This window comes from Egicoccus sp. AB-alg2 (genome assembly GCF_041821065.1).
GTDB lineage: Bacteria > Actinomycetota > Nitriliruptoria > Nitriliruptorales > Nitriliruptoraceae > Egicoccus.
The window spans coordinates 400,316-456,568 of the sequence record NZ_JBGUAX010000004.1; the positions used below are offsets into that span (position 1 = coordinate 400,316).

General features: G+C 73.1%; 52 protein-coding genes (1 of these 52 running past the window's edge). 34 read left to right on the top strand and 18 right to left on the bottom strand.

The window, feature by feature from the left end; genetic code table 11:
* The first annotated feature begins 95 nt into the window (after window positions 1–95).
* Window positions 96–572, top strand: a complete 477-nt coding sequence (locus tag ACERM0_RS09435) for a YdeI/OmpD-associated family protein (protein ID WP_373678325.1) — start codon at window positions 96–98, stop codon at window positions 570–572.
* A gap of 291 nt (window positions 573–863) precedes the next feature.
* On the opposite strand, the gene ACERM0_RS09440 is transcribed toward ACERM0_RS09435, so the two are convergent.
* Both ACERM0_RS09440 and ACERM0_RS09445 read right to left on the bottom strand, forming a co-directional pair.
* Window positions 864–1,331 carry a YbaK/EbsC family protein gene (locus ACERM0_RS09440; protein WP_373678326.1) on the bottom strand — a complete coding sequence of 156 codons (468 nt, stop codon included), beginning with the start codon at window positions 1,329–1,331 and terminating at the stop codon, window positions 864–866.
* Between the two features lie 33 nt (window positions 1,332–1,364).
* Window positions 1,365–1,754, bottom strand: coding sequence for a hypothetical protein (locus ACERM0_RS09445; RefSeq protein ID WP_373678327.1), 390 nt, complete (start codon window positions 1,752–1,754; stop codon window positions 1,365–1,367).
* A gap of 68 nt (window positions 1,755–1,822) precedes the next feature.
* Here ACERM0_RS09445 and ACERM0_RS09450 point away from each other — a divergent pair, with 68 nt between their 5' ends.
* Together ACERM0_RS09450 and mnmA are read left to right on the top strand one after the other, a co-directional pair.
* Complete coding sequence (locus ACERM0_RS09450) at window positions 1,823–2,971, top strand: cysteine desulfurase family protein (RefSeq protein ID WP_373678432.1); 1,149 nt, start codon at window positions 1,823–1,825, stop codon at window positions 2,969–2,971.
* Between the two features lie 4 nt (window positions 2,972–2,975).
* A complete protein-coding gene (gene mnmA / locus ACERM0_RS09455) occupies window positions 2,976–4,091 on the top strand; it encodes a tRNA 2-thiouridine(34) synthase MnmA (protein WP_373678328.1) in 1,116 nt (371 codons plus the stop codon).
* Between the two features lie 4 nt (window positions 4,092–4,095).
* On the opposite strand, the gene ACERM0_RS09460 is transcribed toward mnmA, so the two are convergent.
* Complete coding sequence (locus tag ACERM0_RS09460; protein WP_373678329.1) at window positions 4,096–4,752, bottom strand: hemolysin III family protein; 657 nt, start codon at window positions 4,750–4,752, stop codon at window positions 4,096–4,098.
* Between the two features lie 129 nt (window positions 4,753–4,881).
* On the opposite strand from ACERM0_RS09460, the gene ACERM0_RS09465 reads away from it, so the two are divergent.
* Window positions 4,882–5,274: a RidA family protein gene (locus tag ACERM0_RS09465; protein ID WP_373678330.1), complete on the top strand. Its 393-nt coding sequence runs from the start codon at window positions 4,882–4,884 to the stop codon at window positions 5,272–5,274.
* Window positions 5,275–5,288: 14 nt separating this feature from the next.
* Here the strand turns inward: ACERM0_RS09465 and ACERM0_RS09470 are convergent, their stop codons facing one another.
* A complete protein-coding gene (locus tag ACERM0_RS09470) occupies window positions 5,289–5,777 on the bottom strand; it encodes a hypothetical protein (protein ID WP_373678331.1) in 489 nt (162 codons plus the stop codon).
* A 162-nt stretch (window positions 5,778–5,939) separates the two neighbouring features.
* Between ACERM0_RS09470 and ACERM0_RS09475 the strand changes: the two genes are divergently transcribed.
* The 5 genes from ACERM0_RS09475 (at window position 5,940) to ACERM0_RS09495 (ending at window position 13,812) form a co-directional block, all read left to right on the top strand.
* Entirely contained in the window at window positions 5,940–6,854 is a 915-nt protein-coding gene (locus ACERM0_RS09475; RefSeq protein WP_373678332.1) for a DUF480 domain-containing protein, read from the top strand.
* Between the two features lie 169 nt (window positions 6,855–7,023).
* Window positions 7,024–7,878, top strand: coding sequence for a hypothetical protein (locus ACERM0_RS09480; RefSeq protein WP_373678333.1), 855 nt, complete (start codon window positions 7,024–7,026; stop codon window positions 7,876–7,878).
* A 59-nt stretch (window positions 7,879–7,937) separates the two neighbouring features.
* Window positions 7,938–9,995: an NAD-dependent DNA ligase LigA gene (gene ligA, locus ACERM0_RS09485; RefSeq protein WP_373678334.1), complete on the top strand. Its 2,058-nt coding sequence runs from the start codon at window positions 7,938–7,940 to the stop codon at window positions 9,993–9,995.
* A gap of 118 nt (window positions 9,996–10,113) precedes the next feature.
* Window positions 10,114–11,937 carry a family 43 glycosylhydrolase gene (locus ACERM0_RS09490; protein ID WP_373678335.1) on the top strand — a complete coding sequence of 608 codons (1,824 nt, stop codon included), beginning with the start codon at window positions 10,114–10,116 and terminating at the stop codon, window positions 11,935–11,937.
* A 123-nt stretch (window positions 11,938–12,060) separates the two neighbouring features.
* Window positions 12,061–13,812 (top strand): FAD-dependent oxidoreductase, encoded by a 1,752-nt coding sequence (locus tag ACERM0_RS09495; protein WP_373678336.1) that lies wholly within the window; start codon window positions 12,061–12,063, stop codon window positions 13,810–13,812.
* 12 nt (window positions 13,813–13,824) lie between these two features.
* On the opposite strand, the gene ACERM0_RS09500 is transcribed toward ACERM0_RS09495, so the two are convergent.
* Genes ACERM0_RS09500 through ACERM0_RS09515 form a run of 4 tightly spaced genes read right to left on the bottom strand, consistent with a single transcriptional unit; the run spans window position 13,825 to window position 17,140 of the window.
* On the bottom strand, window positions 13,825–14,502 hold the full coding sequence (locus ACERM0_RS09500; protein ID WP_373678337.1) for an NUDIX domain-containing protein: 678 nt from the start codon (window positions 14,500–14,502) through the stop codon (window positions 13,825–13,827).
* A gap of 41 nt (window positions 14,503–14,543) precedes the next feature.
* Complete coding sequence (locus tag ACERM0_RS09505) at window positions 14,544–15,143, bottom strand: isochorismatase family protein (protein ID WP_373678338.1); 600 nt, start codon at window positions 15,141–15,143, stop codon at window positions 14,544–14,546.
* Window positions 15,140–16,465: a nicotinate phosphoribosyltransferase gene (locus ACERM0_RS09510; RefSeq protein WP_373678339.1), complete on the bottom strand. Its 1,326-nt coding sequence runs from the start codon at window positions 16,463–16,465 to the stop codon at window positions 15,140–15,142. Before ACERM0_RS09510 ends, ACERM0_RS09505 begins: the two co-directional genes overlap by 4 nt.
* A gap of 33 nt (window positions 16,466–16,498) precedes the next feature.
* Window positions 16,499–17,140: a hypothetical protein gene (locus ACERM0_RS09515; RefSeq protein WP_373678340.1), complete on the bottom strand. Its 642-nt coding sequence runs from the start codon at window positions 17,138–17,140 to the stop codon at window positions 16,499–16,501.
* 67 nt (window positions 17,141–17,207) lie between these two features.
* Here ACERM0_RS09515 and ACERM0_RS09520 point away from each other — a divergent pair, with 67 nt between their 5' ends.
* The 8 genes from ACERM0_RS09520 to ACERM0_RS09555 all read left to right on the top strand — a co-directional run bounded on the left by ACERM0_RS09520 (window position 17,208) and on the right by ACERM0_RS09555 (window position 25,658).
* Entirely contained in the window at window positions 17,208–17,822 is a 615-nt protein-coding gene (locus ACERM0_RS09520; RefSeq protein WP_373678341.1) for a hypothetical protein, read from the top strand.
* 96 nt (window positions 17,823–17,918) lie between these two features.
* Window positions 17,919–20,009 (top strand): putative bifunctional diguanylate cyclase/phosphodiesterase, encoded by a 2,091-nt coding sequence (locus ACERM0_RS09525; RefSeq protein WP_373678342.1) that lies wholly within the window; start codon window positions 17,919–17,921, stop codon window positions 20,007–20,009.
* Between the two features lie 61 nt (window positions 20,010–20,070).
* Window positions 20,071–20,367, top strand: a complete 297-nt coding sequence (gatC, locus tag ACERM0_RS09530; RefSeq protein ID WP_373678343.1) for an Asp-tRNA(Asn)/Glu-tRNA(Gln) amidotransferase subunit GatC — start codon at window positions 20,071–20,073, stop codon at window positions 20,365–20,367.
* A gap of 52 nt (window positions 20,368–20,419) precedes the next feature.
* The gene (gene gatA, locus ACERM0_RS09535) at window positions 20,420–21,919 is read left to right on the top strand and encodes an Asp-tRNA(Asn)/Glu-tRNA(Gln) amidotransferase subunit GatA (RefSeq protein ID WP_373678433.1); all 1,500 of its coding nucleotides are present in this window, start codon (window positions 20,420–20,422) and stop codon (window positions 21,917–21,919) included.
* Window position 21,920: 1 nt separating this feature from the next.
* Window positions 21,921–23,465: an Asp-tRNA(Asn)/Glu-tRNA(Gln) amidotransferase subunit GatB gene (gene gatB / locus ACERM0_RS09540; protein ID WP_373678344.1), complete on the top strand. Its 1,545-nt coding sequence runs from the start codon at window positions 21,921–21,923 to the stop codon at window positions 23,463–23,465.
* A gap of 26 nt (window positions 23,466–23,491) precedes the next feature.
* The gene (locus ACERM0_RS09545) at window positions 23,492–24,025 is read left to right on the top strand and encodes a GNAT family N-acetyltransferase (protein ID WP_373678345.1); all 534 of its coding nucleotides are present in this window, start codon (window positions 23,492–23,494) and stop codon (window positions 24,023–24,025) included.
* Between the two features lie 279 nt (window positions 24,026–24,304).
* Window positions 24,305–24,715 (top strand): HNH endonuclease, encoded by a 411-nt coding sequence (locus tag ACERM0_RS09550; protein ID WP_373678346.1) that lies wholly within the window; start codon window positions 24,305–24,307, stop codon window positions 24,713–24,715.
* Window positions 24,716–24,875: 160 nt separating this feature from the next.
* Entirely contained in the window at window positions 24,876–25,658 is a 783-nt protein-coding gene (locus ACERM0_RS09555) for an SDR family NAD(P)-dependent oxidoreductase (protein WP_373678347.1), read from the top strand.
* Between the two features lie 367 nt (window positions 25,659–26,025).
* On the opposite strand, the gene ACERM0_RS09560 is transcribed toward ACERM0_RS09555, so the two are convergent.
* Complete coding sequence (locus ACERM0_RS09560; RefSeq protein WP_373678348.1) at window positions 26,026–27,699, bottom strand: hypothetical protein; 1,674 nt, start codon at window positions 27,697–27,699, stop codon at window positions 26,026–26,028.
* Window positions 27,700–27,961: 262 nt separating this feature from the next.
* On the opposite strand from ACERM0_RS09560, the gene ACERM0_RS09565 reads away from it, so the two are divergent.
* The 3 genes from ACERM0_RS09565 (at window position 27,962) to ACERM0_RS09575 (ending at window position 31,313) form a co-directional block, all read left to right on the top strand.
* Complete coding sequence (locus tag ACERM0_RS09565; protein ID WP_373678349.1) at window positions 27,962–28,171, top strand: DUF2892 domain-containing protein; 210 nt, start codon at window positions 27,962–27,964, stop codon at window positions 28,169–28,171.
* A gap of 181 nt (window positions 28,172–28,352) precedes the next feature.
* On the top strand, window positions 28,353–30,242 hold the full coding sequence (gene dxs / locus ACERM0_RS09570; protein WP_373678350.1) for a 1-deoxy-D-xylulose-5-phosphate synthase: 1,890 nt from the start codon (window positions 28,353–28,355) through the stop codon (window positions 30,240–30,242).
* A gap of 300 nt (window positions 30,243–30,542) precedes the next feature.
* Window positions 30,543–31,313 (top strand): IclR family transcriptional regulator, encoded by a 771-nt coding sequence (locus ACERM0_RS09575; RefSeq protein ID WP_373678351.1) that lies wholly within the window; start codon window positions 30,543–30,545, stop codon window positions 31,311–31,313.
* Window positions 31,314–31,362: 49 nt separating this feature from the next.
* Here ACERM0_RS09575 and ACERM0_RS09580 read toward each other — a convergent pair whose 3' ends face one another.
* Window positions 31,363–32,523: an alanine--glyoxylate aminotransferase family protein gene (locus tag ACERM0_RS09580; RefSeq protein ID WP_373678352.1), complete on the bottom strand. Its 1,161-nt coding sequence runs from the start codon at window positions 32,521–32,523 to the stop codon at window positions 31,363–31,365.
* Window positions 32,524–32,795: 272 nt separating this feature from the next.
* On the opposite strand from ACERM0_RS09580, the gene ACERM0_RS09585 reads away from it, so the two are divergent.
* Entirely contained in the window at window positions 32,796–35,651 is a 2,856-nt protein-coding gene (locus tag ACERM0_RS09585; protein ID WP_373678434.1) for an FAD-binding and (Fe-S)-binding domain-containing protein, read from the top strand.
* A gap of 34 nt (window positions 35,652–35,685) precedes the next feature.
* Window positions 35,686–36,429: a sulfite exporter TauE/SafE family protein gene (locus tag ACERM0_RS09590; protein ID WP_373678353.1), complete on the top strand. Its 744-nt coding sequence runs from the start codon at window positions 35,686–35,688 to the stop codon at window positions 36,427–36,429.
* Here the strand turns inward: ACERM0_RS09590 and ACERM0_RS09595 are convergent.
* Genes ACERM0_RS09595 through ACERM0_RS09610 form a run of 4 tightly spaced genes read right to left on the bottom strand, consistent with a single transcriptional unit; the run spans window position 36,419 to window position 39,973 of the window.
* Window positions 36,419–37,417 carry an NAD(P)H-dependent flavin oxidoreductase gene (locus tag ACERM0_RS09595; protein WP_373678354.1) on the bottom strand — a complete coding sequence of 333 codons (999 nt, stop codon included), beginning with the start codon at window positions 37,415–37,417 and terminating at the stop codon, window positions 36,419–36,421. The two genes, ACERM0_RS09590 and ACERM0_RS09595, sit on opposite strands and share 11 nt — an antisense overlap.
* Complete coding sequence (locus ACERM0_RS09600; RefSeq protein ID WP_373678355.1) at window positions 37,414–38,586, bottom strand: MFS transporter; 1,173 nt, start codon at window positions 38,584–38,586, stop codon at window positions 37,414–37,416. The genes ACERM0_RS09595 and ACERM0_RS09600 overlap by 4 nt, the downstream gene beginning before the upstream one ends.
* Entirely contained in the window at window positions 38,583–39,269 is a 687-nt protein-coding gene (locus tag ACERM0_RS09605) for an HAD-IA family hydrolase (protein WP_373678356.1), read from the bottom strand. Before ACERM0_RS09605 ends, ACERM0_RS09600 begins: the two co-directional genes overlap by 4 nt.
* Window positions 39,266–39,973 (bottom strand): FadR/GntR family transcriptional regulator, encoded by a 708-nt coding sequence (locus ACERM0_RS09610; protein ID WP_373678357.1) that lies wholly within the window; start codon window positions 39,971–39,973, stop codon window positions 39,266–39,268. Before ACERM0_RS09610 ends, ACERM0_RS09605 begins: the two co-directional genes overlap by 4 nt.
* A gap of 211 nt (window positions 39,974–40,184) precedes the next feature.
* On the opposite strand from ACERM0_RS09610, the gene ACERM0_RS09615 reads away from it, so the two are divergent.
* From ACERM0_RS09615 to ilvN, 5 genes are all read left to right on the top strand, one after another.
* On the top strand, window positions 40,185–41,372 hold the full coding sequence (locus ACERM0_RS09615) for a tripartite tricarboxylate transporter substrate binding protein (protein ID WP_373678358.1): 1,188 nt from the start codon (window positions 40,185–40,187) through the stop codon (window positions 41,370–41,372).
* An 87-nt stretch (window positions 41,373–41,459) separates the two neighbouring features.
* Window positions 41,460–42,128, top strand: coding sequence for a tripartite tricarboxylate transporter TctB family protein (locus ACERM0_RS09620; protein ID WP_373678359.1), 669 nt, complete (start codon window positions 41,460–41,462; stop codon window positions 42,126–42,128).
* A gap of 32 nt (window positions 42,129–42,160) precedes the next feature.
* On the top strand, window positions 42,161–43,681 hold the full coding sequence (locus tag ACERM0_RS09625) for a tripartite tricarboxylate transporter permease (protein ID WP_373678360.1): 1,521 nt from the start codon (window positions 42,161–42,163) through the stop codon (window positions 43,679–43,681).
* A 310-nt stretch (window positions 43,682–43,991) separates the two neighbouring features.
* Window positions 43,992–45,770 (top strand): acetolactate synthase large subunit, encoded by a 1,779-nt coding sequence (locus ACERM0_RS09630; protein ID WP_373678361.1) that lies wholly within the window; start codon window positions 43,992–43,994, stop codon window positions 45,768–45,770.
* Window positions 45,771–45,784: 14 nt separating this feature from the next.
* Window positions 45,785–46,309, top strand: a complete 525-nt coding sequence (gene ilvN / locus ACERM0_RS09635; RefSeq protein ID WP_373678362.1) for an acetolactate synthase small subunit — start codon at window positions 45,785–45,787, stop codon at window positions 46,307–46,309.
* Between the two features lie 9 nt (window positions 46,310–46,318).
* Here the strand turns inward: ilvN and ACERM0_RS09640 are convergent, their stop codons facing one another.
* Together ACERM0_RS09640 and ACERM0_RS09645 are read right to left on the bottom strand one after the other, a co-directional pair.
* Window positions 46,319–47,407, bottom strand: a complete 1,089-nt coding sequence (locus tag ACERM0_RS09640; protein ID WP_373678363.1) for a response regulator — start codon at window positions 47,405–47,407, stop codon at window positions 46,319–46,321.
* On the bottom strand, window positions 47,404–47,964 hold the full coding sequence (locus ACERM0_RS09645; RefSeq protein WP_373678364.1) for a hypothetical protein: 561 nt from the start codon (window positions 47,962–47,964) through the stop codon (window positions 47,404–47,406). Before ACERM0_RS09645 ends, ACERM0_RS09640 begins: the two co-directional genes overlap by 4 nt.
* Before the next feature lie 99 nt (window positions 47,965–48,063).
* Between ACERM0_RS09645 and ACERM0_RS09650 the strand changes: the two genes are divergently transcribed.
* On the top strand, window positions 48,064–49,182 hold the full coding sequence (locus ACERM0_RS09650) for an alanine--glyoxylate aminotransferase family protein (RefSeq protein WP_373678365.1): 1,119 nt from the start codon (window positions 48,064–48,066) through the stop codon (window positions 49,180–49,182).
* A complete protein-coding gene (locus ACERM0_RS09655; protein WP_373678366.1) occupies window positions 49,179–49,976 on the top strand; it encodes a lysophospholipid acyltransferase family protein in 798 nt (265 codons plus the stop codon). The genes ACERM0_RS09650 and ACERM0_RS09655 overlap by 4 nt, the downstream gene beginning before the upstream one ends.
* A gap of 9 nt (window positions 49,977–49,985) precedes the next feature.
* Here ACERM0_RS09655 and ACERM0_RS09660 read toward each other — a convergent pair whose 3' ends face one another.
* Together ACERM0_RS09660 and ACERM0_RS09665 are read right to left on the bottom strand one after the other, a co-directional pair.
* Complete coding sequence (locus tag ACERM0_RS09660; protein WP_373678367.1) at window positions 49,986–50,861, bottom strand: CoA ester lyase; 876 nt, start codon at window positions 50,859–50,861, stop codon at window positions 49,986–49,988.
* The gene (locus tag ACERM0_RS09665; protein WP_373678368.1) at window positions 50,858–51,907 is read right to left on the bottom strand and encodes a CoA ester lyase; all 1,050 of its coding nucleotides are present in this window, start codon (window positions 51,905–51,907) and stop codon (window positions 50,858–50,860) included. The genes ACERM0_RS09660 and ACERM0_RS09665 overlap by 4 nt, the downstream gene beginning before the upstream one ends.
* A gap of 206 nt (window positions 51,908–52,113) precedes the next feature.
* Here ACERM0_RS09665 and ACERM0_RS09670 point away from each other — a divergent pair, with 206 nt between their 5' ends.
* The 5 genes from ACERM0_RS09670 to ACERM0_RS09690 form a co-directional block, all read left to right on the top strand.
* Window positions 52,114–52,620, top strand: a complete 507-nt coding sequence (locus tag ACERM0_RS09670) for a MaoC family dehydratase (RefSeq protein ID WP_373678369.1) — start codon at window positions 52,114–52,116, stop codon at window positions 52,618–52,620.
* 40 nt (window positions 52,621–52,660) lie between these two features.
* The gene (lhgO, locus tag ACERM0_RS09675) at window positions 52,661–53,887 is read left to right on the top strand and encodes an L-2-hydroxyglutarate oxidase (protein WP_373678370.1); all 1,227 of its coding nucleotides are present in this window, start codon (window positions 52,661–52,663) and stop codon (window positions 53,885–53,887) included.
* Window positions 53,888–54,024: 137 nt separating this feature from the next.
* Window positions 54,025–54,990, top strand: coding sequence for an ABC transporter ATP-binding protein (locus tag ACERM0_RS09680; RefSeq protein WP_373678371.1), 966 nt, complete (start codon window positions 54,025–54,027; stop codon window positions 54,988–54,990).
* Complete coding sequence (locus ACERM0_RS09685) at window positions 54,990–55,766, top strand: ABC transporter permease (RefSeq protein WP_373678372.1); 777 nt, start codon at window positions 54,990–54,992, stop codon at window positions 55,764–55,766. The genes ACERM0_RS09680 and ACERM0_RS09685 overlap by 1 nt, the downstream gene beginning before the upstream one ends.
* Window positions 55,763–56,253, top strand: partial view of an ABC transporter permease gene (locus tag ACERM0_RS09690; protein WP_373678373.1) — the 5' portion only. 364 nt of this gene lie beyond the right edge of the window; the window shows 491 of its 855 coding nt (coding positions 1–491); it begins with the start codon at window positions 55,763–55,765; its stop codon lies beyond the right edge, outside the window. The genes ACERM0_RS09685 and ACERM0_RS09690 overlap by 4 nt, the downstream gene beginning before the upstream one ends.

Consider the following 56,253-nt stretch of genomic DNA (forward strand, 5'->3'; position numbering starts at 1 on the left):
CGCCGAGGCCCTGATCGCGTGGCGTGGCCCCCATGCCGATCCCGGGGCGCTCTGACCGGGCGGCTGCTGCGGTCACGGCCAGGTAGGTTCGGAGGATGAACGAGCCGCGCTGGTGGGATGCCGAGGTCGTCGTCGAACTGGACCCGACCGTCCCCGATGGCCACATGAGGCATCACGTCGTGCTCCCGGCCGGCTCCTACCGCGAGGTCGCCGCCGGGGACCGGGTGGAGGGAGCGCTCGACGGCGTCCCCTTCAGCCGTGTCGTCGCCGCAGGTGGGGACGGGCAGCGCCTGCTCCGCTTCGGTCGGGACTGGCTGCGTCAGGCCGGCATCGAGGTCGGTGACCTGGTGCCGCTGCGGCTCCGACTGGACCCCGACCCCGACCGCGTCGACGTCCCCGGGGAACTCGCGAACGCCTTCGTCGAGCACCCCGAGCTGGAGCACCGCTGGGAGTCGCTCACCGCAGGTCGCCGGCGGACGCTGGTCTACCCGATCGAGCGTGCAAGGCGTCCGGAGACGCGCGCGAAACGGGTCCAGGCGATCCTCGACGAGCTCGACCGGCCCAGAGGCTGACACGGCCCGGGCGGGGCCGAGCTGGGCGGCGCGACCCGGCGACGTCAACGCGTCGGTGTGACGCCAGATCGGCACCGAAGGCGTGCTTGGCGTAACGGAGCGGTGCGCCGTGACACAGAAACCTGGTCATCGTCAGGGAGTGGGCGGACGCGCCGTCCGCTCCGGCAGTCAGCAGGCCCGAAACCTGGCCATGCTCAGGGAGTGGGTGGGCGGGCGCGTGGACGCACGGGTGACCAACAGGGCGGCAACCGCCGTCGTGGCCCGAGCCCTACCCTCGTGTCCCCGACGTCTTCAGCTGACGTCGACGACCTCGGCCTTGGTGATCTCCAGCAGGGTGCCCGGCGTCAGCGGGAACACCGTCGACGGCGTGCCGGCCGCCGCCCACACCTCGTCGTAGGTGGTCAGGTCGCGGTCGCACACGACACGCAGCGGCGCCGGGTGCCCGAAGGGCGGCGTGCCACCGATGGCGTAGCCGGTGGCCGAGCGGACCTCGTCGGCGTTGGCCTTGCGCAGGGTGGCGACGCCGAGGGCGGCGCACACCTGGTGCTCGTCGACGCGGTTGGCGCCGGAGGTGAGGATCAGCACGGGTTCGTCATCAGCCACGAACACCAGCGACTTCACGATCTGTGCGACGTCACAGCCGATCGCGGCTGCGGCGTCGGCGGCGGTCCGGGTGCCCTGGGGGAACTCGCGGATCTCCGGCGCGAGCCCGTGGGCGGCAGCGGCCTGGGTGAAGCGTTCGACGGCGGCGGTGGCCATTGGCAGGACTCCGGGGGGTGTCGTGTCGTTGGATCAGACGGTGAAGGTCGCGGACAGCGGCGGGGTACCCGGGACGACCTCGACGCGGACGTCGAGGGTCGCGCCCTCGGTTGGCACCGGCCGCAGTCGCACCTCGCCGTTGCTGAAGTGGCGGTCCCCCCGCCCCACCGCGTCGAGCACCTCCAGCGGCCGGCCGTCGGAGATGACCTGCCAGGCGTCGACGGGGGGCACCCGCCGCGGCAGCGGCCGGGCGGCGCCGACGTCGATGCGCGCGAAGCGCAGGTCGGCCCACTGCGGCCACACCTCGAGACTCAGCAGGACGACGCGCTGGCCGGCCGCCGCGCCGAGGTCCAGGGTCAGCGGCACGACGCGCACCGGCGCGTCGGGCACGGCCAGGCCGTCGGGCAGGTGGGGCGCGGTCACGGCAACTCCGAGGAGGGGAACGGGCGTCGTCCGGCGGCGGGGACGCTACCGTCGCGGCCGTGCACGTCATGTTCGACCACGCCGCCAGTACGCCGCCGCGCCCCGAGGCGCGAGCGGCGTTGTCGCAGTGGCTGGCGGCCGCCAACGCGTCGGCGACGCACGCCGCCGGCCAGGCGGCTCGTGTCGCGGTCGAGGAGGCACGTGAGCGGGCGGCCACCGCGCTCGGCTGTTCCCCCCACGAGGTCGTCTTCACCTCCGGCGGCACGGAGGCCGACAACCTCGCCGTCAAGGGCATCGTGTGGGCGGCTCGCGAGCGGACCGCCGGACGACCGCACCTGGTCGTCACGGCCGTCGAGCACGCCGCCGTCCGCGGCCCGGCGCAGTGGCTCGCCCAGCGTGGCGACGTCGAGCTCACCGAGGTGGCTCCCGACCCCGACGGGCGCGTCCCGGTGGACCGGGTGCTCGACGCGGTGCGCGACGACACCTGCCTCGTCAGCGTCATGGCCGCCAACAACGAGCTCGGCGCCGTCAACGACGTCGCCGGACTGGGCGCCGCGCTGCGTGAGCGTGGCGTCGCGCTGCACACCGACGCGGTGCAAGCCGTCGCGACGTTGGACGTGGACGCCGCCGCCTGGCAGGTCGACGCGCTGGCGACGTCCGGGCACAAGTTCGGTGCGCCGCAGGGCGTCGGCGCGGCGGTGCTGCGCCGCGGCCTGCCGGTCGTCCCGCTCAGCCACGGCGGGGGACAGGACCGTGGGGTCCGCTCCGGCACGTTCGCGGCCGCGCTGGACGCGGCCTACGGCGCTGCCCTCGAGGCAGCCGTCGCGGACCGGCCCGCGCTGCGCGAGCGGCTGCGACGGCTCACCGACCGGCTCGCGGACGGACTTCTCGCCCTCGACGGCGTGACCCGCAACGGCCCCGCCGACCCGGCCCACCGGCTGGCGTCGCACCTGCACGTGTCGCTCGACGGGGTGGACGGCACGGCGTTGCTCCTGGAGCTGGACCGGGCCGGCATCGCGGTCTCGTCGGGCTCGGCGTGCGGGGCAGGCGCTGCCACGGCCAGCCACGTCCTGCAGGCGTGTGGGGTCGCTGGCACGCCCGTGCGGATGACGCTGGGCTGGACAACGACCGAGGCGGAGGTCGACTTCGCCCTCGACGTCCTCACCGAGGTCGTCCCGCGCCTGCGGACGGCGGCGCCCTTCGGCCTGGAGTTCTGACCCGATGGCGCAGGTGCTGGTCGCCATGTCGGGCGGCGTGGACAGTGCGGTCGCGGCCGCCATGCTCGTCGAGCACGGCCACGACGTCACCGGCGTGCACCTCAAGCTCGCCGACGTCGCGCTGCAGGACCAGGTGCCCGGCCACGGCTGCTGCACCCTCGACGACGCCCAGGACGCCCGCCGCGCGGCCCAGGTGCTGGGCATCCCGTTCTACGTGTGGGACCTGTCCGAACTGTTCCGCACCGAGGTGCAGGATCCCTTCGCGCAGGCCTACGCGGCCGGCGTCACACCCAACCCGTGCGTGACCTGCAACGAGCGGGTCAAGTACGCCGGGCTGCTGGACAAAGCGCTGGCGATGGGGTTCGACGCGCTGGCGACCGGCCACCACGCCCGCCTGCGCCGGCACGGCGAGGTGGTTCGCGAGCCCGGCCCCGACACGCGCCTGCACCGGGCCGTCGACCGCGCCAAGGACCAGTCCTACGTGCTCTACGTCGCCACGCCTGACCAACTCGACCGGACCCTGCTGCCCGTCGGCGAGGTCGCCAAGGACGAGGTCCGCGCGCTGGCGCACTCCTACGGCCTGCGGGTGGCCGACAAGCGTGACAGCTACGACGTGTGCTTCATCCCCGACGGCGACACGGCCGGTTATCTGGCCCAGCACCTGCCGCCGGCACCGGGCCCGATCGTCGACCTCGACGGCCGGCGGCTGGGCGAGCACGAGGGCGTGTGGCGGTACACGGTCGGCCAGCGGCGTGGGCTCGACCTGGGCACCCACGAACGGCGCTTCGTCGTGGACGTCCGCGCCGACACCGCGACCGTGCAGGTCGGACCGCGCGAGGCGCTCGCCTGCACGTGGGCCGAGGTGGCGGCGCCGTCCTGGACGACCGGGACGCTGCCGGTCGGCCCCGTCCACGTCCAGATCCGGGCCCACGGCGCGACGGTGCCGGGAACGGTCGAGCCGACCGGCGACGGGGACGCGGTCCGCCTCCACCTCGACGTCGCCGTGCACGGGTTGGCCATCGGCCAGGCCGCGGTCGTCTACGACACCGACGACCGCGTCTGTCTCGGCGGCGGCCGCGTCACCCGCGCCGAGCGGCCGGCCGGCCTGCCGGTGCTCTGACGCGTCAGCGGCTGACGGCCTGCTGCACGGCGAACCAGTGCAGGGCGATCGCGGCCAGCGTGAGGGCGTGGAACACCTCGTGGTAGCCGAACCAGCGCGGCCACGGGTCCGGCCGCCGGCGTGCGTAGACCACCGCGCCGAGGGTGTAGAGCAGTCCGCCGGCGGCGACGAGCCCCGCGACCGTCGTGGAGTGACGCCACAGCCACGGCAGTGTGACCAGTCCGACCCAACCCAGCGCGACGTACGGCACGATCCGGGCCCACGGGCGCGCGTCGAGGAAGATGTTCCGGACGACGATCCCGGCGGTCGCACCGACCCACACCAGGGCGAGCAGCACGGTGCCGAACGTCGCCGGCATCGTCGCCAGCACGATCGGCGTGAACGTGCCGGCGACGCCGAGGAAGATCGCCGAGTGGTCGGCGCGGCGAAGCGCCAGCATCACCCGCGGCGGCCAGGTCGGCACGTGGTAGGTGGCGCTGGTCGCCAGCATCGCCGTGACGCCGAACGCGTAGACCAGCACGCCGGCACGCAGCACCGGCTCCGCGGTGGTTCGCCAGAGCAGCACGGCGGTGCCCGCCATGACCGTGGCGCCGACGAGGTGCAGCCAGCCGCGCAACCGCGGCCGGTGTGCGACGGGATCGTCCGCGACCGCGTGGCCCACCTGCGTCTCCTCCTGGATGTCGGCAAGTTACGGTGGCGTAGGTTAACGGCGGGGCGTGCCGTGTCGAGGAGCGAACGGCCGGCGCGTTAGCGTTCGCGTGCGACGGGGGCGACGACCCCGGAGATGCACATGAGTGAGCTGGCCAGGCAACGGGTCTCCAGCGGTTCCCCCTGGGAGCCGGCGATCGGCTTCAGCCGGGCGCTGCGCCTGGGTGACGCGATCCACGTGTCCGGCACCGGACCGGTGTGGCCCGACGGTTCCTGCGATCCCGACCCCGAGGCACAGGCGCGTCGGTGCCTCACGATCGTCGAAACGGCGCTGCAGGAGGCCGGCGGCAGCCTCGACGACGTGGTCCGCACCCGGATGTACGTGACGCATCCCGGGGTCGCGGACGCCGTCGGCCGCGCGCACGCGGCGCTGCTCGGTCACGTCCGCCCGGCGGCCACGATGGTGGTCGTGGCCGGCCTGCTGGACCCACGCTGGTACGTGGAGATCGAGGCGGACGCGCTCGTCACCGGTTGACGGCCGCCCGAACCTCACTGGACCGCGACGACGTCGCGCGCGGCGTCGGTCGGCGCCGCTGCCACCTGCCGTTCGGCCCGCAACAGCAACGCCAGGGCGACCAGCATCGGGATCGACCAGGCAGAGAAGAACCAGCCGAAGGGCAGCAGCAGCACGTGGAACACCATGGCGGCAACCAGCCCGACCTGGACGGCCCGCCCCGGCAGGAGCACCAGCACACCGACCGTCGCCTCGAAGAGGACGAGCAGGCCGATCCACAGCTCCTGGGTGGGGGCCACCACGGCACGCCAGGTCTCGGTGACGAAGGGCAGGTAGGACGCATCGGCGAAGTCGGCGTAGTCGGTGCCGCCGAGCAGGTAGAGGCCGTTGACGAGGGCGCCGCCGGCCAGGAACAGCGTGGCGAGCGCCAGACGCCCCACCTGTCGGGCGCGGGGGTGCCGTTGGGCGAGGAGGGCGGCGACGAACGTGGTGACGCCCGTGACGAGCCAGATGACCGGTTCCATGGCGGCCTCCTTCCACACCGCGATCGTGCGCCGGACGGCCACCGGATGCCCGAGGACGACGACCCGGCCCGCTGGGCCGTTGGCCCGGGCCGCCACACGGTCGCGGGCAGGCCGACGGCGAGCCGGATTAGCCTGCAGGCGGAGACCGGGAGGAGGCGCGCGGTGCGACTGTCGACGCAGGGTCAGCGGGTGTTGGGCTGCCTCGTGGAGAAGGCGCTCGCAACGCCGGACCACTACCCGCTGTCGCTGAACGCGCTGCGCACCGCCTGCAACCAGACGACGGGGCGCGACCCCGTCGTCGACTTCGACGACGACGACGTCCGCGCCGGGCTCGACGACCTGAAGGCACACCAGCTCGTGAAGAGCGAGTACGCCCGCGGCTCGCGGGTGCCGAAGGCCGCGCACCGCCTCGAGGAGCAGCTCGACCTCGACGTCGCCGAGCAGACCGTGCTCGGGCTGCTCCTCCTGCGCGGTCCGCAGACCCCGGGCGAGCTGCGCTCCCGCGCCGGGCGGATGCACACCTTCGCCTCCATCGAGGCGGTCGAGCAGATCCTGGAACGCCTCGCCACCCACCGCTTCGGCGCGATGGTGGAGCAGCGGCCTCGCGAGCCGGGCCGCCGCGAGACGCGCTGGGCCCATCGGCTCGGTGACGCGCCGGACGCCGTCGTCAGCGGCGACGGGCCGCCCGCCGCGGCCGCGCCCGATGGCGGCCGCTACCGCGCCTTCCACGACGCCGTCCTCACCGGTGACCTCGACGCGGCCGTCGCACAACTGGCCGACGACGTCGTCTTCCGCTCACCGGCCGTCCACCGCCCCTACCAGGGGCGCGACGTGACGGCACGGCTGCTGCGCACCGTCGCCACCGTCTTCGAGGACTTCCGCTACCTCGACGTCCTCGACGCCGGCGACCGGGCCGGCCTGGTCTTCGAGGCCCGGATCGGCGACCGGCAGCTCCAGGGCTGGGACTACCTGCGCTTCGACGACCGGGGCCGCATCGTGGAGCTGACCGTCATGGTGCGGCCGCTGTCGGGGCTGCAAGCCCTGGCCGCGGCCATGGAGGCGGCACTGCGTCGCTGAGCGTCAGCGCCCGGGCCGGCACGTCGACGAGGGGGCGGCGTCGTCGCGCACCGCCACCCTCCAGCACCTCCGGGGACGTGGGCTGGCGTGCCGACGATAGGCCGGGCCGCGCGCGGGCCACGAGCCCTTAGCGTTCCCGGCACGGAGCCATCCGCCGGGAGCACGACGCATGCCGTCCACCGCAGCCGTCCGCCGCGGCGTCCAGCCCACTGTGGCCGGGCGGGTGCTGGTCGGCATCGGCGTCGTCGGAGTGGTCGCCGGCCTGGTCGGCATGGTGGTCGGGCTGCGGTTCCTGACCCTGCTCGACCAAGCGCTGGAGGACAGCCTCGGGGTGACCGCGCAGGCCGTCGACGCGCTGGGTGCGTCGGTGGAGGTGGCGGGCGACACGCTGGGCGTGCTGGAGCGCACGCTGGCCAACACGGCCGCGACCACACGCGACCTCGGCACCAGCCTGGCCGACGCCGAGGCCGTGCTGACCGCGACCGCCGAGCTCAGCGAGGAGGACCTCGCCGGCTCCCTCGCGGCGGTCCAGGACACCCTGCCGGCACTGATCCAGGTCGCGGCCGTCATGGACACGACCCTCTCGGCGCTCAGCGCCATCCCGTTCGGTCCCGACTACGACCCGACCCAGCCGTTCCCGGACTCGCTGCGGGCGGTGCAGGCGGAACTGGACGGCATGCCGGACGCACTGCGCGACCAGGCCGCGTTGATCCGCGACGGTGCGCAGAGTCTCGGCACCGTTCGCGAGGGGACCGGCGACATCGCCGACGACCTCGACGACCTCCGGGCCACGCTGGCGTCGGCGGACGAGCTGGTCGACCGCTACGCCACCACCGCCACCGAGGCACGCGAGGTGGTGACCGGCAACCAGGCGGCGCTCGAGCGGCAGCTGGCCTGGGCGCGCGTGCTGGTGGTGCTGCTGGCGCTCAGCTTCGTCGCCGGGCAGGTGGTGCCCCTGGGGCTCGGCTGGCTGTTGTTGCGGCCAGGCGGCGTCGAGGGCCTCCTCGCCCGGCAGGACACCTAGCGTCCGGGTCGCTCCAGTAGCCTCCGCCCGCTGCCGTTCACCGTGCGAAAGCCTGCCCCGTGGTCGCCGCCGTCCCCACCGACCTCGCCGAGGCACGCCGTCGCCACGACGAGCTCTCCCGCACCGTCCGCGACGCGCGCTACCGGTACTACGTGCTGTCCGACCCGCCGATGACCGATGCGGAGTTCGACGCGCTGTTCCAGCAACTGGTCGCGCTGGAGGACGCGCACCCCGCGCTGGTCACGTCCAACTCGCCGACGCAGCAGGTCGGCGCCCCGGTCGACACGGCGTTCGCGCCGTTCCGGCACCTGCAGCCGATGCTCTCGCTGGACAACGCGTTCTCCCGCGAGGAGCTGGAGGCGTGGGCGCAGCGGGTGGAGCGCGGGCTGCACGCCGACGACCGCCTCGCCTATGTCTGCGAACTCAAGATCGACGGTGTGGCGATCAACCTCGTCTACCGCGACGGGGTCTTGACCACCGCCGCGACCCGTGGGGACGGCACCGTCGGCGAGGACGTGACGGCACAGGTCGCGACCATCGACGCGGTGCCCTACCGCCTCGCCGCGGACGACCCGCCGGCGGTGCTCGAGGTCCGCGGCGAGGTCTACTACCCGCTGGAGGCCTTCGAGGCCATGAACGCCGCCCGCATCGAGCGCGGCGAGGAAGCCTTCATGAACCCGCGCAACGCCGCGTCCGGGGCGTTGCGGCAGAAGGATCCCGAGGTGACCCGGCAGCGGCCGTTGTCGGTGTGGTGCCACGGCTTCGGCGTGCTCGAGGGCGCGAGCTTCGCCACGTACTCGGGGGCGCTCGACTGGATGCGGGCGGCCGGCCTGCCGGTCGCGGACGAGACCCGCGTGGTCGGCTCGGTCGAGGAGGTGTGGGACTTCGTCGAGCGCTGGACCACCGCCCGCCACGACGTCGCCTACGAGATCGACGGCGTGGTCGTGAAGGTGGACGCGCTCGCGCAGCGCGAGGAGCTCGGCTTCACCGCTCGTGCGCCGCGGTGGGCGATCGCCTACAAGATGCCGCCGGTCGAGCAGGAGACCACGCTCGAACGGATCGAGGTCAACATCGGCCGCACCGGCAAGGCGACCCCGTACGCCGTGCTGGAGCCCGTCGTCGTGGCCGGCACGCGCATCACCTACGCCACGCTGCACAACGAGATCCAGATCCACGCCAAGGACGTCCGTGAGGGCGACCGGGTCATGATCCGCCGGGCTGGTGACGTCATCCCGGAGGTCGTCGGCCCGGTCCTGACCAAGCGCCAGCCCGAGGCCACGGTCTGGCACATGCCGGCGGACTGTCCCTTCTGCGGCCAGCCGCTGGTGCGCCCCGAGGGTGAGGCGCACCACTTCTGCGAGAACGTGGACTGCCCCAACCGGCTGCTGGAGTCCCTGGCGCACCTCGCCAGCCGCGGCGCGCTGGACATCGAGGGGCTGGGCGAACAGAGCGTCGAGTTGCTGGTCGCCAAGGGGCTGGTCGGCGACCTCGCCGACGTGTTCCGGCTGGCCGAACGCCGGGACGAGCTGCTGGCGCTGGAGAAGTGGGGCACCAAGCGCGTCGACAACCTGCTCGCCGGCATCGAGGCCGCCAAGCAGCGCCCGCTCGAGCGGGTCCTGGTGGCCCTGAACATCCGCCACCTCGGCCCGACCTACGCCAAGCTGCTGGCGCGCCACCTCGGCTCGCTCGACGCGATCCGCGCCGCGACGCCGGAGCAGCTGGAGGCCATCGAGGGCATCGGCCCGACGATCGCGGCCGCCGTCCACGCGTGGTTCGCGACCCCCCGCAACGCGCAGCTGATCGACGAGCTGGTGGGGTTGGGCATCACCACGGAGGCCGAGCGCGCCGGCGGCGACGTGGACGTGGACGCCGAGTTGCTGGCCGGTTGGACGCTGGTGGTCACCGGCACCCTGGAGGGCTTCACGCGCGACGAGGTCAAGGACGCGCTGGAGGCCCGCGGGGCGAAGGTCACCGGCAGCGTCTCCAAGCGCACCCGCGCGGTGGTGGCCGGGGAGAGCCCGGGCTCCAAGCTCGCCAAGGCCGAGGACCTGGGCGTCCCCGTCCTGGACGAGACCGGGCTGCGTCACCTGCTGGAGACCGGCGAGCTGCCGGCCTGACGGCGCGACGGCTGCGACCGGCGGGCCGTTGACAACCGCAGCCGGGTGCCTAGGGTCGCCGGCCATCCGGCCCGCGGCATGACCGCGTCGGGCCCCTCCGGGAGTGGGAGCAGCAGCCATGCAGCAGCACGTGGCAGGACCGGCCACCCACGGGCGCTGGCGGTGGGCGCTCGCCGTGCTCGCCGCGATCGCGCTGGCCACCACGACGGTGCCCGTCGCCGAGGCCCGCCCGCAGGCCGCCGCCGCCACCTACCGCAACCCGGTGACGGCGCAGATCCCCGACGGCGTCGGCGTCGTGGAGAACTGTCCCGACCCGTCCATCGTCAGCGGCCACCAGACCGGCGACCCGCACTGGTACGTCTACTGCACGATGGATCCGCTGAACGACGACGACCGCGACGCCGACGGTGACTTCAACTTCCGGATCATGCCGATCCTTCGCTCGGCCGACCTGGTGAACTGGACCTACGTCGGCGACGTGTTCGACGAGCGACCCGACTGGGTCGGCGACACTGCCGGTCTGTGGGCGCCGGAGACCGTCTACGACGGTGAGCAGTACGTCCTGTACTACACGGCCAACGAGACCAGCGAGGAACTCGGCGGCGACAGCGCCATCGGTGTCGCGACCGCGCCGACCCCGGCCGGTCCGTGGACCGACAGCGGCGCCCCGGCCGTGGAACCCCGCAGCGACCGCTGGACGTTCGATGCGGCGGTGGTCGAGCACGACGGCACGCGCTGGCTGTTCTTCGGCTCCTACAACGGGGGCCTGTTCGCCCGTGAGCTGTCCGAGGACGGGCTGACGACGCTGCCGGAGACCGAGACCCGCATCACCATCGCCAACCGCTACGAGGCCCCGTACGTGGTCGAGCGCGACGGGTACTGGTACCTGTTCGCCTCTGCGACCGACTGCTGTCGGGGACCGCTGACCGGCTACGCCGTCTTCGTCGGCCGCGCCGAGCACCCGCTGGGACCCTACGTCGACCGCGAGGGCGTCTCCTTCCTCGACGGGCGCGTGGGCGGCACGCCCGTGATCAGCATGAACGGCAATCGCTGGGTCGGACCCGGACACAACGCGGTCTTCACCGACTTCGCCGGCGACGACTGGTTCCTCTATCACGCGGTCGACCGCCACGAGCCCTACTACGCGGGCGCGCCTGGGTTCACCAAGCGCCCCCTGATGCTCGACCGGCTCGACTGGGTCGACGGCTGGCCCACCGTGCGGGGCGGCGCCTGGGCGTCGGACACGCCGCAGCAGGCGCCGGCCGCACAGCCCGGCGACCGCGGCAGCCGTGCGACGAACCCGGCCCCGCGGCCCGAGCGGCCCGGCCCGACGGTGTGGGCCGAGGAGTTCGACGACGCCGAGCTCGCCGCCTGGGAGTGGATCCGCGAACCGGACGGCGGGGTCGAGGTGGTCGACGGCGCCCTGCGCTTCCAGACCCAGGACGCCGACCTCTTCGAGGACAGCAACTCCGCGTCCGTGCTCACCCGCCCGGCTCCGCGCGGCAACTACGTCGTGGAGACCCGGGTGCGCCTGGACCTGCCGCCGGAGGGCTGCTGCCAGAACTTCGTGCAGGCGGGTCTGGTCGTGCACGGCGACGACGACAACTACGTCAAGCTCGCCCACGTGTCGATCTGGGAGACCCGCCAGACCGAGTTCGGCAAGGAGGTCGGCCCGGTCCCCGAGGGCTACCCGCGCTACGGCAACACGGTCGTCGGACCCCCGGGCGAGTGGACCCATCTGCGCATCGCCAAGCGCACCCAGGGCGGCGAGGAGCACTACACCGCCTACACCAGCCGCGACGGCCAGGACTGGGTGCGCGGCGGCACGTGGACCCACGACCTCGGGGCCGACGCGAAGATCGGCCTCGTGTCCATGGGCGGCGCCGGGTTCGAGGCCACCTTCGACCACGTGCGGGTGTCCCGGCTCGACCGCGGCGGCTGACGGGGCCGGCGCGCGCTGCACGGGGTCCGTGGTCGGCTGACCGAGGCGGCCCACCGCCCCGCCACGAACCTGGGTGGCGGCGAGCACCCGAGCCCGCCCTCAGCCGACCCGGCAGGATGCGCTATGGCCCGCGACCATCGCACGACCGTCAGCAACGTCCTCGTCATCGGTGCCGGCGGCGCGGGTCTGCGCGCCGCCATCGCCGCCCACGACGCCGGCCGCGAGGTGACCATCGTCGGCAAGCGGCTGCGCACCGACGCCCACACCGTCCTGGCCGCGGGCGGCATCAACGCGGCGCTCGGCACGGTCGACCCCGACGACCGTCCCCGTTGGCACTTCCTCGACACCTGGAACGAGGGCTACTTCCTCGCCGACCCGCGCAAGATCGAACTGCTGGTCGAGGAGGCGCCCCACCGGATCCGGGAGCTGGACGCCTGGGGGATGCCCTTCGCCCGTACGCCGGACGGCGACCTCGACCAGCGCTACTTCGGTGCGCACCGCTACCGGCGGACCTGCTACGCCGGTGACTGGACCGGCCGGGCGATGGTGGAGACGCTGCACCAGCAGGTGACCGAGCGCGGGATCCCGATCGTCGAGCGCACCTACGTCAGCCGCCTGCTCGTCCACGACGGCACCTGCTTCGGGGCGCTGGCCTTCGACCTGGCCTCCGGCGAGCGGACCGTCCACCTCGCCGACGCCGTGGTCCTGGCCGGCGGCGGCCACACGCGCCTCTGGCGTCGTTCGTCGTCCCGCCGCGACGAGAACAACGGCGACGCCATGTACCTCGCACTCGCCGCCGGCTGCGAGCTGCAGGACCTCGAGCTGGTCCAGTTCCACCCGACCGGCATGACCCACCCCGAGGAGTGGGCCGGTCAGCTGGTCACCGAGGCGGTGCGCGGCGAGGGCGGGCACCTGAAGAACGCCGAGGGCGAGCGCTTCATGTCCCGCTACGACCCCGACCGGATGGAGCTCTCGACACGCGACCGGGTGGCCCTGGCCAACTACACGGAGATCGCCGAGGGGCGCGGCGGCCCGAACGGCGGCGTCTTCCTCGACATCAGCCACCTCGACCGCGAGACGATCCGGCAGAAGCTGCCGCGCATGCACCGCCAGCTGATCGAGGCGCAGATGCTGGACATCGCCGAGCACCCGATCGAGGTCGCGCCCACCGCCCACTACTCCATGGGCGGCGTGCACGTCACGCCCGAGACCGGCGCGACCGGCGTCGAGGGATTGTTCGCGGCCGGCGAGATCACCGCCGGCCTGCACGGCGCCAACCGGCTGGGCGGCAACTCGCTGACGGAGACCGCCGTGTTCGGCGCCCGCGCCGGCGCGGCGGCCGCCGCCCACTCCGACGAGCTCTCGGTCCAGCTGCGCTCCAAGGCGGCCGTGACGGCCGCGCTGGACGAACTCGACGCGTGCATCCACGACGGCAACGAGGTCGTGCGGGTCGGCCAGCGTGAACTGCGCGACATCATGTGGGAGCACGTCGGGGTCGTCCGGGACGAGCGCGGCCTGGACCGGGGCGTCGCCCGCATCCGTGCCCTGCAGGAGCTGATCCCGGAACTGGACGTCCAGCCCGACAGCCAGGGCTTCCAGGACCTGGCCGGGGTGCTCGACCTGCGCGGCTCGATCGTGTCCGCGCTGGCGACCGCGCTCAGTGCCCGGGAGCGCCGCGAGACCCGCGGCGCCCAGCAGCGCAAGGACCACCCCGAACGCGACGACGAGCGGCAGCTGTGCAACCACGTCGTGCGTCTCGACGACGACGGCGAGGTGCGGCTGACCTCGCGGCCGCGGGTCGCTGTCCCCGCCCATCTGCGTGACTGGGCCGAGGAGGCCGAGGCGGTCGACACCGCCGGGCGGCTGCTGGAGTGAGCACCGCCCGTGCTACGGGCGCAGCATCGCGGGATGCAGCCGCGTCGCGGTCCCGCGCCGGTACCGCTTGGCGGGGCGGCCACCTCCCGGGCCGGGCGTGGCCGTGCCCTCCACCTCGACGACGAAGTCGCGAGCGGAGACGACCTTGCGCCGGAAGTTCGCGGCGTCCAGTTCGACCCCCCACACGGCCTCGTAGACGCGCCGCAGCTCGCCCAGCGTGAAGGGCTCGGACACGAATGCGCTCGCCAGCGAGGTGTACTCCAGCTTGGAGCGGGCCCGTTCGATCGCGTCGGGCACGATCCGGTCGTGGTCGTAGGCCAGCTGCGGACCGTCCGGTGCCGACAGCTCCGCGACGTCGAAGAATCTGGCCCGGCCGGACGTGAACGGTCCGTCGTCGGCGACGCGTTCCACGGTGGGCGTGAGCGCCAGGTAGGCGACCGAGACGACCCGGCCCCGCGGGTCGCGGGTCGGGTCGCCGTAGGTGCGCAGCTGCTCGAGATGTGCGTGCGGCGCCGCCAGTCCTGCGAGCTCGCGCAACGCCCGGTGGGCCGTGTCGTCGAGGCCCTCGTCGTCGCGGACCCGCCGGCCCGGCAGCGCCCAGTGGCTGGTGAAGGGGCCGGCGTCGGGCTGCACCAGCAGCAACTGCAGGCGGCCCTCGCGCAGCGTCAGCAACGCGACGTCGACGGCCACCGCGCAGGTCGACACGGGGGCCGTCGCGTCACCGGGCAGGGTCACGCGGCGGCGCCCACGAGCGTCGCGCCGGCCTCGCGCAGTTCCGCGATCGTGCGCTCGGCGTCGCCCTCCTGCAGCTCGACGAAGCGGGTGCCTTCCAGCGGCACGACCACCTCGTAGCCGAGGCGGAGACCGTCGAGCGCGGTCTCGCGCACGCAATAGTCGCCGGCCAGTCCGATGAGCACGATGCGGCGGACCCCCAGGTCGCGGAGCAGGTGGCCGAGTCGTGTCTCGCCCTGCTCGCCCGTGACCGGGTCACGCACGGAGAAGCCCGAGTACCCGTCGCGTCCGTCGACGCCCTTGCGGACGACCGGCCCGTCGACGACCAGGTCCTCGTGGAACTCGGCCCCCCAGGTGTCGTGGACGCAGTGCACCGGCCAGATCCCGCCGTCCTTCTGGAAGTGCGGGGTCGTCTCGGGGTGCCAGTCCTGGGTGTAGATCACCGGTGCACCGGCGGCGCGGGCGGCCTCGATCTCGGCGTTGGCCAGCGGCACGACCTGCTCGCCGCCAGGGACGTAGAGGTTGCCGTCCGCCTCGGCGAAGTCGTGCTGGAGGTCCACCACGATCAGGGCGGTGGTCGGGTCGTAGGCCTGGGTCACGTCAACGCTCCTTCGGACGTCGTTTCCTCGTGCAGGGTGGGCAGCACCGGGCCGCCGGGCGTGAGGTCGAGCGCCTCGGGCGGCAGTTCGGCGATCGCGCGACGGTGGTGGTCGCGGATCTCCTCGATGGTCGGTCGGTGCACGACCTCGCCCTCACGGATCACGTCGACCTGGACGGCCCGGGCAGGATCCCGCGGCGGCGGGCCGTCCCAGGCCCGCAGCACCTCTGCGGTCGCCACCCCGTCGCGCACGCTTCGCCAGGCGCGCTTGCGGCCGCCGATGGTCGCCTTCGTGCCGCCGGCCTTGGCGACCGGACGCCACGGCGCGCCGGGCGCATCCGCCCGCGCGACCAGCTTGAAGACGAACCCGGCCGTGGGGGCGCCCGAGCCGGTGACCACCGACGTCCCCACGCCGAAGGCGTCGGCCGGCGCGTCGGCGAGCTCGGCGAGTCGGTACTCGTCGAGGTCCCCGGACAACACGATCCGCGTGCCGGTGGCGCCGGCGTCGTCCAGGAGCTTGCGGGCCCGTACCGCTTCCGCGGCCAGGTCGCCCGAGTCGATCCGCACCGCGCCGAGGTCGGTTCCGGCCACCTCCAGCGCGGTCCGGAGGCCCTGCTCGGTGTCGAAGGTGTCGACCAGCAGGGTCGTGCCGGGACCCAGGGCGGCCACCTGCGCCGCGAACGCCTCCTCCTCGGTGTCGTGCAGGAGGGTGAACGCGTGGGCCGACGTCCCGAACGTCGGCAGTCCGAACCGGCGGCCCGCCTCCAGATTCGAGGTGCCGTCGAAGCCGGCGACGTAGGCCGCCCGGGCGGCCGCGACCGCGGCCTGCTCGTTGGCGCGGCGGCCACCGAACTCGAACAGCCCGCGTCCCCGGGCAGCGGCGTACATGCGGCTCGCGGCGGACGCGATCGCGCTGTCGTGGTTGAGGATCGACAGCACGACCGTCTCCAGCAGCACCGCCTCGGCGAACGAGGCCGTCACGGTCAGCACCGGCGACTGTGGCACGTACACCTCGCCCTCGGGGTAGCCGTGCACGTCGCCGCGGAAGCGGTAGTCGGCCAGCCAGGCGAGCGTGCCGGTCGACACCACGCCGGCGTCGTCCAGCCAGCCGAGGACGTCGGCGTCGAAGCGGAAGTCGCGGATCGCGTCCAGCACCCGGCCCGTGCCCGCCACCACCCCGTAGCGCCGACCGGCCGGCAGCCGACGGGCGAACACCTCGAAGATCGCCGGCCGGGCGCCGCGGCCGTCCTGCAACGCCGCGTCGAGCATCGTCAACTCGTAGCGGTCGGTCAGCAGCGCGGTCGACGGGTCAAGATGCGCCACGGCGGGCAGTCTCCTGTCGAGGTGGCAGGGCCGTCACCTTCGGCGCGACCGTAAGCGGGCCCTGGCGGCCACGCCAGCCTCCTGCTGCCGACGAACGATCCGACGGCCGTGTGGCCCGTTCGGTCTAGACTCCCGGTTGAGGACGACCTCGACCTCGCGGCGTTGCTGCGCCTGGTCCTCGGCCATGCCGGCTTCGAGGTCGAGGTCACCAACCGCGTCGACGGGGTCGTCGAACGGGCCGCGCTGGCCGAGAGGGTCCTCACCGACGGTGCCCTGCTCGACGGCACCGCCGACGACGTGCTCGCCGCACTGGCGGCGGACCCGCGCACGGACGGCCTGCCGGTCGTGGTCTGCTCGGTGCGGCCCGAGGCCGTCCGGCATCCGCGGATCGTCGGCCGGCTGCGCAAGCCGCTGGACGCCGCCCGTCTGCCCCAGCAACTGCGGGACCTGCTGGCGGCGGTCGCCGCGGAAGATCCCGTGGAGCCGCCGGCGCCGCCGACGTCCACCGTGGAGACCGCCGCCGCCACGGACGAGGTCGCGGAGACGGTCGCGCTGCGCCAGCAGGGGTTGCAGGAGTTGGAGGTCCGGGCACGGGCCATCGGTGACGCCGGCGCGGCGCTGCTGTGCGGCGACCTGTCGACGTCGTCGCGCGAGCGGGCACGGGTGGCCGCCCACCGCAGCATCGGCCGCGCGGGCGGAGCAGGTCCTGCTGGGCGACCGCGCGCTCGACGTGCGCGACGCCATGCTGCTCTGCGAGGTCGCCGCCGAACTCGAGGACGGCGCCCGCTCCCGCGTCGACGCGCGCCCCCTCCGCCCCGACGGGGCGCGGCCGGTGCGGCGCGCGAGCGGCGTCGTGGCGGTCGTCGACGACGACGTGCTCGTACGGCTGGTGCGGCGCCGTCTGGGCTGGCATCGCGGTCTGCTCGACACCCTGTGGTCGCACCGCGACGCGATCCTCCGACCCCGCTACCGCGGTATGGCCTTCGGCGGGCTGGGCCTCTTCACGGCCGTGGAGGCCGTGGGGCCGATCATCGATGCGCTCGGGCTCGTCGCCCTGGTCGCCGGCCTGTCGCTGGGCCTGGTCCACCACGAGTTCGCCCTGCTGTACTTCGCGCTCGCCTACCTGTGGGGCATCACGCTCAGCCTCGGCGCCCTCGCGCTCGAGGACCGCGCCACCGGTTCGGAACTGCGCGTACGCGACCGTGTTTGGCAGGTGGTCGCCGCCTGCTCCGAGCCGTTGTGGTACCGGCAGCTGTCGCTGTGGTGGCGGCTGCGCGGCACCTGGCGGTGGCTGCGCGGGGGCGAGCGCACCTGGGGAACGATGACGCGCAGCGGCTTCACGGGCAGCGGGCGCTGACCGGCCGGGTCCGGTTCGCCCGGGTCGCTTCAGTACCCGGGTCCGGCGCCGACAGCACCTTCCAGGGGAGCAGCACCGTTGATCAGGAGTGCGGACGTGCGCGACCGCAGGCGGGGGGCACACGTCGCCCCGGTGCTGTGCGCCACGCCGTTCGCGGCCCTGTGGTGGATCTCGGTCGTGGCCGCGCTGGCCGTGGTGGTGACCCTGGTCGGCGTGCCCCGCTGGTCGTCCTTCGCCGCGGCCGGCACGGGCTTCTGGGTGCTCGTCGGGTTCGTGCTGCTCGGTGAACTGCGGCCCGTGGTCGCTTCCGGTCGGGTGGATCCCGACGGGGTGACGCTCAGCACCGCGTTCCTGTTCGCGGTCCTGCTGTGCTGGGGCCCGCAGCTCGCCCTCGCCAGCGTGGTGGTCGCGACCGTGGTGGGGGAGGTGGCGCGGCGCAAACGCTTCTTCGCCGCGACCTTCAACGGGGCCCAGTACGTGCTGGCCTACGGGGCGGCCTGGGGTGTGCTGCGGCTGTTCGGCTGGGAGGCGTCCGCCGAGGCTCCGGCCGCCCTGGCACCCGCCGGGCTGCTCGCCGTGGTCGCGGCCGCCGCGGCCTACCACCTCGTCAACCTCCTGGTGGTCGGCGCCGCGATCGGCATGATCGAGCGGCGTCCGCTGCGGGCGACCATCCTGGAGAACGTCGCCTACTACACGATGACGACCGGCGCCGTGCTCGCGCTCGCGCCGCTGGTCGTCGTGGTCCTCCACGCCGACTGGGCGTTCCTACCCCTGCTGTTGCTGCCGCTGTACCTGCTGTGGAAGACGGCGGAGATGTCGCTGGAACGCGAGCAGCGCGCGCTGCACGACGGGCTGACCGGCCTGGGCAACCGCGTGCTGCTCGCCGACCGCGTCGAGCGTCACCTCGCCGAGCGGCGTCCGGGCGCGCTGTGCCTGCTCGACCTCGACCGCTTCAAGGAGGTCAACGACACGCTGGGTCACGCCGTCGGCGACGAGCTGCTCACCCTCGTGGCCGACCGGCTGCGGAGTTCGATGCGCGCCGAGGACGTCGCCGCCCGGATCGGCGGCGACGAGTTCGTGCTGCTGCTCGACGTCGAGGACGAGGTCGAGGCCCTCGACGCCGTCCACCGGCTGGGTCGGCTGCTCCTGCGCCCCTACGAGGTCGGTGGCGCCCGTTTGGAGGTCGAGGTCAGCATCGGCATCGCCATGCTGCCCGAGCACGGCGACCGCCTGGAGGTGCTGCAGCGCCGCGCCGACGCCGCCATGTACGCGGCCAAGTCGGCCGGCGACCTGGTCGTGGTGTTCCGCGAGGAGCTCGACCCGAGCGCGCCCTCGCGGCTGTCACTACTCGCCGAACTCCGGCGCGCCACCCAGCGCGACGAGCTGGAGGTCCACTACCAGCCCAAGGTGGCGGTGACGGATGGTCGGCCGGTCGGGTTGGAGGCGCTCGTGCGGTGGCGGCATCCCGAGCGGGGGCTGCTCCCGCCGGGCGACTTCCTGCCGCTCGCCGAGCGCACCGCCGTGATGCGCTCGGTCACGACGGCCGTCCTCGACCAGGTCCTCGGCCAGATCGCCGCGTGGCACGACGAGGGCCTGGCCGTTCCGGTGGCCGTCAACACCTCCCTGCACGACCTGTCGGACGCCGGCTTCGCCGCTCGCGTGCGCGCCGGGCTCGAGCACCACGGGGTCGATCCGGCGCTGCTGACGTTGGAGATCACGGAGGAGGCCCTCGTCGGTGACCCCAGCCGTGCCCTGGCAACCCTCACGGCCTGCGTCGAGGCGGGTATCGAGCTCTCCCTCGACGACTTCGGGACGGGCCACGCCTCGCTGACCCGTCTCAAGCGCCTGCCGGTCACCGAGGTGAAGGTCGACCGCTCGTTCGTGCAGTACCTCGACCGGCCCGGTCACGACCCCGACGTCGCGATCGTGCGCTCAGTCGTCGAACTGGCACGCGGTCTCGGGCTACGTAGCGTCGCCGAAGGCGTGGAGACCGCCGACACGCTCGCGGTGCTGGCCGACGTCGGCTGCGACGTCGCGCAGGGATTCCTGCTGGCGCGACCCATGCCCGCCGCCGCGGCCGGCGCATGGCTGCGCGCCCGTGCGAGCGGGGCGACCGTGGCGCTCGACGAAGCGGTGGCACCGGTCGACGTGGCCGGTCGAGGCGGACCGAGACGACCGCTAGCCTGACGGGTCGACCCTGTGCCTCGCGTCCCGCCGCGGGGCGATCCACTCCCTTCAGGAGGACCCCGTGGCCCTCTCCGCCGACGAGGTCCGCCACGTCGCACGGCTCGCGCGGCTCGCGCTGACCGACGACGAGGTGGACGCGCTCGCGCCACAGCTGTCCGACATCCTCGCGTACGCCGAACAGGTCGGCGAGGTCGCCGCGCAGGACGTTCAGCCCACGACGCACCCGTTCGCGCTGCGCGACGTGACCCGGCCCGACGAGCCGCGCCCCTCGCTGCCGCGCGAGGACGTGCTGGCGGCGGCCCCGCAGGCCGAACAGGACCGGTTCGCGGTCCCGCGCATCGTGGCCGAGGAGGGCTGACGTGGAGCTGACCCACCTGTCCGCCGCAACGCTCGCCGAGCGCCTGCGCACCATGGACGTCTCCGCCCTGGAGGTCGTCGAGGCCCACCTGCAGCGCATCCTGTCCGTGGACGGCGTCGACGGCGAGGGCGACGTCTGGACGGCGGTGGCGCCCGAGGACCTCGACCAGCGTGACGTGCACGCCTACCTGCACGTCACCGCGGCGGCGGCCCGGGCACATGCCGAGGACGTGGACCGTCGGCGTGCCGCGGGGGAGGCGCTCGGCCCGTTCGCCGGTGTGCCGCTGGCGCTGAAGGACGTGCTGACCATGCGCGGCGTGCCGACGACCTGCGGCTCGCGGATCCTCGAGGGCTGGGTCCCGCCCTACGACGCGACCGTCACCGCCCGGCTGCGCGAGGCCGACGTGGTGGTGCTCGGCAAGACCAACATGGACGAGTTCGCGATGGGCTCGTCCACGGAGAACTCCGCCTACGGCCCGACCCGCAATCCCTGGGACCTCGGCCGGGTGCCGGGTGGCTCGTCGGGTGGCTCGGCCGCGGCGGTCGCGGGGCTGCTCGCACCACTGGCCATCGGCACCGACACCGGCGGCTCCATCCGCCAGCCGGCCGCGCTGACCGGCATCGTCGGCGCCAAGCCGACCTACGGCACCGTCTCGCGCTACGGGCTGGTGGCGTTCGCGTCCTCGCTCGACCAGGCCGGGCCGTTCGCCCGGACCGTGGAGGACGCCGCCCAACTGCAGGCGCTCGTCCACGGGCACGACCCGCTCGACTCCACCTCGGTGACGGACGCGCCACCCGACCTGCTCGCCACCCTGCGCGACGGGGTCGACGGGCTGCGCATCGGTGTGGTCACCGAACTGCACGGCGAGGGCTACGAACCCGGCGTCCGGCGGGTGTTCGACCAGGCCCTGGAGCGCTTCGAGCGTCTGGGCGCCAAGATCGTCGAGGTGTCCCTGCCGCACGCCGGTTACGGGCTGCCCGCCTACTACCTCATCGCGCCGTCCGAGGCGTCGTCCAACCTCGCCCGCTTCGACGGCGTGCGCTACGGCTTGCGCGTCGACGCGCCGACCGCCGAGGAGATGAACGCCGCCACGCGTGCCGCCGGCTTCGGGCCGGAGGTCAAGCGGCGGATCATGATCGGCACCCACGCGCTGTCCAGCGGCTACTACGACGCCTACTACCTGCAGGCCAGCAAGGTCCGGACCCTGATCGCGCAGGACTTCGCGTCCGCGTTCGAGCAGGCCGACGTGCTGGTCAGCCCCACCTCGCCGACGGTCGCCTTCGGACTGGGGGACAAGACCGCCGATCCGCTGGCGATGTACCTCAACGACGTCGCCACGGTGCCGGCGTCGCTGGCCGGCATCCCGGCGCTGTCGCTGCCGGCCGGCACCGCCGAGGCGCCCGACGCGCCCAGCGCGTCGCTGCCGGTGGGCCTGCAGATCATGGCACCGCTGCTGCGCGACGACCTGATGTACCGCGTGGGCTGGGCGTTCGAGCAGGACCTCGGCTTCACCCCGATCCCGGCCGGCGACACCGCCGTGGAGGTGGTCTGACATGACCGCGACCGATCTGGGCGAGATCTCCGCGACCACCGCAGCCGAGCACGGCGTGCCGCTGCTCGAGGGTGCGACCGGGGAGTGGGAGCTGGTGGTGGGCCTCGAGGTCCACGTCGAGCTGGACACGGCCACGAAGATGTGGTGCGGCTGCTCGACCCGGTTCGGGGGCGACCCGAACACCAACGTCTGCCCGGTCTGCACCGGGCAGCCGGGCGCGCTGCCGGTGGTCAACGAGCAGGCCGTGCTGGACGCGACGCTGCTCGGGCTGGCCCTCAACGGCGAGATCGCGCCGGTGTGCCGGTTCCACCGCAAGAACTACTTCTACCCGGACCTGGCGAAGAACTACCAGATCAGCCAGTACGACGTCCCGCTCGTGCACGACGGCTGGCTCGACGTCGAGGTACCCGGCGACGACCCGGCGGCCGACCCCGTCGTCCGGCGTGTGCGCATCGAGCGGCTCCACATGGAGGAGGACACCGGCAAGTCGCTTCACGTCGGCGACACCGGACGCCTCCACGGAGCCGACCGTTCGCTGATCGACTACAACCGCTGCGGGATCCCGCTGCTGGAGATCGTGTCGCGGCCCGACATTCACGACCCCGACACGGCGCAGGCCTACCTGCGCGAGCTGCAGGCGATCGTGCGTGCCAGCGGCGTGTCCGACGCGCGGATGGAGGAAGGCTCGATCCGCTGCGACGCCAACGTGTCGGTTCGCCGTCCTGGTGACCCGCTCGGGACGCGGACGGAGATCAAGAACCTCAACTCCGTCCGGTCGCTCGGCCGCGCCATCGCCTACGAGGCACAGCGGCAGATCGCGGTGCTCGAGGACGACGGCGGGATCGTCATGGAGACGCGGCACTGGGACGAGGGTCGCGGGGTCACGGAGACGCTGCGCCGCAAGGAGACCGTCACCGACTACCGCTACTTCCCGGACCCCGACCTCGTGGAGATCACCTCGTCGGCTGAGAAGGTCGAGCGGGTGCGTGCCCGCCTGCCGGAGCTGCCGGCCGCCACGCGTGCCCGTCTGCGCGACGCCGGTGTCCCGGCCGACCTCGCGGCCACCGTCGTCGCCACCGGGCTGCTGCCCTGGTTCGACGAGGCGGTCGACGCCGGGGCGCAGCCTTCGGCGGCCGCCAACTGGTTGACCGGTGACGTCGCCGGGCAGCTGTCGTCCGAAGGTCTCGAGCTGTCCGAGTCGGGCCTCACGGGACGCCATGTCGCGGAGCTGATCGGTCTCATCGAGGACGGGACGCTGTCCACGAAGCTGGCCAAGCAGGTGTTGACCGGCGTCATCGCGTCCCGCGGCGCCAAGGGCCCGGCCCAGATCGCCGACGAGCAGGGCCTGAAGCAGGTCTCCGACGAAGGCGAGCTACGCGCCATCGTCGAGCGCGTCGTCGCCGACAACGCCGGCACCGTGGAAACGATCCGCGGCGGCAACCAGAAGGCGGTGGGTGCCCTCGTTGGGCAGGTCATGAAGGAGACGCGCGGCCAGGCCGATCCGCGCAAGACCAACGAGCTGCTGCGCGAGATCATCGGCTTCTAGGCGGCACGGTGCCGAGCGTGCCTCCCGTGACGGTGCGAACCGCGGACCCGGGTGACCACGCCCGGGTCCGCGCGGTCCTGTTGGCGGCCTTCGACGACGACGTGCCGGCACGCCTGGTCGACCGGCTCCGTCGCGATCCAGGCGCCGTCGTGGCCGGCTTCGAGTTCGTCGCCGAGTTCGACGGCGCCGTCGTGGGGCACACCATGCTGAGCCGAGTGCCGGTCGATGGTGACCGGCCGTTCACGGCGCTGAACCTCACGCCATTGGCGGTCGCGCCGGACCGCCGACGGCGGGGGATCGGCCGTCGCCTGGTGGAGCACGCGCTGGCCGTCGTGGAACAGGACGGGCGGTTCCCGCTGGTGGTGCTCGAAGGGGATCCTCGCCACTACCTCCGCTACGGCTTCCGGCGTGCCTCCGAGGCGGGCCTGCAGCGACCGTCGCCGGCGATCCCCGATGAGGCGTTCCAGTACCGGCCGCTGGCCGGGCACGATCCCGCCGGCCATCGCGGCCGGGTCGTCTATCCCGAGGTGTTCCACGAACTCGGTGCGGTGGGCCCGTGACCGAGCGGCACACGCGATCGCGTACGACCGCTCGCCAGGCGGTACTGGACGCCGTCGTCGGCGACATCGCGCGGCGCCCAGCGCGGCTTCGGTGATCCCGATCCGGAAGCGCCGTCCAACCGTCGCTACGTCGAGGGCCAGCAGCTCCACCTGCAACGGTGCCGGCCGCGCGACCATGCCACCTTCGTGATCGACAACACGGTCCCGGACGCGCCGCGGATCGTCCGCCGACGCCGGACGACGCCCTGATCCCCCGGGCTCGTCCGTACCCTCCATCGCGTGAACGGATCCGCCGCATCTTCCGCTGACGGCTGGTCGGCAGCCGAGCGGCTGGCCGCCGCCATCGAGCGTGACGGCCCCTACTGCGTGTGGTGCTCGCGCGAGTTCACGGGGCTGGTGCGGGCGACGCGTGAACACCTGGTCCCACGGGTCAAGGGTGGACCGAGCGTCCTGGAGAACGAACTGGCGGCCTGCTCACGCTGCAACCGAGAGCGCGGCCATCGTTCGCCGGTGCAGTGGCTCGACGAGGTGGCCGCGCGCGGCCGCGAGCCACGGCCGGACGTCCTGGCGGCAGGGCTCCGCCGACTGCAGCGACGCATCGACGAGCGCGGAGGCCACCGTCGTATCCGCGACTACCTCCGCACCGAGTTGCGCAAGCTGGAGCGCCGGGGGTCGGCGGCGCACGGGTGACGGGGACCGCACGGTCCGGCCTGGCTCGGGAGGCGACGGCATCGGCGGGGCCGTTCGCCGGGCACAGAGGGGTCGGACGACCCGAGTGGGGCGGGCGGCGCGTTCGTAGCGTCGAGACGAGGCAGCCGCCGACCGGGCGGCGACGTCCGAAGGCACGGCAATGGTCCGGTACGGGTTCGAAGGCAAGGTCGTCATCGTGACCGGTGGCGCGTCCGGGGTCGGCCGCGCGACGGCGCGGAGATTCGCCGCCGAGGGCGCTGCGGTCGTGGTCGCCGACGTCGACGACCCGGGCGGCAAGGAGACGGTGGACGGCATCCTGAGAGAGGGTGGCACGGCGGTCTACGTCCACGCCGACGTCTCGCTCGAGGAGGAAGCAGAGCGGCTCGTCCGTACGGCGGTCGACACCTACGGCGGCCTGGACGTGGCCGTGAACAACGCGGCCATCCTCGGCCGGTTCCTGCCGGCGGCCGACACGCCCACCGAGCAGTTCGACCGCATCACCGCCATCAACCTGCGCGGCGTCTTCCTCGGCATGAAGAAGCAGGTGCCGGCGATGCTCGAGCGGGGTGGCGGCGCCATCGTCAACGTGTCGTCGGCGGCCGGGCTCCAGGCACAACCGATGGCGGTCGCCTACACCGCCTCCAAGCACGGCGTGAACGGACTGACGAAGACGTCCGCGATCGAGTACGCCGCCGCGGGCGTGCGTGTGAACGCGATCAACCCGGGCGGCATCGACACCCCGATGGCTGCCGCGGCGATGGCGGACTTCCCACCAGAGGTGCTGGAGGCCATGAAGTCCGCGCCCAACGCCCACCCGTTGGGACGGTCGGCGAGCCCGGAGGAGATCGCGGCGGTCATCGCGTTCCTCGCCTCCCAGGACGCAAGCGACGTCGTCGGGGCCTGCGTCCCTGTCGACGGCGGCATGACCGCCAAGCTCGGCTGACTCTGGCTCGCCGCGGCGACCGGCGTTGGCCGGTCGCCGCGCCCTCGGTCGGCACGCGTCGCGTCCGACGAGGACGGCGGTGTAGAAGCTGATGACGTCCGCCGGATCGGGACGGTCAGCTCGATCCAGCAGGGCACGCCGTGCGGGTAGGCGTGCCGTTCCAAAGTGACTCGCTCTCGGCCGGTCCGCTCATCGCAGGGACACGATGGCCCCAGCCCATGCGGACGCCCACGGTCCGCAATCGGTGACGCTCGCACGTCGAGCCCACCACGCGACGTCCCGCTGGAGGCGGGTTCGGCGTGGTGGGCGGGTGACGTGGTCGATCTCGCGCGAGGCCGCGACGCGATTGGCGGCACGGTTGCTCGCATCAGAAGGGCATGGCGTCGCCGGGCCCGTCCGGGTCGTCGGCGTCGGCCGCGGCCGTGGGTCCGTCGCGAGGCGCGGCGGGCGGGTCCGTGCCGGCTGGCCCGCCGCGTGGTGCGACCGGCGGATCGGTGCCTGCGTGCGGCCCTCGGCCTCGCTGCTCGTCAGCGGGTGGAGGTGGGAGGGGGATGCGGGTGGTGCCGGGCAGGGTCCGAATCCTGAGGCCGCTGCGCGGGTGGTGCCAGATCCGGACGCCGTCGGCGGTCTGGGAGACGGTCCAGCCGGCAGCATCTTTGGTGTGGTTGGTGGGCCGGCACACCGGCGCGAGCTGGTCGATGTCGGTGCGTCCCGGAAGGTCGCCAGGGCGGACCGGGTGCCAGGGCCTTGCGTGGTCCAGGTCGCAGGCCAGCGCGGCGACGTGGCAGCCCGGTTCGCTGCACGTGTCGTGCACCGCGAGCACGGCGTCGGACAGCCAACCGGGCGGCAACCGGCGGGTCCGGCCGACGCCGAGGACCTGGCCGGTGTCGTCGACGACGATGGCCCGCAGCTCGGTGCCGCGTTGGTCGAGCAGCCGCCGCGCCGCCACGGAGGTGAGCTGCAGCCGTCCGCCGGACAGGCGGGTCAGCAGCTCGGCCGGCAGCCGGTCGGTGTCGAGCAGGGTGTCGTACGAGACACGCAGCAACACCTTGACCGGCGCCCGCCCGCCGACCTCACCGGTGGCGCCGGCCTCCAATAGGTCGATCAGCTTCTCGAACCGGCGCCGGCCCCGATCGGCCGACGCCTGCCGGACCTGGTCGGGATCGGGGGCGTGGCCGATGCCGGCCTTGGTGGCCGGACCGGCCCGGCCGGGGTCGGTGGCGGCCTCGAGCAGCGCGAAGTTGGCCGCGCCTGCCTGCCCGAAGAACCGCCCGCCGCTGCCGTCCAGCCGCGGCTGGAGCACCAGCATCTCCGCCGGCTCGTCGTCCGGGTCAGCGGGTTCGGGGTCGGTGGCGGTGAGGTCGACGGCCAGCCACCGGACCAACCCGGACACCGCATCCGGGTCCGTGCCCTCCAACCGGTCGACCAGCTCGTCGACCGCGGCGTCCAGTTGCGCGTCGAGCCGGCGCGGCAGCCGCTGCACTTCCAGCGCGATGATGCGCAGCTGTGCCCACGACAGCTTCTGCTGGTCGAACGCCGCCTTCAGGCCGGGTAGCCGCCGCAGCACCTCGGCGGCGGTGAGCAGCATCCGCCGATCCGCCGTCGTACGGCGGGCCTCGGACAGCAGCCACTGCTCCAACGGCACCCCGGTCACGGTCTCGACTGCGGAGCTGTCCTGGAGCTGGATGATCGTGTCCAACACCGAGGCGAGCAGCCGGTCGACCGCCCGCAGCTCGTCGAGCATCCCGGCCAGCGCCGGCACCTCCGCCAGCAACGGGAACGCGTCCAGCTCCGGGGCGTGATCCGGCCGCTGCGCGCCCGCGGACGGCGCGGGCCTGGCGGGTGCATCAAAGGCATCGACGGCGTCGCCAGCCGCATCCGTGCTCGAGGAAGCATCCGTGCGATAGCCGGCACCGTGATCGGCCGCCAGCACCCGACCTACTGCGTGCGGCCGCGCCCCCCGACGCGCGGCCCCACCGGCCGCCCGGTAGCGGCCGGCCGGAGCGGCCGACAGCGACGGAGCGGGTGCGGTGGGAAGCATGGATCCAGTATCGGCGACTCCTGCGACATGGCCCCGATGGGTTGCTCGTGAGCTGTGGACACCGCGGACCGGACGCGACCTGACCGCGCGATGGCTCGGCGGCCGACGCCGCCGGCCGCTGGAATCGCCCAGGCCCGGCGCAGCGGGTCGTCGGCGCTCGGCCGCTCGACCGGGGATGGTCGCGGTGGCTCGGGCGTGAGTCGGCACGCTGGGCCGGCGCCGGCCGGCACGCGTCGGTGGCGACCCGAACGGAAGGCGGATCGTGCAGGAGAACGTGGGGGACCTCGACCAGCGGCTGCGCACGGCTGTCGGCCTCGGTCTGGTCGTCGGCGCGCTCGGGCCGTTCGGCGCCCGTGACGGCCGGGGCATCGGGCTCGCCGCACTCGTGGGCGGCGCACTGGCGCTGGAGTCGGCCGTGACGCGGACCTGCCCCGTCAACGCGTGGTTGGGCCTGGACACGCGCGCTGCCTGACGACCGTCGATGCCGCCTCGCCGCCGGCGTGGGTCATCTGGACGTGACCGCGGTCGCGAACCCCTGGCGTGATCCGGTCGGGACCTTGCCAGCGGTGGTGGCCGGGGACGGCCCCCCGCCCGATCCTCGTCCCCTACCCTGATCCGCTGCACGTGCTGAGCACCGGAGGGAGGAGCCCGACGTGGTGCTCGAGACCATCGATTCGCCCGCCGACGTGAAAGCGCTGCCCGCCGACCAGCTCCCGCAGCTGGCCGAGGAACTGCGGGCGGCCATCGTCGCGGCGGTTGCCCGCGTGGGCGGCCACCTGGGCTCCAACCTCGGCGTCGTCGAGCTCGCGATCGCGCTGCACCGGACCTTCGACTCGCCTCGCGACCTGCTCGTGTGGGACACGGGCCACCAGGCCTACGTGCACAAGATGCTCACGGGCCGCCGCGACCTGTTCGACACGCTCCGGCAGGCCGGCGGGCTCTCCGGCTATCCCAGTCGTGCCGAGTCGCCCCATGACCTCGTGGAGAACTCACACGCCTCGACCGCCCTGTCCTGGGCGTTCGGCGTCGCACGTGCCCAGATCGGCGTGCCGGCCGAGGACCGCCGCCGCGTCGTCGCCGTGGTCGGCGACGGTGCGCTCACCGGCGGCATGGCGTACGAGGCGCTCAACAACCTCGGGCACCACCAGCTGCCGGCCATCATCGTCCTGAACGACAACGGCCGCTCGTACGCGGAGACCGTGAGCCGACTGTCCGAGCGGCTGGCCGACCTGCGGACCGACCCGCGCTATCGCAAGGTGCGGGGCCGCTTCGACCGCGTGATGGACCGGCTTCCGCTGGTCGAACGGCTGACCGACGCGGGTCTCGAGGCGGTCAAGGCCGCGGTCTCCGAGGCACCGGCGCTGCAGTCGTTCGTCGAGGCGCTCGGCGTGCGCTACCTCGGCCCCTACGACGGCCACGACGTCGGCAAGCTCGAGCACGCCCTGGCGACGGCCGCGCGCCTGCAGACACCGGTCCTGGTCCACGTGCTGACCCAGAAGGGCAAGGGCTACGAGCCGGCGGAGACCGACCCGGAGAAGAAGCTCCACGACACCTCGGCGTTCGACATCGCGACCGGCCGCTCGACCGGCGCCAAGCCGCGGTCGTGGACCCAGGCGTTCAGCGAAGCGGTGCTCGACCTGGCCGACGAGCGACCCGACCTGGTCGCGATCACGGCGGCCATGCCCGGCTCCACGGGGCTGCTCCCGCTGGCCGAACGCGACCCCGACCGCGTCCTGGACGTCGGCATCGCGGAGCAGCACGCCGCGACGGCGGCGGCCGGTCTCGCCTATGCCGGCAAACTGCCGCTGTTCGCGGTGTACTCGACGTTCTTCTCGCGGGCGTTCGACCAGGCCAACCTCGACGTCGGCCTCCACGACGCGCACGTGCTGTTCGTGTTCGACCGGGCCGGCATCACCGGCGACGACGGACCGAGCCACCACGGCATCCTCGACCTCTCCCTGAGCCTGCGCATCCCGGCGATGACGGTGCTCGCACCGTCGTGCGAGGAGGACCTGCGGGCACTGCTCGGCGTCGCCGCGGGACTCGACGGCCCCGTCACGATCCGGTTCCCGAAGGGGGCCGCTCTCCCCGGCGAGCGGCTGGGCGTCACCGGGGTCGACCGTGACCTGGGACTGCGGGCACGGCAGTTGCGCGAGGGTGCCGACGTGTGCGTGCTCGCTGTCGGTGACCGGGTCGGGCCGGCGCTGGAGGCGGCCGACCTGCTGGCCGAGGACGGCCACGAGGCCGCCGTCTGGGACGTGCGGAGCGTGCGTCCCGTCGACGCCACGATGCTGGACGCGGCCGCTGCGTCGCCCCTGGTGGTCACCGTGGAGAACGGGCTCGTCGGTGGCGGCGCGGGGACGGAACTGGTGGACCGGCTGGTCGAGCGTGCCGGCGTGCGGCAGGCCCCGCCGGTGCTGAAGCTGGGTGTGCCCGACGGCTACCTGCCACACGGCAAGCCGGACCGCATCCTCGCCGAACTCGGCCTCGACGCCGCGGGCATCGCGGCCGCGACCCGCAAGGTGCTCACCGACCAGCGCTGAACGGCGCGTCGGCCAGCCGGCTCGCGTCGGCCAGGCCGGCTCGCGTCGGCCAGGCAGGCTCGCGTCGGCCAGGCAGGCTCGCGTCGGCTGCGCGTCGCGTCGACCGCCTTTTCGCGCACCGGAATATCGATTCTGTCCTGCGGTACCCTCGGCGGCAGGGTGCCTCGTCCGGCGCCGACCCCGAACGTCGCGAGGCCGGCGCGACGTACGCTGGCAGGCGCGAACAGGTGCCCACGCGCGGGGTCCCGGGCCCGCGACGAGGCAGGGAGGCACAGGGGTATGGCGGCACGAGGTACGGGGGTGCAGTCGGTCGAGCGCGCGCTCGACGTGCTGGAGGTCCTGGCGACCACCGGCAGGGAGATGGGCATCAGCGAGCTGGGGCAGGCGACGAAGCTGCCGTACGCGACGATCCACCGGTTGACCGCGACGCTGGTCGCCCGCGGCTACGTCCGGCAGGACCCGCGGACGCGCAAGTACGTGCTCGGGGCGCGACTCGTGGAGTTGGGCAGCGCGGCCGGCCGCATGCTCGGCGGCTCGGCCCGCCCGCACCTCGAGCGCCTGGTGGAGCTCACCGGCGAGACCGCCAACCTGGCGCTGCTCGAGGACGGGTACGTGGTCTACATCGCCCAGGCGTCGTCGCGCCGCATGGTGCGGATGTTCACCGAGGTCGGCAATCGCGTGCTCCCGCACAGCACGGCCGTCGGCAAGGTCCTGCTGGCACACCAGCCGCGCACGGTGGCGGAACGCATCCTCGCGCGCAACGGGCTACCGGCCTCCACCGAGCACACCATCACCGACCTGCCGGCCTTCCTGCAGGAACTCGACCGGGTCCGCGAGCGCGGGTACGCGCTCGACCTCGAGGAGCAGGAGGAGGGCGTCAGCTGCGTGGCGGTCCCGCTCCTTCCGGAGAACGGCCTGGTGGCGGCGATGTCGGTCTCCGGCCCGACCGGACGCATGGGCGGCGATCGCCGCGAGCAGATCGTCGAGCACCTGCGCGACGTCGCGTCCGAACTGGTGACCTGGATGGACGGCGAGAGCGTCGACCTGCAGCCGACCGCCAACGGCGTCTGACCGCGGCGAGCCGCCGAGGCGCGGCCACGCCGATGCGCCGGGGCGTCCGTCAGGGTTGCTCGGCGAGGTAGGCCATCGCCGCCTCGACGCCGCCGCCCTTGATCGGGACGCCGGCCAGCCGCAGGGCCGCCTCGACACCGGCGAGCGTGCCGGCGAGCATGAGGTCGTTGAAGTCGCCGAGGTGGCCGATCCGGAACACGCGGCCCCGCAGTCGCGCCAAGCCCGCGCCGAGGGAGACATCGAATCGCTCCAGGGCGACCCTTCGGAAGTGGTCGGCGTCGTGGCCCTCCGGCAGCAGTACGGCGGTGAGGGCGCTGGAGCGTTGGTCCGGCACGGTCGCGAGCAGTTCCAGGCCCCAGTGCTCCACGGCCCGGCGCGTGGCCTCGCCATGCCGGTCGTGACGCGCGAAGACCTGGTCGAGGCCCTCCTCGAGCAGCAGGTCGATCGCCTCGGCGAGTCCGTAGAGGAGGTTGGTGGCGGGGGTGTAGGGGAAGAACCCGTCGTCCGCGGTCGCGAGCATGTCCTCCCAGTCCCAGTACGACCGTGGCAGACGGGCCTTCCCGGTGGCGGCGCGCGCCTTCGCACTGATGGCGTTGAAGCCGAGCCCGGGCGGGAGCATCAGCCCCTTCTGCGAGCCGCAGACGGTCACGTCGACACCCCACTCGTCGTGGCGGTAGTCGATGGATCCCAACGACGAGATGGTGTCGGCGAGCAGCAGCGCGTCGGAGCCCGCCTCGTCCAGGGCGCGCCGGACGGCTGCCACGTCGCTGGTCACGCCGGTGGACGTCTCGTTGTGCACCACGGCGACGGCCCGGTAGCGGTCGGGTGCCGCCGTGAGTGCGTCGTGGATGCGTCCGGCGTCGACGCCCGTGCGCCAGTCGCCGGCGAGTACCTCGACGTCCAGTCCGAGCCGGCCGGCCATCTGCGACCACAGGGTGGAGAAGTGGCCGGTCTCGTACATCAGGACGGCGTCGCCGGGCGACAGCGTGTTGACCAGCGCGGCCTCCCACGCGCCCGTGCCGGAGGATGGGTAGACGATCACCGGTTGCTCGGTCCGGAACACCTGCCGGAGCCCGGTCAGGACCCGGCGGCCGAGTGCGGCGAACTCCGGGCCGCGGTGGTCGATCGTCGGGCGGGCGATCGCCTGCAGGACCCGGTCGGGGACGTTGGTGGGTCCCGGGATCTGGAGGAAGTGTCGTCCGGCACGCATGCGAGGGCCTTCCCGTCGCCGTCCTGCTCTTTTCCGTGGAACGAAACGATCCATCCGCTGCGCGAAACCCTAGAGGTGGGCACATGGGGCCGCAACCGCACCTTGACCCCTGCATCGCCGCCGCTCTAGGGTCGTTTTCGCCAGGTAGACCGATCATTTCGCCAGGTGGAAGGCGTGCCCGGCCGGTGGAGGCGCCAGTGACCGACATCCTCGAGCGACCGGCCGGCATCGGCGAACCGGCACGAAAACTGGCTGTCGACCTCGGCCGCGCCATGGACGGCGAGGTCCGTTTCGACGCGTACACCCGGCACCTGTACGCCACCGATGCCAGCATGTACGCGATCGAGCCGCTCGGGGTGGCGTATCCGCGACACGCCGACGACGTCGCCGCCGCCGTGTCCATCGCGGCCACCCATGGGGTACCCGTCCTGCCGCGCGGTGCCGGCACGAGCCACTGCGGGCAGACCGTGGGCGCGGCCGTCGTGCTCGACTTCTCGCGGCACCTGCACGCCATCGAGGTCGACCCCGCCTCCGCGACGGCGCACGTCCAGCCGGGCGCGATCCAGGACGAGCTCAACCGTGCCGCCGCCCCGTACGGGCTGTGGTTCGCCCCTGACACCTCCACCAGCAACCGGGCCACCCTCGGCGGCATGATCGGCAACAACTCGTGCGGGTCGCGCTCGGCCCGCTACGGGATGACCATCGACCACGTGCGTGAGCTCGAGGTCGTGCTGGCCGACGCCAGCCGCGCCGTGCTCGGTCCCGCCTCACCGCAGCAGGTGGCCGCGCGCGGCCGCGGCCAGTCGCTGGAGGCGCGCCTGTACCGCGAGCTGCCGGAACTGGTCGAGCGCCATCGCCGGGCCATCACCGACCACATGCCCTCGTTCTGGCGGCGGGCCGGTGGCTACCGGCTGGACCGGCTCGTGGACGACGGCCTCGACCTCGCGAAGTTCGTCGTGGGATCCGAGGGAACGCTGGTGACCGTCACCGGGGCGACCGTGGACCTCGTGCCGATTCCGAAGGCGGTCGTGCAGCTCGTCGGGCACTTCACCTCGACCCAGCGTGCCATCGACGCGACGATGGACGCCATGGACGCGGGCGCGGCCGGCATCGAGCTCGTGGACCGCTTCATCCTCGACCTCGCCCGCAGCTCGCCGGAGCACGGACACCTCGTGACGCTGCTCGAGGGCGACCCCGACGCCCTGCTGGTCGTCGAGTTCTACGGCGACACCGCCGCGCAGGCCGCGGCGGCCGCCGACGCACTCGAGCGGGCGTGGCGCGCGAAGGGGCACGGCTACGCGGTCCTGCGGGCCGACACCGCGAGGCAACAGCAGCAGGTCCGTGCGCTGCGCAAGGCCGGCCTCGGGCTGCTGATGGCCGCCGGCCAGGGCCGCGAGCGCTCGCTCGCGTTCGTGGAGGACACCGCCGTCGACCCGCGCCACCTCGCCGAGTACACGGAGCGGTTCGCGGCCATCCTGCAGGCCCACGGCCTGCGCGCGGGGTTCTACGGCCACGCGTCGGCCGGCTGCCTGCACGTGCGGCCGTTCATGGACCTGACCCGCCCGGGCGAGGTCGACAAGCTGCGCACCGTGGCCCGTGAGGTCGCCGAGCTGGTGTCCAGCTACGGCGGGGTCAACTCCAGCGAGCACGGCGACGGGTTGGTGCGCAGCGAGTTCAACCGCGAGCTCTTCGGCGACGAGCTCTACGAGGCGATGCGGCAGGTGAAGGGCCTGTTCGACCCCGACAACCGCATGAATCCGGGCAAGAAGGTCGACGCGCCGCCGATGACCGATTCGCTGCGGGAGCCGGCGCTGCCGGTACCCCGGCCGCTGCCGACGGCGTTCGACTTCGGCGGGGACACCGGCCTGTTCGAGTCCGCCAACCGCTGCATGCGCATCGGCGCCTGCCGCAAGTCGGCGTCCTCGGGCGGCGTGATGTGTCCCTCGTACATGGCGACGAGGGACGAGGAGCACTCCACACGTGGGCGCGCCAATGCGCTGGTGAAGGCGCTGGCGTCGCCCGACCCGGCGGCCGAGCTCGCCGGCGACCGCCTCCACGAGGTGCTCGACCTGTGCCTGGAGTGCAAGGCCTGCAAGGCCGAGTGCCCGATGTCGGTGGACATGGCGACCTACAAGAGCGAGGCGTTGCACGCCCGCCATCAGCGGCACGGGATCCCGCTGCGCTCCCGCCTGTTCGCCGGCATCCGGCGACTCAACCGGCTGGGCGCGGCAACGGCGCCGGTGTCGAACCTGCCCGGCCGGCTGGCGCCGCTGCGGCGGGGGATGGAACGCGCGCTGGGGATCGACGCCCGTCGTCCGCTGCCGCGCTTCGAGCGCCGGAGCCTGCCACGCTGGTTCGCCGGCCGCCCGCGGCCGGCCACGCCTCCGACGCGGGGGCGGGTGGTCCTGCTCGCCGACAGCTTCACGAGCTACACCGAGCCGGAGGTGGGCCGCGCCGCGGTGGAGCTGCTCGAGGCGGCGGGCCACCAGGTCCGCCTGGAGTCCCGCGGCTGCTGCGGTCGCGCCGCGATCTCCAAGGGTCTGCTCGACCGCGCCCGGGCCGACGCGAGACACCTGCAGGCCCGGCTGGTGGACGACGCCCGCGCCGGCGTCCCGATCGCCGGCTGCGAACCATCGTGCCTGCTCACCCTCCGTGAGGAGCATCCGCAACTGCTGGGCACCGACGACGCCGGCGTGCGAGCCGTGGCGGAGCAGGCCTGCCTGGTCGAGGACCTGCTGGTGGCCGCGATCGACGACGGGGCCCTCGTCCTCGACCCCGATGCCGAGGTCGCCGGCCGTCGCATCCTGTTCCACGGACACTGTCACCAGAAGGCGGGCGCGGGGACGGCTTCCACCGTCGCGCTGCTGTCCCGGATCCCCGGCGCCCGGGTCCAGGAGGTGGACGCCGGGTGTTGTGGCATGGCGGGCTCGTTCGGCTTCGAGACCGAGCACTACGACCTGTCGATGCGCATCGGCGCCATGCGGTTGTTCCCCGCCGTCGAGGCCGAACCGGCCGACACGCTGATCGCGGCGACCGGCGTGTCGTGCCGACAGCAGATCGGCCACGGCACCGGTCGGCGCGGCCAGCACCCGATCACGCTCGTGCGCGCCGCGCTGCGCCGTCCGTGATGGCGGCCGGTCGGGGCGGTCCCGGAGCGCCACGGTGAGCGCCGGGGCCGTGGCCGTGGTCCTCGTCGCCGTCGTCATCGGCTCGATCACCAAGGGCGTCACCGGCTCTGGCCTGCCGACCGTGGCGATCCCGGTCATGGCCGGCTTCATCGGCGTCGAGGCCGCCGTCATCGTGATGGCGTTCCCGACCGTCGTCACGAACTCCTGGCTGCTGTGGGAGCACCGTCACGAAGCTCGCAACGCCCGGCACCTCAAGCGCATGCTGGCCACGGGCGCTGCCGGCTCGGTGGCCGGTGTCTTCATCCTGACGACCCTGCCCGCGGCCGTGCTGTCGCTCACGCTCGCCCTGGTGATCTTCACCTACGCCGGCTACTCGTTGGTGCGGCCCGACGTGGCGATCGGTGAACGCTCCGCCCGCGTGCTGTCGCCGGGGGTGGGGTTCGCCGGCGGGATCGCGCAGGGCGCGACGGGTATCGCGGGACCGCTCGTCGCGACCTACGTCCACGGCTTCCGGCTCGACCCGGGGGCCTACGTCTTCACGATCGCGGCCCAGTTCCAGGTCTTCGCCGCGGTGCAGGTGGCCACCTTCCTGGCCCTCGGCCGGTACACGGTCGACCTCGCGCTCAGCAGCCTGCTGGCGCTGGTCCCCGTGGTGCTGTTCCTGCCGGTCGGGATCCGGCTGGCCCGTCGCCTGGACGCGCGGCGCTTCCACCGGGTCGTGCTGATCGTGCTCGTCGTGATGGGCGGCAAGCTGTTCTACGACGGCATCACGGGTTGACGCCGCGGTCGTCGCCATCGAGGTCACCGGCCAGTGTGGTGGCCCGTGCGAGCCAGCGTCGTGCCTCGTCGACGAGGTCGGCAACGACGGCGCCCGCGGACGGCAGGTCGTCCACGACCCCGCTGGCCTGCCCGGCGTACACGTGGGCGACGTCACGGTCGTCGCGCTCCAACGCCGCGCGGAAGGTCGCCTGCACCTGGGGCAGCCGGGACGCCAGTTCGTCCTCACGGCCGTGCCAGCGCTCGGTCGTGCGGTTGCGCAGCGCCCGGCCCGGGAACGGATCCGGCCACGGTGCTTCCTGCACCAGGTCGAACACGTGGGTCAGCACCGTGTCGGTGGCGTCGGCCGCGACGATCCGTCGCTTGGCGCCGTCGCTGAGCGCGCCTTCGCGGGTGGCGGCGAAGCGGGTACCGACCCAGACGCCGTGGGCACCCATCGTCAGCACGCCCGCCAGCGCCCGCCCCGTCGCGATACCGCCGGCCGCCACGACCGGCACCGCCGCGCGCTCGCCCAGCGGCAGCACCTGCTGTAACAGCGGCAGGGTGGCGACGCCTCCGGTGTGACCGCCGGCCTCCGTGCCCTGGGCCACCAGGACGTCAGCACCGGCCTCCAGCGCCTGGACCGCGCCGGCGGCGTCCTGCACCTGGACCGCCAGCAGCGCGCCGGCCGCGTGGACACGCGACACGTAGGGCGTCGGGTCCCCGAACGACAGGGCCAGCAGGGTCGGGCGGGTCCGCAGGGCGGCGTCGAGCATCGCGTCGTCGTCGGCCAAGCGCCACAGCAGCAGGCCGATACCAAAGGGACCGGCGGCGCGGGCCTCGTCGGCCTGGGCCGCGAGCCAGGACGCGTCGGCACCGGCGTGGACACCGACCATGCCGAGCCCCCCGGCCGCGCTGACCGCCGCTGCGAGCCGGCCGTGCGCGGCGCCGGCCATCGGTGCCTGCAGGAGGGGATGGCTGATTCCCAACAGATCGCACAGCGGGTTCATGTCGGCTCCGGGAGGGCGCGTTCGGCCTTGGCACGCAGCAACAGTCGTCGGCCCGCGGCACACACGGCGGCCGCCACGAGCATCGTGACCCCGCCGACGCTCCAGGCCACGGAGAACCCCGCCCCGTCGGCCAACAGTCCGAACGCGAGCGGTCCGATCATCCCACCCAGCCACAGTCCGGTCTGGGTCAGGCCCGTGGCCGCGGCGGCCGCGCCGCGGTAGCTGCGCACCACGGCGAAGGTGAACAGCCCGTTCCAGCCCCAACCGGCGACGAAGGCGACCACCGTCCCCGCGAGGAAGACCGGCGGCGGCGTGGCGAGCGCGAGCAGACCGAAGCCGACCGAGCCGGCCAGCAGCATCGCGCTGACCCGGACGATGTGCGCGCCCTCGCGACGATCGGCGAGGTGACCGACCAACAGGCGCGTGGCGATCCCCAGCACGCTCCCACCGGCCAGCAGGAGCCCGGCCGTGCTGTCGGCGAACCCGGCGTCCACGGCGGAGGCGACCAGGAACACGCCGATCGAGTTGGCCGCGGCGGCGCCGAGCATCGCCCCCGCGGCAAGGACGGCGAGTGGCAACCGATCCACGTGCGCCGACGGTTGGGCCGTTCCGGCGACGCCCGGCCGTGGCGCCCGGGGGGTCAGGAACGGCAGCGCCGCCGACCCGGCGGCGACGATCACGAAGGCCCAGCGCCACCCGATCGTGAGCCCGATCAGCGGCACGGACGCGCCGGCGAGCAGCGTGGTGATCGGCACCGCGGCCTGCTTCACGCCGAAGAAGAAGCCCTGACGTCCCGGCGGCACCTCGCGAGCCAACAGCAGGTTGGCCGCGGGCTGCGCGAAGGCGTTGCCGACCCCGGCGACCACCAGCATGGCGACGAGCGTCGCCCAGGTCGTGGCCAGGCCGGCGATGCCGAGCAGCGCGGCGCCGCTGAGGGTCGCGGTCACGACGATGCCGGGGAAGGCGCCGGCCCGCTGGACGAAGCGTCCCGCCGGGGTGGAACCGACGGCGGAGACGGCGAAGTAGATCGTCGTGGCGAGGCCGAGTTCCCGCGCGCCGAAGCCCAGTTCGGCGCTCATCTGCACGGACAGTCCGCCCAGCATGTAGACCGGGAGCATCCCCTGGGCGGTGGAGACCAGGGCGGCGGAGACGGCCCGGCGTGTGGTCACGCCGGCATCCCCGGCGCCGGCAACGACGCCAGCACGCCGGGTAGCTCGCGCAGGTCGTCGACCTCGTGGTCCGGGCGGGGCCCGTCGGGATCCACGTGGTGGCCCGGCCGTCGGACGCGTACCACACGCATGCCGGCCTCCAGCGCGCCGCGGGTGTCACGTGCGGAGGCGGGTACGTGCACGAGGTCGTCGCCCAGCCGCTGACGTGCCGCGCGGTAGATGCCGGCGTGCGGCTTGTAGACGCGGACCTGCGCCGAGGTGATCCGCTGCTCGACCCAGGGGCACACCTCGGTGGCCGCGAGCAGGTCGTCGTCGATGTTGCTGAGCAGGGCGACCCGATGCTGCCTGGCCACCGTGCGCAGGCCCTCGTCGACGTCCGGCCAAGCCGGCCAGTCGCGCATCGAGGCGAGCAGGTCCTCGGTCGCGCGGGCCGGATCCCCGTCGAGACCGACCTCGTCGAAGACCTGCCGCATCGCGTCGTGGGCGAGCTGCCGGAAGCTGGCGAACGGCGAGGTCGTGCGGTGCAGGCGCTTGTTGCGCCGGTCCCAGCGGCCGAACAGCTCCTCCGGGTCGATCGCGAGTCCGTCGGCGCGCACCCGAGCTGCGAGCGCGCGGCTGCCTCCGGTGCGCGAGTCCAGCAGCGCGCTGTAGACGTCGAACGTGACGGCGGGCGGCGTGGTCATCCGAGATTGCCCACCAGGTCGATGTGGGCCTGCATCGCCGCCCGGGCCTCGTGGGGGTCGCCGGCCTCGATCGCCGAGGCGATGGCACGGTGTTGCCGACTCGATCGCGGCGGTCGGCCCGGTTGGGACAGCGACGCGATCCGGCTCTCGTGGATCAACCCGGCGAGGTAGTTCATCAGTTCCGCCAGCAGCGGATTGCGCGCCGCGGCCGTCACCGCGGCGTGGAAGTGTCGGTCGCCCTCGGCGCCGATCCCACCGGCGGCGATGTCGGCGTCCATCAGGTCCAGCGCCAGCCAGATCCGCCGGATGTCGGCGTGGGTGCGACGCCGGGCCGCCATGCCCGCCAGCGTCACCTCGAGCACGCTGCGGGCCTCGATCACCTCGGACAGGCGGCGGCGCTTCACCAGCAGCGCCTCCAGCGCGAGGCGCTCCTCGGGCCGGTGTCGCAGGTAGATCCCGTCACCGTGGCGGATCTCCAGCACGCCCTGGGCCTGCAGCGCCGCCAGCGCCTCGCGCACCGACGCGCGGCTGACGTCGAACCGCTCGGCGAGTGCCCGCTCGGTGGGCAGCCGGTCGCCGACGGCCAAGCCGCGTTCGGCGACGTAGGCGAGTAGCCAGTCGGCGACCCGCTCGTAGAGCGCGGTACGCGGGGCTGTGGACGGCGCGTGTCGCGCGCCGTCGGCCCCGCGTGGCGCCCGGACCATCTGGCCCCTCTCCGGCGAGGGCGGGCCAGTCCTGCCGGCCCGCCCGCATAGTCCTTGACAGCTGGCACCGTAGCCGTTATCACTGGCCAGTGTCCAGACCAATCCGCTAGGCGGAACAAGGTTCGTCGTACAGCGGATCTTCAGCAACCGCGTGGGAGCGCGGTCGCGCACATCCGAGGGAGCCGGTCGGGACGCGACGAGGGAGAGGTCGATGAGGATTCGCAGCAGGACACGGCAGTTCGCCGTCGTCGTCGCGAGCGTGTTCGCCCTGGTGGCGTGCGCGTCCGACGGTGGCGCGGGCGGGGACGCGGTGGCTGCAGGAGGCGACGAGACAGAGGAGGGCGAGGCCGGCGGCGATCAGACGGACGTGCTGGCCGCGATCGACGAGATCGCCGAGCGCGTGGAGTCGGGCGAGCTCGCCTACGACCCGGCGGCTGGCGAGGACGAGGCCATCGAGGCCCTGCGTGAGGCCATCCCACAGCCGGATGGCTACCCGGCCCGGCCGGTCGAGGTGCTGATCGGCTTCGGCGAGGGTGGTGGGTCCGACAACTACACCCGCAACGTCGGACGCGACGCCGAGCGCATCATGGGGCAGCGGCTGGTCTACAACAACATGCCCGGTGCCTCGGGTGAGGTCGCGCTCGGTCACATGCTCACGCAGGCGGCCGACGGCTACACGATCGCCAGCGCGATCACCAACCAGGTCATCAACAACGCGCTCGACTACCAGCCCTACAGCTTCGTCGACGACGTCGAGTTCATCATCCGCCAGCAGGGTCCGACCGAGATCTACTGGGTCGCGGCCGACAACGAGTGGGAGACGTTCGAGGAGATGCTGGACTACGCGGCCGACAACCCCGGCCAGGTCCGTGTGTCCGGTTCGGGCATCGGCGGCGACGACGAGTTCCGCCTGCTCGCCCTGGGCGCCGAGATCGACAGCGAGTTCGGCTTCGTGCCCTTCGACGGCGTCGGCGGGCGCATCTCCGCACTGCTCTCGGGCGACATCGACGTGCTGCACGAGACGGCCGGCACGGTGATGGACCTGTACGAGGACGGTCAGATCCGGCCGCTGGCCTACGGCGGCGACATCGTCTTCGAGGACATCGACCCGGACGTCCCGTCGGTGGCCGAGCTCGGCTACCCGGTCCCGACCGGCCGGTGGCGCGGCATGGTCGCGCCCGGAGGCGTCGACCAGCAGATCGTCGACTACCTCCACAACGTCTTCTACGCGGCGGCGCAACTGCCCGCCTACAAGGAGTACGAGGTCGAGTTCCTCCAGCACGTCGCGGGTGGCTACCTCAGCGGCGAGGAGTTCGAGGAGGAGTCGCGACGGGAGCTCGAGGAGATCCGCCAGCTCGCGGAGCAGTTCGGCTACACGGCCGAGGACCTCGAGGAGTGACCCTACGGACCGCCCGGCGTCGCTGAGCGGCATCCGGTCGTCGCGCCGCGGGCGCGGCGGCCGGATGCCCCGGCAGGGAGAGCACTGGTGAGCGAGCAGCGAACCACGTCGTCCAGGTCCACCGCGGGCCGCACCGGCCGCCGGCCGGTGCCGGGCCGGGCCGTGCAGGAGGTGGTCGTCGCCGCCGTGCTCCTGCTCGGCTTCGTCTACCTGCGCCTCACCCTCGACCAGCACGTGCAGGGCCGTCGCGGTGCCGCGTACCTGGACCCGGACTTCTGGCCGGCCTGGTTGCTGAACGCGGGGATCCTCTTCTGCCTGCTCTACCTGGTCACATCGCTACTGCGGCTGCGGGCGCGACGCGTCGGCGGGGCCAGCGGTGATCCGCACACGTCGTCGGGCGACGTCGCGGGGACCGCTCGCGAGATGACCGCAGCAGGCGATGCCGCCACGAGTACGACGGCCACGTCGGAACCGCCGGAGGCCAGCGACGCGCAACGCAACCCCAAGGCGCTCGCCGGCGGTGTGGCGCTGATCTTCGGCTTCGTCTACCTCATGCCGGTACTGGGGTTCCTGCCGGTCGCCGTGCTGTTCTGCGTGGCGTTCCTGCTCTTCGTCGGTGAACGCCGCTGGTACGTCGTCACCGCCGTGCCGGTCGTGCTGATGGCGGCGATCCTCTACGTCTTCACCCGCTTGTTGGTGGTGCCACTGCCGCGAGGAAGGGGCGTCTTCCTCGAGATGAGCACCTTCCTCTACTGAGCGGCGACGCTCGCCGTCGAAAGCGCTGAGCCATGGAGTTCTTCACCGGCCTCGCCTCGGTCCTGCAGCCCAATCACCTGATCCTGCTGGTCATCGGCGTCGTGATCGGCATGATGTTCGGCACGATCCCCGGCCTGTCCGGCATCACCGCCGTCGCGCTGCTGGTCCCGTTCAGCTACGTGCTGGGGGCCGAGGCCGCCATCATCATGATGATCGGCGTGTACCTCGCGGCCAGCTGTGCGGGCGCGCTCGCGGCCATCCTGTTCAACATGCCCGGTGACGTCATGGGTGCCGCGACCGCCAGGGACGGCTATCCGCTGACGGTCAACGGCGAAGCGGGCCGCGCGATCTCCATGAGCATCATGGCGTCGGCCGTCGGCGGCTTCATCGGCACGGTGCTGCTGGTGCTGATCGCGCCGCAGTTCCTGCGCATCGCCCTGCAGTTCGGCCCGCCCGAGTTCTTCGCGCTCGCGCTGCTCGGCATGACCTCGGTCGCCAGCCTGGCCAGCGGCTCGGTCCTGAAGGCGCTGATCGCCGGCACGTTCGGTCTCCTGCTGGCCACCGTCGGCCTCGATCCCGTGTCGGGTGCGGTGCGCTTCACGTTCGGGGTGCAGCAACTGCAGGGGGGCGTCGACTTCATCCCCGCCATCATCGGCTTCTTCGCGGTCGCGGAGATCCTGCACTCGCTGTATCGAGGTACCGGCACGGGCGGCTACAGCAAGGAGGACGTACAGAAGGTCAACCGGTTCGCCTTCCCGCCGATGGCGGACATCAAGGCGACCAAGTACACGATGCTGCGCTCGGCGTTCCTGGGCAACTTCGTCGGCATGCTCCCCGGGGCGGGCTCGACCGTGGCCGCCTTCCTCGGCTACGGCACCGAGGTCCAGATGTCGAAGAAGGCGGAGAAGTTCGGCAAGGGCGAGATCAAGGGTGTGGTCGCGCCCGAGGCGGCCAACAACGCGGCGGCGGCCGGCTCCATGGTGCCGCTGCTGACCCTCGGTATCCCGGGGGGCGCGGTCACCGCGATCATGCTGGGGGTGCTGATCCTCAATGGCCTGCGTCCCGGCCCGCTGCTGTTCCGTGACGCACCGGAGATCACCTACTCCGTCTTCGGGGCGATGATGGTCGCCAGCATCGTCGTCCTCATCGTCGGGTTGCTGCTCGTGCGGGTCCTGCTCCGCCTGCTCACGATCCCGTTCGAGATCTTCAGCACCATGGTCCTGGTCTTCGCCGTCGTCGGCACCTTCGCGATCTACAACCGCCCCGTGGACCTGTGGGTGATGTTCGTCTGCGGCATCCTCGGGTTCTTCGCCAAGCAGTACGAGTTCCCGATCGCCGCGCTCATCCTCGGTCTCGTGCTGGGCACCATCGCGGAGACCGGGCTCGTGAACGGCGCCAACGTCACCCGCGGGAGCTGGAACCTGTTCTTCACCCGTCCCTTCACGATGGTGACGCTGGCGGTGGCGGTGCTGCTGCTCCTGCTGCCGATCGTGTTCGCCGTCCAGCGCAAGCGCAAGGAGGCCTCGGAGCCCGAGGTGGAGCCGGTCGGGTGAGCGACGGCGCGGGTGGTAGTCGCAGGTCGCACGTCCGCGTGCGAGTTGCGTCTGCCGCGCCGATGCGGGACCATCTGCGACGTGCGTCCGCCACGGGCGCACGTCGACCTCCCAGGAGCGGTAGGTAGTGCGGGAGACCATCACCCGGGTCGGGCGCCTCGGCGTCCTGTTCGTGGTGGTCGTCGTTCTCGTTACGTAGCGCGTACTCGGCTCCGAGTACGCGCGAACCTCCCGGCCCGGGAGGTTCTTGCGTAGGAGGGGCCGCGACGCCGGGCGACCCGGCGGCTGGGCCAACGCAGGAGACAAACGCATGTCGGGTGGGAAGCACGAGGGCACGGCGTCCGCCGAACGGGTCACGGGCGCACAGGCCGTCATCAAGAGCCTCGAGGCGCTCGGCGTCGACGTCGTCTTCGGCTATCCCGGTGGCGCCATCATGCCGGCCTACGACCCGCTGATCGAGGCCGACCTCACGCACGTGCTGGTGCGGCACGAGCAGGGCGCCGTGCACATGGCCGAGGGGTATGCGCAGGCGACCGGTGAGGTCGGCGTCTGCATCGTCACCTCGGGGCCGGCGGCGACCAACCTCGTCACGGGCCTCGCGGACGCGCACATGGACTCGATCCCGGTGCTGGCCATCACCGGCCAGGTGGCGCGCAGCGCGATCGGCTCCGACGCCTTCCAGGAGGCGGACGTGACCGGCATCACGATGCCGATCACGAAGCACAACGAGCTGGTGCAGAGCCCCGAGCGGATCGCGTCGGCGATCAAGGAGGCGTACCACGTCGCGCGCTCCGGGCGTCCCGGGCCGGTGCTGGTCGACATCCCCAAGGACGTGCTCAACGCGACGTTCACCTGGTCGTGGCCGGAGCGGGTGGACCTGCCCGGTTACCGGCCCACGGTCCGGGGCCACGGCAAGATGGTGCGCGAGGCGCTGCAGCTGATCGCCGCGGCCGAGCGTCCCGTGATCTATGCCGGCGGCGGGCTCGTGCGCGCCGGCGCGGGTGACGAGCTCTACGAGTTCGCGACCCGGCTCGGCCTGCCGGTCGTGACCACGCTGATGGCGCGCGGCGTCTTCCCGGACACGCACGAGCTGGCCGTCGGGATGCCGGGCATGCACGGGCACTACGCCGCCGTGAAGGCGTTCCAGGAGGCCGACCTGCTCGTCACCCTCGGTGCCCGCTTCGACGACCGCGTCACCGGCGACCTCGACGCCTTCGCGCCGCACGCCAAGGTCATCCACGTCGACGTGGACCCGGCCGAGATCGGCAAGAACCGGGTGGTCGACGTCCCGATCGTCGGCGACGTCAAGGTGGTGCTCGGGCAGCTGCTCAAGGTGCTGGACGACCGGGACGGCGACGCCGCCTTCACGCCGGACTGCGCCGGCTGGCGCACCCACCTCACCGCCCTCAAGGACGACCACCCGCTGCGCTTCGAGCAGCCGGCCACCGGCGTGCTCAAGCCCCAGACCGCCGTGCGCGCCATCTACGACACGTGGGGAGACGACGCGGTGTACGTGGCCGGCGTCGGTCAGCACCAGATGTGGGCCGCGCAGCACATCCCCTACACGCGCGGGCGGCAGTGGATCAACTCCGGCGGGCTCGGGACGATGGGGTTCGCGGTCCCGGCCGCCATCGGCGCCAAGGTCGGGGTCGGGCCCGACACGCCGGTCGTGGCGGTCGACGGTGACGGCTGTTTCCAGATGACGTTCCAGGAGCTGGCCACCGCCGTGCAGCACGACATCCCCGTCGTCTTCTGCGTGATCAACAACGGCTACCTCGGCATGGTCCGCCAGTGGCAGCACCTGTTCTACGACGACCGGCTCTCCCAGGTGGCGCTCCCGCAGGACTGCCCGGACCTGATGAAGATCGCCGACGCGTACGGCATCCCCGGCTTCCGGGTCCAGTCGGTCGACGACCTCGACACGGTGCTGGCCAAGGCGCGCGAGATCACCGACCAGCCCGTGTTGGTCGAGTTCCGGGTCGACCCCGACGAGATGGTCTTCCCGATGGTCCCCAGCGGGGCCAGCAACGACGACATCCTGGAGTCCGCCGAGGAGTGGCGGGCCCGCCTCGCCGAGACCGGCCAGTAGAGGGAGCCGCACCGATGCACCGCCACACCCTGTCCGTTCTGGTCGAGAACAAGCCCGGCGTGCTCACCCGCATCGCCGGCATGTTCGCCCGGCGCAACTACAACATCCACTCGCTGGCGGTCGGCCCGACCGACGACCCGCGGGTGTCGCGCCTGACGCTGGTCGTCGGCACCGAGGCGGTCCAGCTCGAGCAGATCGTCAAGCAGCTCAACAAGCTCGTCCACGTCCTCAAGATCGTCGAACTGGCCGAGGACGAGTCCGTCCAGCGCGAGCTGCAGCTGGTCAAGGTGGCCGCCGACGGCGCCACGCGCAGCCAGATCATCGAGCTCGCCGACGTGTTCCGCGCCAAGATCGTCGACGTCGACCACGACTCGATCACGATCGAGGCGGCCGGCAACCCCGGCAAGCTCGAGGCCATGGTCGAGCTGCTCGAGCCCTACGGCATCCGGGAGATGGTCCGCTCGGGAACCATCGCGCTGGCCCGTGGCGCCAAGTCCATCACGGACGGGTCCAAGGTCCGCATGCAGCGGGTGGTGTGACCCGCACGCTCAGGCGAGCGGCAGTTCGACGCGGAAGCAGGCACCGCCGTCGGGGTGGTCGAAGGCCGACAGCTGACCACCCACCCGCCGCATGAGGTCGGCGGCGGTGGCCAGCCCCAGGCCCGTGCCGGAGACGTCCCGGCGTCCTCGCACGAACGGCGAGAACAGGGCGTCGGCGTTTCGCCCCAGCCCGTGTCCGTGGTCGCGCACGTCCAGCACGGCGCGCCCGGCGCGGGTCCGGCCGGTGATCTCCACCGGGCCGGCGCCGTAGCGCAGCGCGTTGTCGACGATGTTGGTCAGCACCCGCGCGACGGCGCCGCGGTCGACGAACGCCTCCAGCTCGTAGGGCACCAGCACGCGCACCCGCCGGTCGGGGTCCTCGACCACATCGGCGACCTCCTTCGCGAGCGGCTGCAGCGCGACCACCCGAGGGTCCAGCGGTGCCTGGCCCGTGCGCGCGTGCTCGACCGCCGCCGTCAGCGTGTCGGACACGCGCTCCAGGGAGGTGGTGGCACGCGCCAGCAGTTCGCGCAGTTCGTGAGGGACGTCGTCGCTCAGTGTGCGCCGCAGCAGGTGCATGGCCCCGACCGCCGAGGCCAACGGGGTCCGCACGTCGTGCGCGAGCCGTGCCACCACCTCGGCGCTGCTGGGCGCGGCCGGCTCCGGGCGCGCGATGCGGCGCTCGTCGGTGGCCCCGTCGGGCACGACGCCGGTGGCGGCATCCTCGAGGGCGGCCAACAGCGCGCGCGGCGCCAGCCCCTTCTCCAGGTAGGCGTCGGCGCCCGCCGCACGGGCGCTGCTCGCCGCACCACCGGCGGCGAACCCGGACAGCACCACCAGGCGCGCCTCGGGCAGCGAGCGGCGCAGGTGCGGCAGGGTCTCCAGCCCGTCCATGACCGGCATGGACAGGTCCAGCAGCACGAGATCCGGATGGTGCTCCGCCGCCAGTTCGACCGCGGCGCGGCCGTCGGCGGCCTCGGCGACGATCTCGTAGCGTCCGCTGCGCTCCAGCACGGCGCGCAGCAGCGAGCGCAGCGGTGCCTCGTCGTCGACCAGCAGGGTGCGGGTCCGCGCGAGCGGTTCGGGCAGGCTCGTCATGTCGGGCTCCGCCGGAGGCCGCCGCGGGTCATGGTCGCGGTCGACGCGGTCTCGTCGCCGACGAGTGACGTCACGATGTTGCGGGACGCGTCGAGGCCCCGTTCGAGCGCGCGCATGCCCGCTTCCTGCTCACCCAGCTCGAACGCCAGCTTCGCCGTCGCCAGCTGCTGCACCACCTCGTCGTGGATCATCAACGCCTCGGTGCGACGCGTGGCGAGGTCCTCGAAGACGGCAGCGCCGCGGACCAGGGCCGGGAACCGGCCACGCAGCAGCCAGTACCGGATGGCGATGACGGCGGTGGCCCCGTCCGCGAGCAGCAGCGGCACCGGGTAGACGTGGCCGCCGGCCGACATGTGTCCGGGCGAGGAGACCAGTTGCACGAGATGGCCGAGGTGACCGGCCGAGCAGGTCAGGAAGATCAGCCCCGTGGCCACCGCCAGCGGGTTGGACCGCCAGCTGCGGGTGCGGTGGACGCCCAGCAGGATGTGCGCCGCGATCGACAGATAGGCGACGGAGACGATGCCGTTGGCCAGGACGGCCAGATGCCAGCGTTCCACGACAGCCTCCGAACGGTGGATCGGCGCGGTGCTCAGTAGGGTGTTCGGTCGCCGGGCCGCCGGGGACTCCCGTCGGCGACCCGAGGAGGAGCGATAGCCATGCAGCCGGTCCCTGCCGCCATGCCACCCGAGCGGCTGCTGCTCGGTCCCGGCCCGAGCCCCGTGCATCCACGGGTGCTCGAGGCGCAGGGGCGGGGCACCGTCGGGCACCTCGATCCCTTCGCCTTCGAGGTAGCCGAGCAGATCGCGGGCATGCTGCGCACGGTCTTCCGCACCCGAAATCCGTTGACCCATGCCGTCTCGGGGACCGGATCGGCCGCGATGGAGACCGCGGTGCTCAACCTGGTCGAGCCGGGTGACACCGTCGTCGTCGGGGTCAACGGGGTGTTCGGGGGACGGATCGCCGACATGGCCGGCCGCGCGGGCGCCGACGTGGTCGTGCTGGAGGAACGCTGGGGGCGGGCCATCCCGCCCGAGCGCGTGGAGTCCGCGGTGCGCGCGCACCCGGAGGCCAAGCTCGTGGCGCTGGTGCACGGGGAGAGCTCGACCGGGGTGCAACAGCCGCTCGAGGAGGTGGGCGCGCTGCTGCGCGACACCGACACGTTGTTCGCGGTGGACGTCGTCGCCAGCCTCGGCGGGGTGCCGGTGGAGGTCGACGCCTGGGGGATCGACGCCGCGTACGGCTGCACCCAGGCGTGCCTGTCGGTCCCGCCCGGACTGGGGCCGATCACGTTCTCGCCCAAGGCCGAGGCGGCGATGGCGGCACGGCGGACCACCGTCCGGTCCTGGTACCTCGATCTGGCCGGGGTGCGCCGCTGGTGGGGATCCGAGCGCGCCCACCACCACGCGGTCCCGGTCAACGCGCTGCTGGGTCTGCACGAGGGCCTGCGCCTGGTCCTGGAGGAGGGTCTGGAGACCCGCTGGGCCCGGCACGCCGAGGTGGGACGACTGTTCCAGGAGCACGTGCAGGACCGTGACGCCGTGCTGCTCGCCGACGCAGCCCACCGGCTGCCGCACCTGACGGCGCTGGCGTGGCCGGAGACGATCGACGCGACCAAGCTGCGCCACCGCCTGCTGGAGGCCCACGGCATCGAGGTCGGCGACGGGCTCGGCGAGCACGCGGGCCGCGCCTGGCGTGTGGGGTTCATGGGCGAAGGGGCCCGCCACGACCTGGTGGACCGGCTGCTCGACGCCGTCGACGAACTGCTCGAAGGATGAGCCAGCCCGCACCGCCCCAGCACCTGACCTGGAAGTGGCGGCTGATCGCCGCCGTCATCATCGGCGTCGTGAACGCCTGCCGGTGGCGGGTCCGGGTGCAGGACCTGCACCACGTGCCTCGCGCGGGCGGTGCGGTCCTGGCCTTCAACCACCACAGCTACCTCGATTTCATCATGGTCGCGTGGGGGCCGGTGCGGCGCCTGCGCCGGCCGATCCGGTTCCTCGCCAAACGTGAGATCTGGGCCAGTCGCTGGCTGGGCTGGCTCGTGCGCGCCGCCGAGGCCGTCCCGGTCGACCGCGGTTCGACGTCGGCCCGTGCCGGTGCCTTCGACGCCGCCGCCGCCGCACTGCGCAACGGCGACCTGGTCGCGGTCGCCCCGGAGCAGACCATCTCCCCGTCGTTCGACCTGCTGCCGTTCCGGACCGGCGCGGTCCGGATGGCGCAGGGCTCCGGTGCGCCGATCGTCCCGGCGATCGGCTGGGGTTCGCAGCGGATCGCGACGAAGGGCCGCAGGCCGCGGCTCGCCCCCGGCACGCCCGTCGTGGTGCGCTTCGGTGAGCCGCTCCACGTGGCCCCGGACGAGGATCCCGTCGCCGCGACCGAGCGGCTGCGGGTGGCGATGGCCGACCTGCTCGACCGCGTGCAGCGCGAGTACGAGCACGGTACGCCCGCGAGCGCGTGGTGGGTGCCCGCCCGGCTCGGCGGCTCGGCACCACCGCACGACGAGGTGCTGCGCGTGCACGAGCAGCGGACGCGACGCTGGAACGGCGACCAGCCACCGTCGCCCACCTGAGCGCCGGGCTCAGCCCAGGGCGGCGATGGCGTCGGCCTGGGTGACCGTGCGCCGGGCCTCCTCGACGTGCAGGTGCTCGATCATGCGGCCGCGCACCGTGACGACACCGCCGCGGCCGGCCGCCTGGGCGGCCTCCCACGCCTCGATCACCTCGCGGGCGTCGGCGACCTCCGACGCCGAAGGCGCGAAGACGCGATTGCACGTCTCCAGCTGCTTCGGGTGGATCAGCGTCTTGCCGTCGAAGCCGAGCTCGCGGCCCTGCCGGCACTCCGCCTCGAAGCCCTCGGCGTCGTCCAGGTCGTTGAACACCCCGTCGACGATCACCTTGCCGGCGTCACGGACGGCCAACAGCGCCCACGCGAGCGCCGGCAGCAGCGGTCCGCGACCGGCGACACGCCCCGCCCGCAGTTCCTGCACGAGGTCGTTGGTGCCCATCACGAAGCCGGTCAGCCGCTCCGAGGCCGACACGATCTCCGTGGCGCGCACGATCGCGGACGGCGTCTCCAGCATCGCCCACAGGCGGGTGTGGTCGGGTGCCCCGGCCGCGTCCAGGGCGGCCTCGATACCGCGCACGTCCTGCGCCGAGCCGACCTTGGGGACCAGGACCGCGTCCGGACCCGCCGGCGCGACGGCCTGCAGGTCGGACGCGAACCAGGCGGTGTCCAGGCCGTTCACCCGTGCGACCAGCTCGCGGTGGCCGTAGTCCCCGCTGGCGAGCGCCGCGGCGACCCGGTCGCGGGCGGCGGGTTTGTCGTCGGGGGCGACGGCGTCCTCGAGGTCGAGGATCAGCGCGTCCGCCGCCAGTCCCTTGGCCTTCTCCAGGGCGCGTTCGTTCGCGCCCGGCATGTACAGCACGCTACGGCGGGGGCGGTAGACGTCGCTCACAGCCCGTACACCTCCGCGAGCTCCGGGTCCCGTTCGGCGAGGCCGCGGGCCAGGTCGAGCACGACCTGGCACTGCTTGTAGGTCGCGTCGTCCTGCATCTTGCCGTCGAGCATCACCGCACCCGTGCCGTCACCCATGGCCTCGACGACCCGCTTCGCCCAGGCGACCTCGTCCGGCTCGGGGGAGAAGACCTTCTTCGCGATGTCGATCTGCACCGGGTGCAGGCTCCACGCCCCCACGCAGCCGAGCAGGTAGGCGTTGCGGAACTGGTCCTCGCAGGCGACCGTGTCCTTGATGTCCCCGAAGGGACCGTAGTAGGGCAGGATCCCGGCGAGGCCGCAGGCATCCACCATCCGTGCCACCGTGTAGTGCCACAGGTCCTGCTGGTAGGTCGCACGGGGTGCCTCGACGTCGTCGCCGGCCGGGTCCTCGCGCACCAGGTAGCCGGGGTGGCCGCCGCCGACCCGGGTGGTCTTCATCCGTCGGTCGGCCGCGAGGTCGGCCGGTCCCAGCGACAGGCCCTGCATGCGCGGCGAGGCGAGGCAGATCTCCTCGACGTTGGCGACCCCGCGGGCGGTCTCGAGGATGGCGTGGAGCAGGATCGGGCGCTGGAGGCCGACGCGCGCCTCGAGCTGGGCGAGCAGCCGGTCGGCGTAGTGGACGTCCTCGGCGCCCTCGACCTTCGGCAGCATGATCACGTCGAGCACGTCGCCGATCTCCGTGACCAGCGTGGTGAGGTCGTCGAGGACCCACGGCGAGTCCAGCGCGTTGACGCGCGTCCACAGCTGCGTGCCGGACGCGGCCCAGGCCCGGCCGACCTCGACGAGCCCCGCGCGGGCGGCCTCCTTGCGGTCCGCGGCCACGGCGTCCTCGAGGTTGCCGAGCAGCACGTCCACCCGCGGTGCCAGGTCGGGGACCTTGGCGACCATCTTCTCGTTCGACGGATCGAAGAAGTGGATCATCCGTGAGGGCCGGAACGGGATCTCCCGCAGCGGCTCGGGCGCCCCGATCGCGAGCGGTTGGAAGAAGTCCTTCGGACTGCGCATGGCGCCTCCTCGAGTCAGCCGCGACGAACCGACGCCGGCCGTGCCGCCGGACGTGACGCCGTGTCGTGCACGGACGCTAGGTCTGCCGCTGGGCCGCACCGAAATCGCCGGGGCGTCCGTTCGGGCGGCCGACGGTTTGGAGGCGGAGCCGTCGTCGGACCACGATGCCACCCCGTCGCGCCGTCAACGGACCAGGAGAGGGCCGCATGCCGACCGAGGACTTCGGACGTTTCTTCGACGACTTCGAGGTCGGTGACGTCTACAAGCACTGGCCGGGCAAGACGATCACGCAGGCCGAGGACATCCTCTTCTGCTCGATCACGATGAACCAGCATCCGCTGCACAGCGACGACAACTACGCCGCGGCCGCGACCACCCACGGCAAGGCGATGGTGGTCGGCAACCTCGTGTACTCGATCGTGCTCGGCCAGTCGGTGCCGGACGTGTCCGGGCGTGCGATCGCCAACCTGGAGATCGAGTCGCTCAAGCACGCCAATCCGACCTTCCACGGCGACACGATCTACTCGGAGACGGAGGTCCTGGAGAAGCGTGCGTCGCAGTCGAAGCCCGACCGCGGCATCGTGAAGGTCCGGACGATCGGCTACAAGCAGGACGGCACGGTGGTGTGCGAGTTCACCCGCAAGGTGCTGATACCCAAGCGCGGTCACGGCTTCGACGGCCAGCCCGGCCGCCCCGAGCCGCGCGAGGGCTGATCGAGCGGGTCGGCCTCACCGGCCCCGGGACGGCGAGCACATGGGACACGGGCCGGCCGGACGTCACGTCGGGATCGTCGGTGCGGGGATTCTCGGGCTCGCGTTCGCCCGTGAGCTGCAACGACGCCACCCCGGCGTCCGGGTCACGGTGCTGGAGAAGGAAGCCGACGTCGGCCGTCACCAGACCGGCCACAACAGCGGCGTGGTGCACGCCGGCATCTACTACGAGCCCGGTTCGCTGAAGGCACGCCTGTGCCGGCGCGGCATGATGCTGCTGAAGGCGTACTGCGAACGGCACGGCCTGGCGTACGACGAGTGCGGGAAGCTGATCGTGGCCGCCAGCGCCGACGAACGCCCGGCGTTGGAGCAACTGCTCGCTCGCGGCCGGGCCAACGGCGTCCCCGGTCTCGTGCTGGTTCCGGGCGAACGCATCCCGGAGTTCGAGCCGCACGCCGTCGGCGTGGCCGCCATCCATTCACCACGGACGGCCGTCGTCGACTTCGCCGAGGTGGCCCGCTCGCTCGTGCGCGGCGTCGTGGAGCGGGGCGGGGCGCTGTGCACCAGCTGCGAGGTGCGTGCGATCGACCAGCGCGCCGACCAGGTCCGGGTCGGCACCAGCCTCGGCGGGTTCGCCTTCGACCACCTCGTCGTGTGCGCGGGACTGGCCGCCGACCGCATTGCCCGTCTCGCCGGTGACGGCGAGGATCCCCGGATCGTGCCCTTCCGCGGCGAGTACTACCGCCTGCGCCCGCCGGCGAGACCGCTCGTCCGCGGCCTGGTGTACCCCGTGCCCGACCCGGCCTTCCCCTTCCTGGGCGTGCACCTGACCAGGCGGGTGGACGGCGAGGTCCTCGTCGGCCCGAACGCCGTCCTCGCGTTCGCCCGTGAGGGCTACCGCTGGCGCGACGCCCGGCCCGCCGACCTCCTGGACACGTTGCGGTGGCCCGGCTTCCAGCGGCTGGCCGCCCGCTACTGGCAGCCGGGCGCCCAGGAGATCCGCCGCAGCCTCAGTCGCCGGCGGTTCGTCGCCGACGCCCGCCGCTACGTCCCCGCACTGACGGAGGAAGACGTGGTGCGCGCCGAGGCCGGGGTGCGGGCCCAGGCGGTCGCCCGCGACGGCCGGCTGGTCGACGACTTCCGCTTCTCCTCGGTCGGGCGGGTCCACAGCGTGCGCAACGCCCCGTCGCCCGCGGCCACGTCGTCGCTGGCGATCGCGGAACTGATCGCCGGCGCGGTCGAAGAGCGGCTCGGCTGGTCCGCGGTCTGACCGCTCGCGCGTCCTCACGCCTCGGCGCGGCCGACCCCTGCGCGGCCCGACCCGGGCACGGCCCGCCCCTCGGCGCGAGCGACCGCGGGCCGACGCCGTCGTGGCCGCCGGGACCCGCCTACGAGTACCGTGCCGCCATGACGATGCCTGCTCCCGCCACCGCTGCCGACCCGACCGGCACCGGGCCGATGGTCCTGGCCCGCGGCCTGGTCAAGCGGTTCGGCGACTTCACCGCCGTCGCCGGTATCGACGTCGAGGTGGCCCCGGGGGAGGCGTTCGGGTTCCTCGGCCCCAACGGCGCCGGCAAGTCCTCGACGATGCGCATGATCGGCGCGGTCTCGCCGGTCACGGAGGGCACCTTGCGCGTCCTCGGACGCGATCCGGCCACCGACGGTCCGGAGATCCGCGCCCGCCTCGGCGTCGTGCCCCAGGAGGACGCGCTGGACCTCGAGCTCACCCTCGAGGAGAACCTGCTGATCTACGGGCGGTACTTCGACCTGCCCCGGCGGGTGCTGCGCGAGCGCATCGGCGAACTGCTGGACTTCGTCCAGCTCACCGACCGCCGCGCGGCCAAGGTCGACTCGCTCTCCGGCGGCATGAAGCGCCGGCTGGTGATCGCCCGCTCGCTCATCAACGACCCGGAACTGGTCCTGCTCGACGAGCCGACGACCGGCCTGGACCCGCAGGCGCGCCACGTGCTGTGGGACCGGCTGTACCGGCTCAAGCAGCGCGGCGTCACGCTCATCCTCACCACGCACTACATGGACGAGGCCGAGCAGCTCTGCGACCGGCTGGTGGTCATGGACGGCGGCCGCATCGTGGCCGAGGGCTCGCCGCGCGAGCTGATCCAGACGCACACCTCACGGGAGGTCGTGGAGCTGCGCTTCCCGGTCGGGGCACAGGAGGCCGCGCTGGAACGACTCGACGGGCTCGGCGACCGGCTCGAGGCGCTGCCCGACCGCGTGCTGCTGTCCACCGACGACGCCGACGCCACGCTCGCCGAGGTGTTCGGGCGTGGCCTGACGCCGGCGGCCACCGTCACCCGGCGCAGCACGCTCGAGGACGTGTTCCTGCACCTCACCGGCCGCCGGCTGGTCGACTGATGGCGCGGCCGGTCACCCTGCGGGTCGTCGAGGGACACGCCCGCCACTACAAGCACACCTGGCGCGGCACGTCGTTCTCGACGCTCGTCACGCCGGTGCTGTTCCTCAGTGCCATGGGGCTGGGGCTCGGCAGCCTCGTCGACGCCGGCCGGTCGGACGCGCTGGGCGGGCTGGACTACCTGACCTGGTTGGCGCCGGGGCTGTTGGCCGGTGCGGCCATGCAGAACGGTGCCGGCGACGGGTCCTTCCCGGTCATCGCCGGCATCAAGTGGCTGAAGACCTACGACGCGGCGCTGAACACGCCGGTCCGTCCGGCCGACCTCGCGCTCGGCAACCTGGTGTGGGCGACGCTGCGGGCCACGGCGGCGGCGGTCGTCTACGTGCTGGTCGCCACCGCGTTCGGCGCGATGCACCTCGGGCGCGGGCTGCTGGCCGTCGTCCCGGCCGTGCTCACCGCCGCCGGGTTCTGCGCCGTCATCAGCGCCGTCACGGCGCAGCTCCGGACCGAGCAGGGGCTGTCGGCCATCCAGCGCTTCCTCGTGGTGCCGCTGTTCCTGTTCGCCGGCACGTTCTTCCCCGTGTCGCAGCTGCCCGATCACATCGAATGGGTCGCGTGGCTGGTGCCGCTGTGGCACGGCGTGGAGCTCGCCCGGGCGCTCGCGCTGGGCACCACCCCCGCCGCGCCCTGGCTCCTCCACGCCGGCGTCGTCGTCGGGTTCCTCGCGGTCGGGGTCGTCGCCAGCGTCGTCAGCTTCGGTCGCCGGCTGCACCGATGAGCACGCCGACCGCCCCCATGCGCGAGCCGGCACCGGCGACCCCGGGCCGGTCGCGGACGCTGCCGCTGCGCACGACGCCGCCGATCCTGCTCGGCCGCGGGGCCCGCCTGGTCGAACGCAACGTGCTGGCCTACCGCCAGGCGTGGCTCGTGTTCGTCAGTGGCCTGGTCGAACCGGTCTTCTACCTGTTCGCGGTCGGCGTCGGCATCGGCGGCCTCGTCGGTGACGTGCCCGGCCCCGACGGGCAGCCGGTGCCCTACGGGGTGTTCGTCGCCCCCGCGCTGCTGGCGTCGTCGGCGATGAACGGCGCCGTGCTCGAGTCCACGTTCAACGTCTTCGGCAAACTGAAGTGGGGCAAGCTCTACGACGCCGTGCTGGTCACCCCCATGGAGCCGCGCGACATCGCGGTGGGCGAACTGACCTGGGCGCTGCTGCGCGGCGGCGTCTACGCCTGCGGCTTCCTGGTCGTGGCCTGGCTCAGCGGGCT

What these genes read in the sequence shown, in the direction of transcription:
- ACERM0_RS09640 (WP_373678363.1), bottom strand. Translation starts at nt 47,407, where the DNA reads ATGACGAGCCTGCCCGAACCGCTCGCGCGGACCCGCACCCTGCTGGTC.
- ACERM0_RS09680 (WP_373678371.1), top strand. Translation starts at nt 54,025, where the DNA reads ATGACGATGCCTGCTCCCGCCACCGCTGCCGACCCGACCGGCACCGGG.
- ACERM0_RS09520 (WP_373678341.1), top strand. Translation starts at nt 17,208, where the DNA reads ATGCTGCTCTGCGAGGTCGCCGCCGAACTCGAGGACGGCGCCCGCTCC.
- ACERM0_RS09650 (WP_373678365.1), top strand. Translation starts at nt 48,064, where the DNA reads ATGCAGCCGGTCCCTGCCGCCATGCCACCCGAGCGGCTGCTGCTCGGT.
- ACERM0_RS09585 (WP_373678434.1), top strand. Translation starts at nt 32,796, where the DNA reads ATGGACGGCGAGGTCCGTTTCGACGCGTACACCCGGCACCTGTACGCC.
- ACERM0_RS09555 (WP_373678347.1), top strand. Translation starts at nt 24,876, where the DNA reads ATGGTCCGGTACGGGTTCGAAGGCAAGGTCGTCATCGTGACCGGTGGC.
- ACERM0_RS09435 (WP_373678325.1), top strand. Translation starts at nt 96, where the DNA reads ATGAACGAGCCGCGCTGGTGGGATGCCGAGGTCGTCGTCGAACTGGAC.
- ACERM0_RS09610 (WP_373678357.1), bottom strand. Translation starts at nt 39,973, where the DNA reads ATGGTCCGGGCGCCACGCGGGGCCGACGGCGCGCGACACGCGCCGTCC.
- ilvN (WP_373678362.1), top strand. Translation starts at nt 45,785, where the DNA reads ATGCACCGCCACACCCTGTCCGTTCTGGTCGAGAACAAGCCCGGCGTG.
- ACERM0_RS09665 (WP_373678368.1), bottom strand. Translation starts at nt 51,907, where the DNA reads ATGCGCAGTCCGAAGGACTTCTTCCAACCGCTCGCGATCGGGGCGCCC.
- ACERM0_RS09440 (WP_373678326.1), bottom strand. Translation starts at nt 1,331, where the DNA reads ATGGCCACCGCCGCCGTCGAACGCTTCACCCAGGCCGCTGCCGCCCAC.
- ACERM0_RS09580 (WP_373678352.1), bottom strand. Translation starts at nt 32,523, where the DNA reads ATGCGTGCCGGACGACACTTCCTCCAGATCCCGGGACCCACCAACGTC.
- lhgO (WP_373678370.1), top strand. Translation starts at nt 52,661, where the DNA reads ATGGGACACGGGCCGGCCGGACGTCACGTCGGGATCGTCGGTGCGGGG.
- ACERM0_RS09595 (WP_373678354.1), bottom strand. Translation starts at nt 37,417, where the DNA reads ATGAACCCGCTGTGCGATCTGTTGGGAATCAGCCATCCCCTCCTGCAG.
- ACERM0_RS09560 (WP_373678348.1), bottom strand. Translation starts at nt 27,699, where the DNA reads ATGCTTCCCACCGCACCCGCTCCGTCGCTGTCGGCCGCTCCGGCCGGC.
- ACERM0_RS09625 (WP_373678360.1), top strand. Translation starts at nt 42,161, where the DNA reads ATGGAGTTCTTCACCGGCCTCGCCTCGGTCCTGCAGCCCAATCACCTG.
- ACERM0_RS09465 (WP_373678330.1), top strand. Translation starts at nt 4,882, where the DNA reads ATGAGTGAGCTGGCCAGGCAACGGGTCTCCAGCGGTTCCCCCTGGGAG.
- ACERM0_RS09685 (WP_373678372.1), top strand. Translation starts at nt 54,990, where the DNA reads ATGGCGCGGCCGGTCACCCTGCGGGTCGTCGAGGGACACGCCCGCCAC.
- gatA (WP_373678433.1), top strand. Translation starts at nt 20,420, where the DNA reads ATGGACGTCTCCGCCCTGGAGGTCGTCGAGGCCCACCTGCAGCGCATC.
- ACERM0_RS09655 (WP_373678366.1), top strand. Translation starts at nt 49,179, where the DNA reads ATGAGCCAGCCCGCACCGCCCCAGCACCTGACCTGGAAGTGGCGGCTG.
- ACERM0_RS09470 (WP_373678331.1), bottom strand. Translation starts at nt 5,777, where the DNA reads ATGGAACCGGTCATCTGGCTCGTCACGGGCGTCACCACGTTCGTCGCC.
- ACERM0_RS09450 (WP_373678432.1), top strand. Translation starts at nt 1,823, where the DNA reads ATGTTCGACCACGCCGCCAGTACGCCGCCGCGCCCCGAGGCGCGAGCG.
- ACERM0_RS09480 (WP_373678333.1), top strand. Translation starts at nt 7,024, where the DNA reads ATGCCGTCCACCGCAGCCGTCCGCCGCGGCGTCCAGCCCACTGTGGCC.
- ACERM0_RS09670 (WP_373678369.1), top strand. Translation starts at nt 52,114, where the DNA reads ATGCCGACCGAGGACTTCGGACGTTTCTTCGACGACTTCGAGGTCGGT.
- ACERM0_RS09495 (WP_373678336.1), top strand. Translation starts at nt 12,061, where the DNA reads ATGGCCCGCGACCATCGCACGACCGTCAGCAACGTCCTCGTCATCGGT.
- mnmA (WP_373678328.1), top strand. Translation starts at nt 2,976, where the DNA reads ATGGCGCAGGTGCTGGTCGCCATGTCGGGCGGCGTGGACAGTGCGGTC.
- ACERM0_RS09615 (WP_373678358.1), top strand. Translation starts at nt 40,185, where the DNA reads ATGAGGATTCGCAGCAGGACACGGCAGTTCGCCGTCGTCGTCGCGAGC.
- gatB (WP_373678344.1), top strand. Translation starts at nt 21,921, where the DNA reads ATGACCGCGACCGATCTGGGCGAGATCTCCGCGACCACCGCAGCCGAG.
- ACERM0_RS09630 (WP_373678361.1), top strand. Translation starts at nt 43,992, where the DNA reads ATGTCGGGTGGGAAGCACGAGGGCACGGCGTCCGCCGAACGGGTCACG.
- ACERM0_RS09605 (WP_373678356.1), bottom strand. Translation starts at nt 39,269, where the DNA reads ATGACCACGCCGCCCGCCGTCACGTTCGACGTCTACAGCGCGCTGCTG.
- ACERM0_RS09490 (WP_373678335.1), top strand. Translation starts at nt 10,114, where the DNA reads ATGCAGCAGCACGTGGCAGGACCGGCCACCCACGGGCGCTGGCGGTGG.